The organism is Serratia plymuthica NBRC 102599 (genome assembly GCF_001590925.1).
In the GTDB taxonomy this organism is placed as follows: domain Bacteria; phylum Pseudomonadota; class Gammaproteobacteria; order Enterobacterales; family Enterobacteriaceae; genus Serratia; species Serratia plymuthica.
Genome location: NZ_BCTU01000021.1, coordinates 115,344 through 170,311, shown reverse-complemented (window position 1 = coordinate 170,311; position 54,968 = coordinate 115,344). Strand labels below are relative to the sequence as shown.

Annotated in this window: 58 protein-coding genes and 1 other RNA gene; 32 read left to right on the top strand and 27 right to left on the bottom strand. The window is 56.4% G+C overall.

The window, feature by feature from the left end:
* Positions 1-176: 176 nt before the first annotated feature.
* Genes SPL01S_RS15305 through SPL01S_RS15295 form a run of 3 tightly spaced genes read left to right on the top strand, consistent with a single transcriptional unit; the run spans position 177 to position 3,152 of the window.
* The gene (locus SPL01S_RS15305) at positions 177-1,493 is read left to right on the top strand and encodes an FAD/NAD(P)-binding protein (protein ID WP_232245966.1); all 1,317 of its coding nucleotides are present in this window, start codon (positions 177-179) and stop codon (positions 1,491-1,493) included.
* Complete coding sequence (locus tag SPL01S_RS15300; RefSeq protein ID WP_063200985.1) at positions 1,490-2,371, top strand: formyltransferase family protein; 882 nt, start codon at positions 1,490-1,492, stop codon at positions 2,369-2,371. The genes SPL01S_RS15305 and SPL01S_RS15300 overlap by 4 nt, the downstream gene beginning before the upstream one ends.
* A complete protein-coding gene (locus SPL01S_RS15295) occupies positions 2,364-3,152 on the top strand; it encodes a sulfite exporter TauE/SafE family protein (RefSeq protein ID WP_020439860.1) in 789 nt (262 codons plus the stop codon). The genes SPL01S_RS15300 and SPL01S_RS15295 overlap by 8 nt, the downstream gene beginning before the upstream one ends.
* Before the next feature lie 41 nt (positions 3,153-3,193).
* On the opposite strand, the gene rnk is transcribed toward SPL01S_RS15295, so the two are convergent.
* Entirely contained in the window at positions 3,194-3,604 is a 411-nt protein-coding gene (gene rnk / locus SPL01S_RS15290) for a nucleoside diphosphate kinase regulator (RefSeq protein ID WP_004948590.1), read from the bottom strand.
* 514 nt (positions 3,605-4,118) lie between these two features.
* Here rnk and SPL01S_RS15285 point away from each other — a divergent pair.
* The 10 genes from SPL01S_RS15285 to SPL01S_RS15240 all read left to right on the top strand — a co-directional run bounded on the left by SPL01S_RS15285 (position 4,119) and on the right by SPL01S_RS15240 (position 12,986).
* Positions 4,119-4,466, top strand: coding sequence for a glycine dehydrogenase (locus SPL01S_RS15285; protein ID WP_062868826.1), 348 nt, complete (start codon positions 4,119-4,121; stop codon positions 4,464-4,466).
* Positions 4,467-4,501: 35 nt separating this feature from the next.
* Entirely contained in the window at positions 4,502-4,867 is a 366-nt protein-coding gene (locus SPL01S_RS15280; protein WP_004948582.1) for an SFCGS family glycine-rich protein, read from the top strand.
* A complete protein-coding gene (locus SPL01S_RS15275) occupies positions 4,867-5,163 on the top strand; it encodes a DUF4312 family protein (protein ID WP_004948579.1) in 297 nt (98 codons plus the stop codon). The genes SPL01S_RS15280 and SPL01S_RS15275 overlap by 1 nt, the downstream gene beginning before the upstream one ends.
* Positions 5,164-5,193: 30 nt before the next feature.
* On the top strand, positions 5,194-5,970 hold the full coding sequence (locus SPL01S_RS15270) for a DUF4311 domain-containing protein (protein ID WP_062868825.1): 777 nt from the start codon (positions 5,194-5,196) through the stop codon (positions 5,968-5,970).
* 11 nt (positions 5,971-5,981) lie between these two features.
* Entirely contained in the window at positions 5,982-6,632 is a 651-nt protein-coding gene (locus SPL01S_RS15265; protein ID WP_006317116.1) for a DUF4310 family protein, read from the top strand.
* Positions 6,633-6,700: 68 nt separating this feature from the next.
* Positions 6,701-7,840, top strand: coding sequence for an amidohydrolase/deacetylase family metallohydrolase (locus tag SPL01S_RS15260; RefSeq protein ID WP_063200983.1), 1,140 nt, complete (start codon positions 6,701-6,703; stop codon positions 7,838-7,840).
* Positions 7,824-8,942, top strand: coding sequence for a DgaE family pyridoxal phosphate-dependent ammonia lyase (locus tag SPL01S_RS15255; RefSeq protein ID WP_063200980.1), 1,119 nt, complete (start codon positions 7,824-7,826; stop codon positions 8,940-8,942). The genes SPL01S_RS15260 and SPL01S_RS15255 overlap by 17 nt, the downstream gene beginning before the upstream one ends.
* Complete coding sequence (gene dagF / locus SPL01S_RS15250; protein WP_062868822.1) at positions 8,939-9,679, top strand: 2-dehydro-3-deoxy-phosphogluconate aldolase; 741 nt, start codon at positions 8,939-8,941, stop codon at positions 9,677-9,679. Before SPL01S_RS15255 ends, dagF begins: the two co-directional genes overlap by 4 nt.
* 123 nt (positions 9,680-9,802) lie before the next feature.
* Positions 9,803-11,017 (top strand): lactonase family protein, encoded by a 1,215-nt coding sequence (locus SPL01S_RS15245; protein ID WP_062868821.1) that lies wholly within the window; start codon positions 9,803-9,805, stop codon positions 11,015-11,017.
* A gap of 52 nt (positions 11,018-11,069) precedes the next feature.
* On the top strand, positions 11,070-12,986 hold the full coding sequence (locus tag SPL01S_RS15240; RefSeq protein WP_063200977.1) for a BglG family transcription antiterminator: 1,917 nt from the start codon (positions 11,070-11,072) through the stop codon (positions 12,984-12,986).
* Between the two features lie 73 nt (positions 12,987-13,059).
* Here SPL01S_RS15240 and npr read toward each other — a convergent pair whose 3' ends face one another.
* The 11 genes from npr to SPL01S_RS15185 form a co-directional block, all read right to left on the bottom strand.
* The gene (npr, locus tag SPL01S_RS15235) at positions 13,060-13,332 is read right to left on the bottom strand and encodes a PTS phosphocarrier protein NPr (protein ID WP_004948556.1); all 273 of its coding nucleotides are present in this window, start codon (positions 13,330-13,332) and stop codon (positions 13,060-13,062) included.
* Entirely contained in the window at positions 13,329-14,183 is an 855-nt protein-coding gene (gene rapZ, locus SPL01S_RS15230; protein WP_004948553.1) for an RNase adapter RapZ, read from the bottom strand. Before rapZ ends, npr begins: the two co-directional genes overlap by 4 nt.
* Before the next feature lie 131 nt (positions 14,184-14,314).
* Entirely contained in the window at positions 14,315-14,773 is a 459-nt protein-coding gene (gene ptsN / locus SPL01S_RS15225) for a PTS IIA-like nitrogen regulatory protein PtsN (RefSeq protein WP_174523960.1), read from the bottom strand.
* A 282-nt stretch (positions 14,774-15,055) separates the two neighbouring features.
* A complete protein-coding gene (gene hpf, locus SPL01S_RS15220; RefSeq protein ID WP_004948547.1) occupies positions 15,056-15,343 on the bottom strand; it encodes a ribosome hibernation promoting factor in 288 nt (95 codons plus the stop codon).
* 23 nt (positions 15,344-15,366) lie between these two features.
* Positions 15,367-16,800, bottom strand: a complete 1,434-nt coding sequence (gene rpoN, locus SPL01S_RS15215; RefSeq protein ID WP_063200972.1) for an RNA polymerase factor sigma-54 — start codon at positions 16,798-16,800, stop codon at positions 15,367-15,369.
* Between the two features lie 50 nt (positions 16,801-16,850).
* Complete coding sequence (gene lptB / locus SPL01S_RS15210) at positions 16,851-17,576, bottom strand: LPS export ABC transporter ATP-binding protein (protein ID WP_006317106.1); 726 nt, start codon at positions 17,574-17,576, stop codon at positions 16,851-16,853.
* Positions 17,577-17,582: 6 nt separating this feature from the next.
* Positions 17,583-18,122 (bottom strand): lipopolysaccharide ABC transporter substrate-binding protein LptA, encoded by a 540-nt coding sequence (lptA, locus tag SPL01S_RS15205; protein ID WP_006328270.1) that lies wholly within the window; start codon positions 18,120-18,122, stop codon positions 17,583-17,585.
* Positions 18,091-18,669 (bottom strand): LPS export ABC transporter periplasmic protein LptC, encoded by a 579-nt coding sequence (gene lptC, locus SPL01S_RS15200; RefSeq protein ID WP_063200969.1) that lies wholly within the window; start codon positions 18,667-18,669, stop codon positions 18,091-18,093. Before lptC ends, lptA begins: the two co-directional genes overlap by 32 nt.
* Positions 18,666-19,220 carry a 3-deoxy-manno-octulosonate-8-phosphatase KdsC gene (gene kdsC / locus SPL01S_RS15195; protein WP_004948532.1) on the bottom strand — a complete coding sequence of 185 codons (555 nt, stop codon included), beginning with the start codon at positions 19,218-19,220 and terminating at the stop codon, positions 18,666-18,668. The genes lptC and kdsC overlap by 4 nt, the downstream gene beginning before the upstream one ends.
* Before the next feature lie 18 nt (positions 19,221-19,238).
* A complete protein-coding gene (gene kdsD, locus SPL01S_RS15190; RefSeq protein ID WP_004948529.1) occupies positions 19,239-20,225 on the bottom strand; it encodes an arabinose-5-phosphate isomerase KdsD in 987 nt (328 codons plus the stop codon).
* A 16-nt stretch (positions 20,226-20,241) separates the two neighbouring features.
* A complete protein-coding gene (locus tag SPL01S_RS15185) occupies positions 20,242-21,219 on the bottom strand; it encodes a calcium/sodium antiporter (RefSeq protein WP_004948527.1) in 978 nt (325 codons plus the stop codon).
* 313 nt (positions 21,220-21,532) lie between these two features.
* On the opposite strand from SPL01S_RS15185, the gene mlaF reads away from it, so the two are divergent.
* From mlaF to murA, 7 genes are all read left to right on the top strand, one after another.
* On the top strand, positions 21,533-22,348 hold the full coding sequence (gene mlaF, locus SPL01S_RS15180; protein WP_004948525.1) for a phospholipid ABC transporter ATP-binding protein MlaF: 816 nt from the start codon (positions 21,533-21,535) through the stop codon (positions 22,346-22,348).
* 4 nt (positions 22,349-22,352) lie between these two features.
* Entirely contained in the window at positions 22,353-23,135 is a 783-nt protein-coding gene (gene mlaE / locus SPL01S_RS15175; RefSeq protein ID WP_004948524.1) for a lipid asymmetry maintenance ABC transporter permease subunit MlaE, read from the top strand.
* A gap of 4 nt (positions 23,136-23,139) precedes the next feature.
* Positions 23,140-23,691 (top strand): outer membrane lipid asymmetry maintenance protein MlaD, encoded by a 552-nt coding sequence (gene mlaD, locus SPL01S_RS15170; protein WP_006328260.1) that lies wholly within the window; start codon positions 23,140-23,142, stop codon positions 23,689-23,691.
* A gap of 14 nt (positions 23,692-23,705) precedes the next feature.
* Positions 23,706-24,335, top strand: coding sequence for a phospholipid-binding protein MlaC (mlaC, locus tag SPL01S_RS15165; protein ID WP_013814676.1), 630 nt, complete (start codon positions 23,706-23,708; stop codon positions 24,333-24,335).
* Entirely contained in the window at positions 24,335-24,637 is a 303-nt protein-coding gene (gene mlaB / locus SPL01S_RS15160) for a lipid asymmetry maintenance protein MlaB (RefSeq protein ID WP_063200965.1), read from the top strand. The genes mlaC and mlaB overlap by 1 nt, the downstream gene beginning before the upstream one ends.
* 140 nt (positions 24,638-24,777) lie before the next feature.
* Positions 24,778-25,032, top strand: a complete 255-nt coding sequence (ibaG, locus tag SPL01S_RS15155) for a BolA family iron metabolism protein IbaG (protein WP_004948511.1) — start codon at positions 24,778-24,780, stop codon at positions 25,030-25,032.
* A 54-nt stretch (positions 25,033-25,086) separates the two neighbouring features.
* Positions 25,087-26,346: a UDP-N-acetylglucosamine 1-carboxyvinyltransferase gene (gene murA, locus SPL01S_RS15150; protein ID WP_004948506.1), complete on the top strand. Its 1,260-nt coding sequence runs from the start codon at positions 25,087-25,089 to the stop codon at positions 26,344-26,346.
* A gap of 74 nt (positions 26,347-26,420) precedes the next feature.
* Here the strand turns inward: murA and degS are convergent, their stop codons facing one another.
* The 3 genes from degS to zapG all read right to left on the bottom strand — a co-directional run bounded on the left by degS (position 26,421) and on the right by zapG (position 29,534).
* Positions 26,421-27,479: an outer membrane-stress sensor serine endopeptidase DegS gene (degS, locus tag SPL01S_RS15145; RefSeq protein ID WP_004948503.1), complete on the bottom strand. Its 1,059-nt coding sequence runs from the start codon at positions 27,477-27,479 to the stop codon at positions 26,421-26,423.
* A gap of 89 nt (positions 27,480-27,568) precedes the next feature.
* Positions 27,569-28,939, bottom strand: coding sequence for a serine endoprotease DegQ (gene degQ / locus SPL01S_RS15140; RefSeq protein WP_062868818.1), 1,371 nt, complete (start codon positions 28,937-28,939; stop codon positions 27,569-27,571).
* Between the two features lie 193 nt (positions 28,940-29,132).
* Positions 29,133-29,534 carry a Z-ring associated protein ZapG gene (gene zapG / locus SPL01S_RS15135; protein WP_004948498.1) on the bottom strand — a complete coding sequence of 134 codons (402 nt, stop codon included), beginning with the start codon at positions 29,532-29,534 and terminating at the stop codon, positions 29,133-29,135.
* A gap of 231 nt (positions 29,535-29,765) precedes the next feature.
* Here zapG and zapE point away from each other — a divergent pair, with 231 nt between their 5' ends.
* The 5 genes from zapE to sspB all read left to right on the top strand — a co-directional run bounded on the left by zapE (position 29,766) and on the right by sspB (position 33,485).
* Positions 29,766-30,893 (top strand): cell division protein ZapE, encoded by a 1,128-nt coding sequence (gene zapE, locus SPL01S_RS15130; RefSeq protein WP_063200959.1) that lies wholly within the window; start codon positions 29,766-29,768, stop codon positions 30,891-30,893.
* A 275-nt stretch (positions 30,894-31,168) separates the two neighbouring features.
* Complete coding sequence (gene rplM / locus SPL01S_RS15125; protein WP_006317092.1) at positions 31,169-31,597, top strand: 50S ribosomal protein L13; 429 nt, start codon at positions 31,169-31,171, stop codon at positions 31,595-31,597.
* Positions 31,598-31,612: 15 nt separating this feature from the next.
* Positions 31,613-32,005 (top strand): 30S ribosomal protein S9, encoded by a 393-nt coding sequence (gene rpsI, locus SPL01S_RS15120; RefSeq protein WP_004948488.1) that lies wholly within the window; start codon positions 31,613-31,615, stop codon positions 32,003-32,005.
* Between the two features lie 335 nt (positions 32,006-32,340).
* On the top strand, positions 32,341-32,982 hold the full coding sequence (sspA, locus tag SPL01S_RS15115) for a stringent starvation protein SspA (RefSeq protein WP_004948486.1): 642 nt from the start codon (positions 32,341-32,343) through the stop codon (positions 32,980-32,982).
* Positions 32,983-32,987: 5 nt separating this feature from the next.
* Positions 32,988-33,485: a ClpXP protease specificity-enhancing factor gene (gene sspB, locus SPL01S_RS15110; protein ID WP_004948483.1), complete on the top strand. Its 498-nt coding sequence runs from the start codon at positions 32,988-32,990 to the stop codon at positions 33,483-33,485.
* 181 nt (positions 33,486-33,666) lie between these two features.
* On the opposite strand, the gene SPL01S_RS15105 is transcribed toward sspB, so the two are convergent.
* The gene (locus SPL01S_RS15105; protein ID WP_004948480.1) at positions 33,667-35,085 is read right to left on the bottom strand and encodes a glutamate synthase small subunit; all 1,419 of its coding nucleotides are present in this window, start codon (positions 35,083-35,085) and stop codon (positions 33,667-33,669) included.
* Between the two features lie 10 nt (positions 35,086-35,095).
* Positions 35,096-39,556, bottom strand: a complete 4,461-nt coding sequence (gene gltB / locus SPL01S_RS15100; protein WP_063200956.1) for a glutamate synthase large subunit — start codon at positions 39,554-39,556, stop codon at positions 35,096-35,098.
* Between the two features lie 694 nt (positions 39,557-40,250).
* Here gltB and mnmL point away from each other — a divergent pair.
* The 4 genes from mnmL to mtgA all read left to right on the top strand — a co-directional run bounded on the left by mnmL (position 40,251) and on the right by mtgA (position 45,241).
* Entirely contained in the window at positions 40,251-41,177 is a 927-nt protein-coding gene (mnmL, locus tag SPL01S_RS15095) for a tRNA modification radical SAM protein MnmL/YtqA (RefSeq protein ID WP_006328250.1), read from the top strand.
* Between the two features lie 104 nt (positions 41,178-41,281).
* On the top strand, positions 41,282-43,621 hold the full coding sequence (gene arcB / locus SPL01S_RS15090) for an aerobic respiration two-component sensor histidine kinase ArcB (RefSeq protein ID WP_063200953.1): 2,340 nt from the start codon (positions 41,282-41,284) through the stop codon (positions 43,619-43,621).
* A 238-nt stretch (positions 43,622-43,859) separates the two neighbouring features.
* Positions 43,860-44,513, top strand: coding sequence for an isoprenoid biosynthesis glyoxalase ElbB (gene elbB, locus SPL01S_RS15085; protein ID WP_063200950.1), 654 nt, complete (start codon positions 43,860-43,862; stop codon positions 44,511-44,513).
* Positions 44,510-45,241, top strand: coding sequence for a monofunctional biosynthetic peptidoglycan transglycosylase (mtgA, locus tag SPL01S_RS15080; protein WP_063200947.1), 732 nt, complete (start codon positions 44,510-44,512; stop codon positions 45,239-45,241). The genes elbB and mtgA overlap by 4 nt, the downstream gene beginning before the upstream one ends.
* A gap of 42 nt (positions 45,242-45,283) precedes the next feature.
* On the opposite strand, the gene dolP is transcribed toward mtgA, so the two are convergent.
* Genes dolP through SPL01S_RS15060 form a run of 4 tightly spaced genes read right to left on the bottom strand, consistent with a single transcriptional unit; the run spans position 45,284 to position 48,888 of the window.
* Positions 45,284-45,859: a division/outer membrane stress-associated lipid-binding lipoprotein gene (dolP, locus tag SPL01S_RS15075; protein ID WP_004948464.1), complete on the bottom strand. Its 576-nt coding sequence runs from the start codon at positions 45,857-45,859 to the stop codon at positions 45,284-45,286.
* Between the two features lie 9 nt (positions 45,860-45,868).
* The gene (diaA, locus tag SPL01S_RS15070) at positions 45,869-46,459 is read right to left on the bottom strand and encodes a DnaA initiator-associating protein DiaA (protein WP_004948462.1); all 591 of its coding nucleotides are present in this window, start codon (positions 46,457-46,459) and stop codon (positions 45,869-45,871) included.
* A gap of 51 nt (positions 46,460-46,510) precedes the next feature.
* A complete protein-coding gene (locus SPL01S_RS15065) occupies positions 46,511-46,864 on the bottom strand; it encodes a YraN family protein (RefSeq protein WP_004948459.1) in 354 nt (117 codons plus the stop codon).
* Positions 46,861-48,888: a penicillin-binding protein activator gene (locus SPL01S_RS15060; protein WP_063200944.1), complete on the bottom strand. Its 2,028-nt coding sequence runs from the start codon at positions 48,886-48,888 to the stop codon at positions 46,861-46,863. Before SPL01S_RS15060 ends, SPL01S_RS15065 begins: the two co-directional genes overlap by 4 nt.
* A gap of 62 nt (positions 48,889-48,950) precedes the next feature.
* Between SPL01S_RS15060 and rsmI the strand changes: the two genes are divergently transcribed.
* Together rsmI and rnpB are read left to right on the top strand one after the other, a co-directional pair.
* A complete protein-coding gene (rsmI, locus tag SPL01S_RS15055) occupies positions 48,951-49,814 on the top strand; it encodes a 16S rRNA (cytidine(1402)-2'-O)-methyltransferase (RefSeq protein ID WP_013814662.1) in 864 nt (287 codons plus the stop codon).
* Positions 49,815-49,855: 41 nt separating this feature from the next.
* An RNA gene (gene rnpB, locus SPL01S_RS15050) (RNase P RNA component class A) lies at positions 49,856-50,234 on the top strand.
* Positions 50,235-50,318: 84 nt separating this feature from the next.
* Here the strand turns inward: rnpB and SPL01S_RS15045 are convergent.
* Positions 50,319-51,020 carry a pirin family protein gene (locus tag SPL01S_RS15045; protein ID WP_062868811.1) on the bottom strand — a complete coding sequence of 234 codons (702 nt, stop codon included), beginning with the start codon at positions 51,018-51,020 and terminating at the stop codon, positions 50,319-50,321.
* A 107-nt stretch (positions 51,021-51,127) separates the two neighbouring features.
* Between SPL01S_RS15045 and SPL01S_RS15040 the strand changes: the two genes are divergently transcribed.
* The gene (locus SPL01S_RS15040; RefSeq protein WP_004948447.1) at positions 51,128-52,033 is read left to right on the top strand and encodes a LysR family transcriptional regulator; all 906 of its coding nucleotides are present in this window, start codon (positions 51,128-51,130) and stop codon (positions 52,031-52,033) included.
* 108 nt (positions 52,034-52,141) lie between these two features.
* On the opposite strand, the gene SPL01S_RS15035 is transcribed toward SPL01S_RS15040, so the two are convergent.
* From SPL01S_RS15035 to SPL01S_RS15015, 5 genes are all read right to left on the bottom strand, one after another.
* Positions 52,142-53,128 carry a glutathione S-transferase family protein gene (locus tag SPL01S_RS15035; protein ID WP_063200941.1) on the bottom strand — a complete coding sequence of 329 codons (987 nt, stop codon included), beginning with the start codon at positions 53,126-53,128 and terminating at the stop codon, positions 52,142-52,144.
* A 74-nt stretch (positions 53,129-53,202) separates the two neighbouring features.
* Positions 53,203-53,598, bottom strand: a complete 396-nt coding sequence (locus SPL01S_RS15030; RefSeq protein ID WP_006328232.1) for a DoxX family protein — start codon at positions 53,596-53,598, stop codon at positions 53,203-53,205.
* Between the two features lie 297 nt (positions 53,599-53,895).
* Positions 53,896-54,183, bottom strand: a complete 288-nt coding sequence (locus SPL01S_RS15025; RefSeq protein ID WP_062868809.1) for a YqjK-like family protein — start codon at positions 54,181-54,183, stop codon at positions 53,896-53,898.
* Positions 54,180-54,581: a phage holin family protein gene (locus SPL01S_RS15020; protein ID WP_062868808.1), complete on the bottom strand. Its 402-nt coding sequence runs from the start codon at positions 54,579-54,581 to the stop codon at positions 54,180-54,182. Before SPL01S_RS15020 ends, SPL01S_RS15025 begins: the two co-directional genes overlap by 4 nt.
* Positions 54,582-54,583: 2 nt before the next feature.
* On the bottom strand, positions 54,584-54,889 hold the full coding sequence (locus tag SPL01S_RS15015) for an ElaB/YgaM/YqjD family protein (RefSeq protein ID WP_062868807.1): 306 nt from the start codon (positions 54,887-54,889) through the stop codon (positions 54,584-54,586).
* Positions 54,890-54,968 lie beyond the last annotated feature (79 nt).

Genomic DNA, 54,968 nt, shown 5'->3' with positions numbered 1-54,968 from the left:
GTTCTTCTTTTAATGCTGTAACTATAAGGTGATATTTCATGTATAAGATCGGTGTGATTGGCGGTGGAGCGGCAGGTATTTCTTTCGCTTACAACTTTATCAAGAATAAGTCTGTTAATAATTGCAATAAGCATCTTTCCCTGAAGGTATTTGACAAGTAGGGGTTCAATGGCGGTATGGCTTACAGCAGCGATTTTGACAGCCATATTTTAAATATGACGCCAGAGAATATGTCGGCGGATATTTTTGACAGCGCACATTTTTCCGATTGGATCACGACGCATTTTCGGCGATACAGTAAAGATCGCTACCCACCCCGCTGGCTTTATAAAGAATATCTCGATTTTATTCGCGACAGGGCGGTGTTTATGGCGGCTGCCAGCAACGTCACGCTGAATTTCGTGACCGCCGAAGTTGAGGAGATAGGTTCGCATCCTGGAGGATATTTGCTGACAACGGCCTGCGGGGCCGCGGAGCAGATGAATGCGGTAGTGCTGTGCTCGGGGCATAATGAGCCGGCAAGCCTCTACCCGATTGACGGGGTGATTGCCTATCAGGCCAATCGGGATCTGCCCGCCATCAATCCAGCATCGGCAGTCGGCGTGATTGGCTGTAGCCTGACGGCGATCGACGCCATTATTGAGCTGATTGAGCGGGTGGGGGCGAGCAATATTACCGCCCTGTCGCGTTCCGGGCTTTTCCCCAGCGTGCAGCCTGCGTTGATGCGCGCGCCACCGCCAGAATTCAGGCAGCGGCTGAACCGTTTTGTCGCCGACAACAGCTATATTGATGCGCACCAGTGGGTTCAGGTGATTAACGCGGCGCTCGAAGAATATTACCCAGGGCAGGAACGGCTAACGGTGCTGTCTGCCATGGGCGCTGCCAGGGATTGCTATCACGATCTGGCCGAAAGCCTGGATCGGGCTCGCTTTGCCCGTGAGCATATCTGTAGCTATCTGGCAGCGATTCATCCGGCCGTATGTGAAGCCTGGGTAAAAATGGATGAACATAACCGACAGATCTTCATGCGCTTCTATAACTCTTCCTGGATGCGCAATCGGCACGCCATGCCACTAAAAAATGCCTATAAAATTATTACGGCGCTAGAGAGCCAACGTTTGCGCGCCTTTGGTGGGGTGGTAAATATAGAAAAAGAGGGTCGGGGATTTAAAACCCTCTGCCATAATACGGAGGTGCACAGCCAATATTTGCTTAATTGCACTACGCCCTCATACCAGCTGAAGTTAAGTCGATTAAATAAAAAGATGCTTCAGGGCGGCCTGGTGCAGGAAAATATCTTCGGTGGCGTAAAATGCAATCCATTTACGTTAAAAGTGTCGGATGAAAAAGGCAATGAGCAGGATCTCTATTCCCTTGGCGCCCCTGCCAAAGGTGACCTTTTTTATACTTCCGCGATGGAATCCATCACCCGGGATATCAGCAAAATAGTTTTCAATAACAGCATATTTAATGGAAATAAGGCGGAAGCATGAAAAACATAGCGCTATTTGTTGGCAACGATATTTTTTCCTGGCTGGCCTGTCAGGATGTTATTAGCGCCTTAAACAAGGAATGCACCTTTACGGTTTATTTTCCACTGGCGAAAGCCGCCGGCCGGCTGCAGGAGCCTGAAATTCGCCAGCTTGCCTTGTATGAACGTGAAGTGCTGAATGACTTCGTTTTCCCCTTTGTCAGCAGAAATGCCGATGCCTGCGAGGGCGCTTACCAGCCGCCGCAGGTTTTCCTGGCCGGCGCAGGCGTCACGGCGCACCGTATTGCAGACATCAATGACGCCACTTTTATCAGCAGTCTGGGTAATATGGACGCGGTGGTTTCTTTGCGCTGCTATCAGAAATTTTCCGCGGATTACGTCCGGGCCTTCAGCCAGCGCGGCAAGCTGCTGTGGAATCTGCATCCGGGCGACTTGCCGCATTACCGTGGCGTGATGACGCTGTTCCGCGCCATGATGAACGGCGAGAAAAACGGCGCGTTAACGTTGCACGAGATGGATGAACACTGGGATGCCGGGCCGGTGCTTGCCCGCTTGCCGGTCGAATTGCGTTATGAGCTGTCGTTTTTGGAAAACATGATGCTGGCGGGCATGCGGTCCGGTGCATTTTTAGCGGGGCAGCTAATGCGCGCGGGCGAACGCAAGTCCCTTATTGTCGAGCGGCAGGGCAATTATCGCTATTGGGGATTTCCGGATGCGCTGACTCTGGCGCAGGCGGCGGAAGCCGGGATTGAGCTTATCGATCATGATGCCATTCGCCGGCATTATCTGGCGCTGTTTGTCGGCGACGAGTTCCATCCACTTGCCGGCCAGTTCTCTGCCGGTTTCGACGATTTCATCCGGGCGCATGGCCATGATTGAAACGTTGATTATTCTCGGTGCCGGTTTCATTACCGGCATCACCACCATCTTGTTCGGCTTTGGCGGCGGCTTTGTGGTGGTGCCCTTTGTCTATCATCTGGTGTCTTCCTCCGGCGAACAGCCGGGCCAGGCGATGCATATCGCCGTAGCGACCTCAACGGCGGTGATGATCCTCAATTCGGGTTACGCCACCCTAACCAACTGGCGCAGTGGCAACCTGCTGCGTGAAACCATCATCCCGCTGATCTTTTTCATCAGCATTGGCGCCGCACTGGGCGCTTTTGCCTCTACACTGCTGGCGGACAATGTGGTCAGGCTGCTGTTCGTGATTTATATGCTGGTGACGATTGCGGATTGTCTGTTCAGGCAGGGTTTTTTGGTCAAACCGGCGCGCGCGGCGCTGTCAAAGATGACGTTGTGGGTCGGTGGCCCGCTGATTGGGGTGATCGCCACTATGCTCGGCGTGGGGGGCAGCGTGATGACGGTGCCTTTGTTGCGTCGGCATGGCTATGAAATGAAGCACTGCGTCAGCGCGGCCAATCCCTTGTCGATTCCGGTCGCTGTCATCGGCGCATTGATGTATATCGGTTTGGGCTGGCAGGAAATGAGCGGGCCGCACTATCTTGGCTACGTCAACCTGACCATTCTTGGGCTGCTGGTGGCGGCCGGCATTGCGGGGATCGTCTTTGCTAAAAGGGCGTTGCCGAAGGTCAATGACAAGCTGCACGCCAGAGTTTACGTGCTGCTGCTGGTGGTGGTACTGATCGCCATCAGCCTGTAAGGCTCAGAAAGGGCGGCATGTTCACCGCCCTGAATTACCGCTTAGCGGTGGTATTCACCCGCCGCTTCCGGCTGGTACAGCAGTTCCAGCACTTCGATCCGCGCTTCTTCGCCGTTCGGCAACTGCCAGGTAATCTGGTTACCTACATGCATGCCCAGCAGCGCTGCGCCCAGCGGCGCCATCACCGACAACTGCTCGTGGCTGTCCTTCAGCGAGGCCGGGTACACCAGCGTGCGCACGTGCTCTTCTGCGGTATGCAGATCACGGAAACGCACGCGGCTGTTCATGGTCACCACGTTGGCCGGGATCTGGGCCGGCGGCAGGATTTCGGCGCGATCCAGCTCGTCGTTCAGCGCGATGGCGACGTCGGTGTTGGCAAAGGCCGGTTGTTCCAATAGCGCATCCAGGCGTTCCGCATCCAGCTCATTAATAGTAATGGTTGGTTTGGTCATTCCACTCTCCAGTCAAATCAAAGGGCGCCCGTTTTCGCGCCCATAAATTCGGAAAAACAGCACAAAAGCAACGCCCCCGCGCCAGAGGAGCGGGGGCGTTGCTGATGTCGAATTGTCTTACCGATAGTAGGCGGTTAAGCGGTGAAAAGAAAGAGATCCCGATCACGAAGCTTTTCACTGCGGCGGGGAGAACCGGAAACCTTTTGTGGCATTAACTTTCTGTAATGTCATTAAATTATCTTAAAAGCGCTTATTTTGCGAAATGGATCCCTGACAATCATTGAATTTCCACTTTAAACTGGAAAAAAAGCGGCTACACAGAAATTCTCCCCGGGGTTAGGGTAAGACATCAAAGAAAGCGGGAAATACCCACCGCCTTTCAAGCTGCAGCGTTGTTGGCTGCTTTACAAGACCCACGAGCTGAGCGCCTGACTGTAACTTGAAATTCATAGGGTATATTCAGGTGAGGCATTCTGCGACTTACGAATAATGTTGGAACCAGGGGTATTGAAAAGTGAATGAAGGATCTGTTGCGATAGAAAAAAATGAGCGGTCTGACCTCGGCGAGGCCGGGGCGATCACCGATAAGGTGCTGGCCGATATTACCGCCATGCTGAATGCAGAAAACATTTATACCAATGCAGTACAGCAACAGATGCTGGAATCGCATATTCGTGCCATGGTACTGCGTTCAATGACCGGTGAACCCTTGCCGGAAGTCGATAAATCGCTTTTTGATGAGATTTCAGAGGAATCGATGCAAATGGCTGAGCGAGTTGTCGATAATTTCCCGGCTCTGCCGATCGAAGAAGCTTATTTACTTTCTGTGCATTTTGAAGTGGCAAAAGACAATAACCAATAGCGATTAACGCATTCATATCATCAGGAGAAAATACCATGGGTCAGATTACCGTAGTGATTGGCGATCGTTTGGGCAAAGGCCAGAAAGTCGGCCAGGGCATTGAAACGGCTGGCGGAAAAGCCATCGTTATCCCTGGCGTAGCGGCGGATATGAAGCTGGGCGACGTAATGAAAGCGGAAGGTGCGCAGTTGGGAATTTCCTTCTGCGGCAGCGGCGGCGCCGGGGCAATTACCGCGCAGACCAAATACGGCTACAAAGCAAAATACGGCATGCGCTCCATTGATGAAGGCGTGACGGCAATAAACGAAGGTTATATCGTGCTGGGTTTTGGCTTTATGGATAAAGAAGAATTGGGCCAAAGACTGGTAGAAGCCTACATCAAAAAACACGGCAACCCGTAATGAAAGAACACTATACCACATCGGTAAAGGTGGAGGGCAAGGGTGACAGCAAAGCGAAAGCTTTTGCTTCCGCCTTGGCTAATGTGCAGGGCACGGTATTAAAATCCACCAGCAATATTCTGCTGCGTATTGAACCGCAGGATGTCAGCGTATTAAAAGCGGAAGAGAAAATAACAAAAGAGAAATTTCTCTTTTTCTTTTTACCGCGAGAAAGAAAAACCTACACCGTGACTCTGGAAATAACCGTGAACGTGACAATGATTAATACAGAAAAGGTTGTCTTCGTCACGAAATAAAAACGTTAGCATAAATCTAAGGGTATACTGATGTTTTTAATCATCTTATTTAAGTCGCTTATTATTGGCGGACTGGTGGGGGTTGGCGTAGGGGCCGGCGCCGCACGCATGTTCCATGCTCCGACGACGCAGGGCATGGGCGCCTTCCGCACCTTGGGCGAGCTGAATTCCTGCGAAGGCGATCCGGCTTCCCACTTCTCATTCGGCCTGGGTTTCTTCTTCAACGCCTGGGCGTCTTCCGTGGCGGCGGGCGCCTTCACGCAGGACGTTGACCACCGCATCATCCCTCACTGGGGCGCGGCAGCCTTGATGGTCAAGAACCGCAACCTGGCGCAAACGCTGCATGATCCGAAAAAAATGGCTATCGCCTGCGGCGTTATCGGCATGCTGGTGGTGGCGTTCCTCAACACCACCGCTTCCGCAGTGCCCGCTGCGCTGCAGGTTACGGCAATCAAAGTGCTGGTGCCGGCGGCTAACCTGCTGGTGAACACCGTGATGCCGGTGATCTTCTGGCTGGCGGCGATCGACGCCGGGCGTCGCTCCGGTTTCTGGGGCACCATTTTCGGCGGCCTGGCGCAGTTGATCATGGGCAACGCCGTGCCGGGTCTGGTGCTGGGCATTCTGATCGGTAAGGGTGTGGAAGAGAGCGGCTGGAACAAAATCACCAAGATCATGATGGCGGTGATCGTGCTGCTGTTCGTGCTGAGCGGTTTCTTCCGCGGCTTCGACATGAAAGTCCTCGAGTCCTTCAGCCTCGGCGTGCCGGGTTGGCTGGACAGTATTCACAACACCCTGAGCGGTAAATAAGGAGCGGGACGATGGAAGAACAAACCCAAAAAGGCTTCTGGTACGCCGACTGGTCATTCCCGATTTTTGTTGGCCTGCTCTCGTCCGGCGTGTTTGCCGGGACGCACATGTACTACCTGTATGGCATCGGCGCATTTAACGAAGTGGCCTTCGTTTCCATGCTGCGCGCCGGGATGGACACCGGCGTTTATGGCGCGGTGGCGGCATTCGGCGCCAGCTTCCTGTTTGCGCGCATCATTGAAGGTTCGCTGGTGGGCATTCTGGACATCGGCGGCGCGATCCAGACCGGTGTGGGGTTGGGCGTTCCGGCGTTGTTGCTGGGCGCGGGGATCATCTTCCCGGTCGCCAACTTTGCTGCCTCGCTGGTGACCGGCCTGGTGATTGGCCTGGCGATTGGCTACCTGATCATTCTGGCGCGCAAATTCACCATCAACCAGAGCAACTCCACCTACGGCGCAGACGTGATGATGGGGGCAGGTAACTCCTCCGGCCGCTTCCTGGGGCCATTGATCATCCTGTCGGCGATGACCGCATCCATTCCGATTGGCGTAGGTTCGCTGCTTGGCGCGCTGCTGTTCTATATCTGGGGCAAGCCAATCACTGGCGGAGCGATCCTTGGCGCAATGCTGTTAGGGGCCATTTTCCCTGTCGCCATTGCTTAATCACTGTTCCAGAGCCGTGTGATAGTGGGGCGGTGCGCCGCCCCCTGCTGGAAAAGGAGTAGCGCAGTATGTATGACTTAGTAATCCGACGCGCCAGGCTGGCGGACGACCGGCTGGTCGATCTGGCGGTTCAGGACGGTAAGATTGTCGACGTTGGGCAGTTGGCCGATGACGTCAGCGCCGGCAGGCAGCTGGATCTGGCGGGTAACTGTCGCCTCAGCGCCGGCTGGATCGACTCCCATGTGCACTGCTACCCCTCTTCGCCGATTTACTATGACGAACCGGATTTAGTGGGCGTAGCCAGTGGCGTGACTTCGGTGGTTGATGCCGGCAGCACCGGCACCGACGATGTTGACGAGTTCTATGCTCTGACGCGCCGCGCAAAAACCAACGTGTTCGCCTTCCTGAATATCTCGCGCATCGGTCTGTTACGCCAAAATGAGCTGGCCGATCTGGCGGATATCGACCCACCGACGGTGAAAAAATCCATCGATGCGTACCCCGGTTTTATCATCGGCATCAAGGCGCGCATGAGCAGCAGCGTGGTGGGGCAAAACGGCATTGTGCCGTTGGTGCGCGCCAAGCAAATCCAGCAGGAAAACAACCGGTTGCCGCTGATGGTCCATATCGGCAATAACCCGCCGAATCTGGATGACATCGCCGATCTGCTGACCCGCGGCGACATCATTACCCACTGCTATAACGGCAAGCCGAACCGTATTCTGACCCCGGCGGGTACGTTGCGCGAGTCGATCCAGCGGGCGCTGAAACGCGGCGTGCTGCTCGACGTGGGCCACGGCACCGCCAGTTTCAACTTTGACGTGGCACGCCAGGCGATTGGGCTTGGCATTCTCCCGCACACCATCAGTTCCGATATCTATTGCCGCAACCGCATGGCCGGGCCGGTACACAGCCTGGCGACGGTGATGTCCAAATTCTTCAGCATCGGCCTGTCGCTGCCGCAGGTGATTGCCTGCGTGACGGAAAATGCCGCTTCGGCGCTGAACCTGACCCATAAAGGCCGGCTGGAGCCGGGTTATGACGCCGATTTTACCCTGTTCGATCTCCGCCAGGGGCCGCAGGTATTTGCCGACTCGGAAGGGCAATCGGTCGGCGGCGAACAGTTGTTGGTTCCGTTGGCTGCCGTGGTAGCCGGGGAAATTCTATTAACCGACGAAGGGAAAGCCCATCATGTCTTCGATTTATGAAAAATATAATTTAAAACAAGTGATTAACACTTCCGGCCGTATGACCATTCTTGGCGTATCTACCCCGCGTCAGGAGGTGATTGACGCCGTCGACTACGGCCTGAATCACTATTTTGAAATCAAGGATCTGGTTAACAAGACCGGTGCTTACATCGCCGATCTGTTGAATGTGGAAGATGCGGTGATCGTGTCTTGCGCCTCGGCGGGTATCGCCCAGTCGGTGGCGGCGGTGATCGTCAAAGACAATGCCAACCTGCTGGTGAACCTGCACTCGGCGGCAATCACCGTGCCGCGCGAGATAGTGTTGCCGCGCGGTCACAACGTGAACTTCGGCGCCCCGGTCGACACCATGGTTGCCCTCGGCGGCGGCAAGGTGGTTGAGGCGGGTTATGCCAACGAATGCTCAGCAGAGCAGCTCGAGGCCTGCATCACGCCGCAAACGGCGGCGATCCTGTACATCAAATCGCACCACTGCGTGCAGAAAAGCATTCTTTCCGTCGAGCAGGCGGTGGTGGTGGCGCGCAAGCATGATCTGCCGTTGATCGTCGATGCCGCCGCAGAAGAAGATCTGATGTGCTACTACCAGATGGGGGCCGATCTGGTGATCTACAGCGGCGCCAAGGCCATCGAAGGCCCAACCAGCGGCCTGGTGGTGGGTAAGCGGCAATACGTGGAGTGGGTGAAGCTGCAATCCGGCGGCATTGGCCGGGCGATGAAGGTCGGCAAAGAGGGCATCCTCGGCCTGACGCAGGCGATTGAAAGCTACCTGAAGCTGGAAAAAACCACCGGTGAGCAGATGGTGGCGCGAATGACGCCGTTTATCACCAGCCTGAACTCGCTGACCGGCATCAGTGCCAAAACCGTCTGGGACAGCGCCGGCCGCGATATCGCCCGTGCTGAAATCACCTTTGACGAAGCGGTGTTGGGGCGCTCTACCACCGACATCGTCCAGGCGCTGAAAACCGGCGAGATCGCCATCTACTTCCGTGGCTATAAGGCCAATGAAGGCAAAATCGAAGTGGATGTGCGTAGCGTCGACGAGCAACAACTGATGACCGTCTTTACCTGTATCAAAAATCTGTTTACGGAGAAACAAGCATGAAGCTGCAGCCAAACTATTATCGCGACCGTCTGTGCCTCAACGTACTGGCCGGCTCAAAAGACAATGCGCAGGCTATTTATGCGGCGGCGGAAGGGCATGTGCTGGTCGGGGTTCTCTCCAGGAACTATCCGGATGTCGACAGCGCGGTGGCGGATATGCAGCACTATGCGCAGCTGATCGAGAATGCGCTGTCGGTGGGCCTGGGGGCGGGCGATCCCAAACAATCCGCGATGGTCAGCCTGATTGCCCAGCGCGTTCAGCCGCAGCACGTCAATCAGGTGTTTACCGGCGTGGGCGCCAGCCGTGCGCTGCTGGGCCAGAGCGACAGCGTGGTGAACGGGCTGGTTTCTCCGACCGGTCGCGTCGGCTTTGTGAAGATCTCAACCGGCCCGCTGAGCGCTGCCGCGCCAGACGGTATCGTGCCGGTCGAGACGGCCATCGCCATGTTGAAAGATATGGGCGGCAGCTCCATCAAGTATTTCCCTATGGGCGGGTTGGCGTGTAAAGAAGAATACCGGTACGTGGCTCAAGCCTGCGCCGAGCATGACTTTATGCTGGAGCCGACTGGCGGCATCGATCTGGAAAACTTCGAACCGATCGTCGAGATCGCCTTGGCCGCCGGCGTGAAGCGGATTATTCCGCATATCTACAGTTCCATTATTGATTCTGCCACCGGTGATACCCGCCCGCAGGATGTGAAAACCCTGTTGGCGATGAGCAAAAAGCTGGTGGGTTAAGCGCAGCCAACAACGCTGCAGCCTCAAGCAAGAAAGGTATATCGGATGATCTAAGGCAGGGAGGCTACCCTTCTCTCTCTACAGGCGCGGTATGCCGCGCCGTTAGCTACAATAAGGACAATCATGCGAAACTGGCAGGCTTCCCCCTTACGTACTGCGTTAACCCTGGCGCTGCTGGCTATCGCCAGCCCGGCGCTGCATGCTGAGGATGCAATGAACTCCACGTCATCTCATTTTGCTTATATCGGTACTTACAACCCTAACGGCGAAGGCGTTTACCGGGTGCAGGTTGATCCGGCCAGCGGCGCGCTGAGCGCGAAAACGCTGGTCAGCAACCAGCCTAATCCGGCGCAGCTTACCCTGGATGCCCAAGGCCGGACGCTGTATGTCGCCAGCGAAGTGGCCGATTTTAACGGCAGCAAGCACGGTGGCATCATCGCTTATCGCATCAACCCGGTTGATGGCGGGCTGACGCAGCTGAATCAGGTTGATTCGCAGGGCGCGGGGCCGGTTTACCTTTCCCTGACGCCGGACGGCCGCCATCTGCTGGTGGCGAACTACGTCAGCGGCACCGTGGCGGCGTTCCCGGTTGAGAGTGACGGCAAATTGGGCAATGCCAGTTCAGTGCAACAGGATCAGGGGCCGGCAGGCGCGAGCAAACCTGCGGCGGCGGTGGAGGGCAGTTTCGCCGCCAGCGACCATAATGGCCCGCACGCGCATATGATCGCCTGTGATCCGAGCGGCAAGTTTGTATTTTCCACCGATCTGGGGCTGGATCGCCTCTACCAGTGGCGCTTTGACGGCGCAAGCGGCCAACTGACGCCAAACGATCCGCCGTGGATCGCCGCCTCTTCCGCCGGTGCCGGCCCGCGTCACTTTGTGTTCCATCCGGACGGCAAGACGGTGCTGTTGGTGAACGAAGAGGCTTCGACGCTGACCAGCTACCGTTTTGACAGCCAAAAAGGTACTCTGAAACAATTACATACTGTCTCTTCACTGCCTGCCGATTATAAGGGCACCAGCTTTGCCTCGGGGTTGGTCCTGAGTGAGGACGGCAAGAATCTGTATGTCGCCAACCGGCTGCATAACAGCATCGCGCAGTTCAGCGTTGGCACCGATGGCGAACTGAAACCGGTGGCGGAAATCTGGACGCGCGGTGACTATCCGCGATCGTTGACGCTGAGCCCGGACGGGCATTATCTCTATGCGATGAATCAGCGCAGCGATAACGTCACCCGTTTCAGCCTGGACAAGGCCAGCGGCAAACTCAGCTTTGTTGAGGGCTATACGCCGGTAGGCAGCCCCTCGCAAATGGTGTTCCTGCCGGTGGCGAAGTAACTCGTTGCCCGCCTGATTTCCCCAGGTGGGCACCTTAATTGACGGAAAGAGCATGGTACGATTTCCCTACCCGCGTTTGGCCTATCTGTTCGACGCTTTGCAGTCCGAGACCTTGCCGCAGGATGAGTTGGCGAAGCGCTTTGCGGTATCCACCCGTACCGTGCGTGCCGATATCACCGCGTTGAACGATATCCTGGAAAAATACGGCGCTCGCTTTGTGCATAGCCGTGGGGCGGGCTATCGCCTGCAGGTGGATGATGCCGCGCTGTTCAGCGCCTTGCAGCATAGAGAGCGCAAAAAGCATGCCACGCCACGCAGTGCGCAAGAGCGGGTGCACTATCTGCTGATTCGTTTTTTGACCTCAGCCTTTTCCCTGAAGCTGGAAGATTTGGCCGATGAATGGTTTGTCAGCCGTGGAACGCTGCAAAACGACATGGCTGAGGTGAGAGAGCGCCTGGCGAACTATCAATTAACCATTGAAACCAAACCACGCTATGGCATGAAGCTGTTCGGCTCGGAGATGGCGATCCGCGCTTGCCTGACCGATCTGTTATTCCAACTGCATCTGGCCGATGCCGAAAACCCGTTGCTCAACAATGAAATCCTGCTGCAACCGCAGGTGGCGACCTTTGCCGGGCTGCTGCATCCGCTGCTGTCGCAATACGCCATCCGCCTGACGGATGAAGGTGAGCAGTATTTGATTTTTTACTGCGCGGTGGCGCTGCGGCGCATCAGCGATGGCTACCCGCTGTCGGACTTTGACGTTGAAGACGGCGATGACGCGGTGCGCAAGGTGTCCACCTGGCTGGCGGGGGAACTGCGCAAGGCCAGCGGCAAAGAGGTGTCGATGGCGGAAGAGGCCTACCTCAGGGTGAATATTGCCGCGCGCCGGGTGCAGGACGTGCAGCCGACCGAGATTAACGCCGACGACGAAGAAGCGCTGGTGGACTACATTTTGTCGTACATCAACGCGCACTATAACTACAACCTGCAGGGCGACCGCCAACTGCGGGCGGACTTGCTCACCCATATCAAGACCATGATTACCCGGGTGAAATACCAGATTAATATTCCCAACCCGCTATTGGCCAACATCAAACAACACTATCCGATGGCCTATGACGTGACGCTGGCGGCGGTATCGAGCTGGGGAAAATACACGCCTTACACCCTGAGCGAAAACGAAATCGGCTATCTGGTGCTGCATATCGGCGTTGGGTTGGAACGGCACTACAACATCGGCTACGAGCGCCATCCGCAGGTGATGCTGGTGTGCGATACCGGTAACTCAACGGTGCGCATGATCCAGGCGCAGATTGCACGCAAGTACCCGCAGCTGGTGATGACGCGCATCGTTTCGCTGCGCGATTACGAGGTACTCACTCATATCGACGAAGATTTTGTCATTTCCAACGCGCGGGTCAGCGAAAAGAACAAACCGGTGGTGGTGATGTCGCCGTTTCCTACCGACTACCAGTTGGAACAGCTGGGTAAACTGGTGCTGGTGGATCGTACCAAACCCTACATGCTGGAGAAGTTCTTCGACGCCGCGCATTTCAGGGTGGTCAATGAGCCGCTGACGCAGGCGGAGCTGTTCCGAAACGTGTGCGTTCAACTGGAGCAGGAAGGGTATGTCGGCGACGATTTTTACCCGTCGGTAGTGGAGCGCGAAGCGATAGTGTCGACCATGCTGGGCGAAGGTATTGCACTGCCGCACTCGTTGGGATTGCTGGCGAAAAAAACCGTGGTGATGACGCTGCTGGCGCCGCAGGGCGTGGTGTGGGGCGACGGTGAGATTGCCCATGTGATTTTCCTGCTGGCGATCAGCAAAAGCGACTACGAAGAGGCGATGGCGATTTACGATCTGTTCGTCACTTTTGTACGCGAACGTTCGATGAGCCGCCTGTTGGGCAGCGATAATTTCGACAGCTTCAAGGCGGTGGCGCTGGACTGTTTGAGCCGGATTTAAGCGATGAGCCAAAAAATATTAAACGCGCCATAAAGGGCGCGTTCCTGGGGTTTACTTCTTTGTTGCGGGGAAGTTAGTCTTCATCAAACCCGGAATTAATCAGTTCAATCACCGCATTCAGCGCTTTCACCTCATCCGGGCCGGTGGCTTCCACTTCGATGTGCCGCCCCTGTGCGGAATCCAGCATCAGCAGCGCAATCACGCTGCTGGCTTCGGCCTCGGTGCCGCTGTCGTTACGCAGCATCACTTCGGCGTCAAAACTCTGCACCAGTTCGAACAGCTTCATTGCCGGGCGAGCGTGCATACCGAGTTTGTTTTTGATTTCAACCGTTTGCTTGACCGTCATTGTTTACGTTTTTCCAGCGTCCGGTGGCGCGATTGCACATTCTTGCCGCGTGAGCGGAAGTAGTCGGCCAGCTGTTCGGCTACGTAGACGGAACGGTGTTTACCGCCGGTACAGCCAATCGCCACCGTCAGGTAGCTGCGGTTGTTGGTTTCCAGCATCGGCAGCCACTGTTCCAGATAGCTTCGCGTCTGGTAGATAAAGTTATGCACTTCAGTGTGACGATCGAGGAACGAGGCGACCGGTTTATCCAGGCCGGTCATCGGGCGCAGTTTCGGATCCCAGTGCGGGTTCGGCAGGAAGCGTACGTCGAAGACGTAATCGGCGTCGATCGGGATGCCGTGCTTAAAGCCGAAGGATTCGAATACCATGGTCAGTTCGCGCTCGCGTTTACCCAACAGACGAGTACGCAGCATTTCGGCCAGCTCATGCACCGACATTTCCGACGTGTCGATGAGCAGATCGGCCCTTGAGCGCAACGGCTCAAGCAGATCGCTTTCTTCATCGATCGCGCTTTCCAGCGACAGGTTCTTGGTGGAGAGCGGATGCAGGCGGCGGGTATCACTGTAGCGGCGAATCAGGGTATTACGGTCGGCGTCGAGGAACAGCAATTGCGGAGAAAAGCAGTCCGGCAATTGGGTCATCGCATATTCAAACACTTCCGGCGATTCCGGCATGTTACGCACGTCGATGCTTACCGCTGCGGATATGTTGCGTTCCGCCAGCGTATTGGCAAGCTGCGGCAGCAGTACCACGGGCAGGTTATCAACGCAGTAAAAACCCATGTCTTCCAGCGCCCGCAAGGCGACGGATTTCCCTGAACCGGAACGGCCGCTGACAATCATCAGCACCATGTGGCAACTCCCCCTGGCATCTCAGTGGCGTTTATCGCCACCGTTAGAAACTTTATTATTCCGGCCTGAGCCGAAACCCATCATAGCTAAACAGTATCGTTATCCTGGCTGGAAGTCACGCCAGCCGGGCGTTACTCGGTAATGATCTGGTAAAGCTCTTCGTCGCTTTGCGCCGAGCGCAGGCGGCATACGGTTTTGTCGGCCAGGCGCTTGGCGACCAGCGACAGGGTATGCAAATGGGTTTTACATTGGTCAGCCGGCACCAGCAAGGCGAACAGCAAGTCGACCGGCTGGTTATCAATGGCGTCAAAGGCAATGGGTTGGTCGAGACGGATAAACACGCCAACGGCCCGCAGTGTGTCCTCTTCCAGTTTGCCATGGGGAATGGCGATACCGTTGCCGATACCGGTACTGCCCATGCGCTCCCGGGTGAGAACCGCGTCAAACACCACCTGCGATGGCAGGTTGAGCTGTTTTGCAGCCAGTTCGCTGATAATCTCCAAAGCCCGTTTCTTGCTGGTGCAGTGTACCGAGCTTTTGGTGCACTCGATGTTTAACACCGAGCTTAATTGCATTGTTTCGTTGTTCATCTCATCTTCACTTAAAACCACACCATCAAGCTGCCTTGTGAGGTGATTTTTCGCCTTGTTTAACCCTGATGGCTTATCGGCGCGGTACCCATACCCGTCATACTTGAAGCTGTCTCTGTGTTGGCTGCGCTGACTTACCCGAATCACTTACCTGTGTAAGCTCGCGGGATAAGTGCTCATGCCACCTCGATGCAACGCCAATTATTCAGGGTAATACAGGTAACGCGCCGACGACCTGGGCTATGTTTGAGCCGTGCCCGCTGACGGAAACGGCCCAGAATGTCAGTGTTGTTTCAGTTTGTCTTTATGTTTGTTCAATTGACGCGCCAGTTTGTCGATCAGGGTGTCAATTGCGGCATACATGTTCTCGTCTTCCGAGGTGGCGTGCAACTCGCCTCCATTCACGTGCACCGTCGCTTCCGCAATCTGCTGCACTTTTTCCACGCTAAGCACGACATACACCTGATTTATGCGGTCAAAATACTGTTCGAGCTTGGCGAACTTGGTATTCACGAACTCGCGTAAAGGTTCGGTGATTTCGATGTGGTGTCCGGTAATGTTGAGCTGCATAGTGTCTTCCTTCTCTATTGAGGTCAAACCAACTGTTTACGCTGGTTGGACGGCGGGATGGACAAAGACTCTCGGTACTTGGCGACAGTACGCCGCGCCACGATGATCCCCTGATCGGAGAGCAGGGTGACCAGCTTGCTGTCGCTGAGCGGTTTAGCGGGGTTTTCCGCCGCAATCAATTTCTTCACTAACGCTCGGATCGCCGTAGAGGACGCTTCGCCCCCGCTGTCGGTATTCACGTGGCTGGAGAAGAAATATTTCAACTCGAAAATGCCGCGCGGACTGTGCAGAAACTTCTGCGTGGTGACGCGTGAGATTGTCGATTCATGCATCTCCACGGCCTGGGCGATATCCGCCAGCACCATGGGCTTCATAAATTCAGCACCCTGTTCAAAGAATGCCTGTTGCTGCTCAACGATGCAGCGCGTGACTTTCAGCAAGGTGTCGTTACGGCTTTCCAGGCTCTTGATCAGCCATTTCGCTTCCTGCAGATTGCTGCGGATATACTGGCCGTCACTGTCGTTACGAGCGCTGCTGCCCATTGCGGCGTACTGCTGGTTGATCTTCAGCCGCGGAATGCTGTCGGCGTTGAGCTCTACCGTCCAACTGTTCTGCACTTTGCGTACCAGCACGTCCGGGATCACGTATTCCGACTCGCCAGTATTGATCGACTGGCCCGGGCGCGGATCAAGAGACTGTATCAGCAGCATCGCTTCTTTCAGTGTATCTTCTTTTAGCCGGGTTGTTCGCATCAGGCTGCGAAAGTCGTGATTGGCCAACAGAGCCAGATGTTCACTGATGATCAGGCGTGCTTCAGCCAGGTAGGGCGTATCTTTTGCGTACTGGGAAAGCTGGATCAGCAGACAGTCGCGCAGATCGCGTGCGGCGACGCCAACCGGATCAAAACGCTGTACGCGCTTCAAAACCGCTTCGACTTCGTCCATTGTCACACTCTCGTCACCCATGCTCTCCAAAATATCTTCCAGCGGCACGGTGAGATAGCCGGTGTCGTCGACGGCGTCGACTATCGAGGTGGCAATGGCGACATCGGTATCAGAGAATGGCGTGAGATCCACCTGCCACATCAGGTAATCCTGCAGCGTCTGGGTGGTTTCGCCCTGATAGACCGGCAACTCATCATCGCTGTAATCGGTGCCGGTGCCGGACGGTGTACCTGCGGTGTAGATTTCGTCCCAGGTGGCGTCCAGCGGCAGCTCTTCGGGCATGTCCTTTTGTTCCAGCGCCTCGCGGGTATCCAGCCCTTCGGTCTCGGTAGTCTCTTTGGCGTCGATTTCTTCGTGCAGATCGGTCTGCTCAAGCAGGGGATTGCTCTCTAACGCCAGCTGTATCTCCTGCTGGAGCTCAAGCGTGGACAACTGCAGCAGGCGGATAGCCTGCTGGAGCTGGGGGGTCATGGCCAGTTGTTGGCTGAGCCTGAGTTGCAAACCTTGCTTCATAATCTTCAGTCTACTTCCGTTAACAGTCGTCCATCAGGACGCGCCGGCACTCAGAGGCGGAATTCTTCGCCCAGATAAACGCGTTTCACCTGCTCGTCAGCCAAAATGGCATCCGGCGTGCCGTGAGCAATCAGTTTGCCCTGGCTGACGATATAGGCACGTTCACACACGTCCAGCGTTTCGCGCACGTTGTGGTCGGTGATCAGCACGCCCAGGCCGCTGTCACGCAAGTGCTCGATAATTTTTTTAATGTCGATAACGGAAATGGGATCAACCCCGGCGAACGGCTCATCCAGCAGGATGAATTTCGGGTTAGCCGCCAACGCGCGGGCGATCTCCACACGGCGGCGTTCGCCACCGGACAACGCCTGGCCCAGGTTATCGCGCAGATGGGAGATATGAAACTCTTCCATCAGCTCAACCGCGCGGTCCGCACGCTGCTCGCTGCTGAGATCCTCGCGGATCTCCAGGACGGCCATCAGGTTGTCATACACGCTCAGGCGACGGAAGATCGACGCTTCCTGCGGCAAATAGCCAATGCCGCGACGCGCACGGGCGTGCAGCGGCAGCAGGCTGATGTCTTCTTCGTCAATCACGATACGGCCGGCGTCACGTTGAACGATGCCGACCACCATGTAGAAGGTGGTGGTCTTGCCGGCGCCGTTTGGCCCCAGCAGGCCGACGATCTCGCCGGATTTCACTTTCAGGCTGACGTCTTCAACAACTTTACGGCCTTTGTAGGCTTTCGCCAGGTTTTCTGCGATGAGTGTAGCCATAAGTGATTAGTTACTCTTCTTTTGCCCGTTTTTGTCTTGCAACTGCGACGGTACCAGAACCGTAGTCACGCGTTTGCCTTTATCGCTGAACGCCTGCATTTGCTGCTGTTGCACCAGGTAGGTGATGCGATCGCCCTTCACGTTGCTGTCGAGCTGTTCCAGATAGGCGTTCCCGGTCAGGGTCACCAACTGTGAAGCCACATCGTAACGGACCTTCTGCGCATGGCCTTTTACCGGCTTGCCGCTGTCTTGCATCTGGTAGAAGGTGACCGGATTGCCAAAGGCTTCGATATAAGTTTTGCTCTGATCGCCGCCTGGACGGGTAACGACCACTTTATCCGCTTTGATGTCGATGGTGCCTTGCTTGATCACCACGTTATCGGTAAAGGTGCTGACGTTGCTCTGCATATCCAGAGACTGTTTCAGCGAGTCGATGCTCACCGGTTGGTTGGAGTCAGATTTCAGCGCCCATGCGGGTGCGCTGGCGGCCAAAATGAGGCTTCCGATCAACAGATTACGGCGTTGTTTTTTGGTTTTGAATTTCATAGTTGGTCTTAACCTTATCAATCAGCTCAGCGGTTTTGGCCCGCAGGTTCCCACGCATTTTCATGCCGTTCGAGGTAAAGTTTGTCCCGTAGAGGGTCACTTCATCATCCGAAGCGACATCCTGGGTCACCAGATTCACCTGAGCATTGTCCGTTTTAATTTTTTCCAGCTGTGAGGTGGTGGTCAGGCTGTTCACCTCAACGTGGCCGTAAAGATACAGCATTCTGTCTTTAGTCAGTTTGGCGCGATCGGCGCGAACTGACCAGGTGGCCACCGCGTTTTCATCAAACAGCGTCATCACCGGCTGGGTAAACCAGCTTAATTCATCGGCGGTATAATACTTCACGTCTTCCGCCACCAGCTTGTAACTCAGCTTACCGGCCGGATTGTACACTATGGTGACCGTGTGCTGGCTCTGATAAGTCGGGTCCTGATCATTAACGGGGCCAGGAAGCGCATCATCACTGAAATCAGTCATGTTCCAGCCAATCAACGCCAGGGCGATCACCGCCAAAAGGAGGGTGATCCAAAGTTTGGTTTTGCTCATATCGACAGCCCTTTGGCGTCCTCCAGCTTATTCTGCGCCAACAGTATAATGTCGCACAGTTCGCGCACCGCGCCACGGCCGCCGGCAATACGGGTAACATAGTGGGCTCTTGGCGTCAGCAACGGATGTGCATCCGCTACGGCGACCGCCAGGCCAACCTGAGCCATCACCGGCCAGTCGATCAGGTCGTCACCGATATAGGCCACCTGATCCGCGTTTAACGACAGTGTATCCAACAGTTCGCGGAAGGCCAAAAGCTTATCGGACTGCCCTTGATACAGATGGGTGATGCCGAGGGTTTTCGCCCGATCTTCCAGCAGCTTGGCTGAACGGCCGGTGATAATTGCCACGTCGATATCCGACGTCTTCAGGCAGCGAATGCCGTAACCGTCGCGCACGTTGAACGCTTTCAATTCTTCGCCGTTGTTGCCCATAAAAATCAGGCCGTCCGACAGCACGCCGTCGACATCGCAAATCAGCAGGCGGATTTTTCCGGCACGCGCCATGACGTCTTGTTCTACAGGCCCGTAGCAGGTTTCAACCAGACTCATTGAGTTCTATTCCTTTAATTAAACGACGCCGGCGCGCAGCATGTCATGCATATGTACCACACCCAGCAATTGGTCGCCATCGGCAACCAGCAGCGCGGTGATATGGCGCTGCTGCATCAGGTTCAATGCATCGACCGCCAGCAGGTTCGGGCGAACCCGTACGCCGCCGAGCGTCATGACATCGACGATCCGGGCTTCATTGAGGTTGATGCCCATATCAAATATCCGCCGCAGGTCACCATCGGTAAAGATACCGGCGATTTTCATCAGATCGTCGCAGATGACCGTCATGCCCAGGTTTTTGCGCGTGATTTCCAGCAACGCGTCGCGCAGCGATGCATCGGCGCTGACGTGCGGGATTTCGTCGCCGCTGTGCATGATGTCGCAAACGCGCAGCAGCAACCTGCGGCCCAGGGCGCCACCGGGGTGCGACAGCGCAAAATCTTCCGGTGTGAAACCGCGGGCTTTCAGCAATGCCACCGCCAGCGCATCACCCATCACCAGGGTCGCGGTGGTGCTGGTGGTTGGCGCCAGGCCAAGCGGGCAGGCCTCCTGCGGCACCTTGATGCACAGGTGAATATCCGCCGCTTTGCCCATCGAGCTTTCCGGATTGTTGGTCATGCAGATCAGCGGGATTTGCTGGCGCTTCAAGACTGGGATAAGAGCCTGGATCTCGTTGGACTCGCCGGAGTTGGAAATGGCGAGCACGATATCTTGTGCCGTCACCATGCCGAGGTCGCCGTGGCTGGCCTCCGCCGGATGAACGAAGAATGAGGGCGTGCCGGTGCTGGCGAAGGTCGCGGCGATCTTGCAGCCAATATGCCCGGATTTGCCCATGCCCATCACGACCACTTTACCGCAGCAGCCGGCGATCAATTCGCAGGCGCGGGTAAAGTCTGCATTGATGTACCGATCGAGCTGGGCCAGCCCGTCACGCTCAATCTGCAGCACTTCTTTGCCTGCCTGTTGAAAATCAAAGCCCGGTTGCAACTGAATGTTCGACATGTTCATTCCCGTCGGTTTAGCCGAAAGTACTGAAAGGATTAAAAAACAGCACCGCAAGATACGCAATAAAGCCACATAATAACAGAGCGCCCGCCAGATGACCGATACGATGTTTTCGCCCGATGCACAGGGCGCTGAGCACAATGCTGACCGCCAGCATGACCCAATAATCGCGGTGGAAGGCGGCAGAATCGACGCTGCCCGGCGACAACAGGGCGGGAACGCCCAGCACGATCACCGTGTTGAAAATGTTGGAGCCGATGATATTACCAATCGCCATATCATCCTCACCCTTTAGTGCCCCGGCGATGGATGTGGCCAACTCCGGCAGGCTGGTGCCGATGGCGATGAGGGTCAAGCCGACCACCAGTTCGCTCATGCCAAAATAATGCGCAATTACCGTGGCGTTATCGACCACCATTTTGGACGACAGCGGCAGAATAATGAACGCCAGCACCAGCCACAGCACCGCCACGGTGTTGCTGCTGTCTTGCGGCAGCTCGGCGAGTTGTTCCACGGTCAGGCTGTCGCTGCCTTCGCGCTGCGCCAGCCGGGCAATTTTCAGCATCAACAAAATGAAGGCGGCGGCGGCGGCCAACAGCACCACGCCATCCAGCCGGCTCAGGGTGCCGTCCATCAGCACGAAACCGCACAATACTGTGACCGCTAACATCAGCGGCAGTTCGCGGCGCAGTACCTCGGAGCGCGCCGCCAGCGGGTGAATCAGTGCCGCCACGCCAAGGATCAACAATATATTGGCAATGTTGGAACCTAATACGTTCCCCACGGCCATATCTATCTGCCCATTCAGCGCGGCGGTGGTCGACACGAACAGCTCCGGCAGCGATGTACCGATACCGACGACGGTCATGCCGATGATTAACGGCGGCACGCCAAGCGAACGGGAAATCACCGCAGCACCGTAAACTAAGCGGTCTGCGCCATACACCAGTAAAAATAAACCAACGATGAGTAAAGCTATCGCGAGAAACATGCAGGGTCCTTTGTTGGGTATCAACCCGGTTCGTTGGTTAAAAGCCGAAATTCGGCTATCTTGCTTTGCCCTCCGTTGCGCAGGCTAAAGCCGCAGCAACGGGTTTTCCCGGCTAATATATGAACAGATTCGTTTTTTTCGTTATATGAGCAATTTTGACCGGGTGGCGCGTAAAAGTAAAATCAGGTGCAGCCTTAGCGCACCATTGGTAGCGAAATACCGGTAAGTTTTTGTAAAGATGAGACGCGTTGCGTCCGTTGCTTTAACATCGTGGGTAGATTTGGCAAAAATGAGCCGTAAAGGATCCATTAACATGCACCAAAATGCAGAGAATCTGGTCGAAGTGCGCGACATGAGTTTCTCGCGCGGCGATCGACTGATATTCGAAGACATCAACCTGACGGTTCCCCGTGGCAAGGTCACGGCGATCATGGGGCCGTCCGGTATTGGTAAAACCACGCTGCTGCGCCTGATTGGCGGCCAACTCGCACCGGACCGCGGCGAGATCTGGTTCGACGGCGATAACATTCCCGCGTTATCCCGCCATCAGTTGTATGAAGCACGCAAGAAAATGAGCATGCTGTTCCAGTCCGGCGCGCTGTTCACCGATCTTACGGTGTTTGAAAACGTGGCCTACCCGCTGCGTGAGCACAGCCGTTTGCCGGAACCGATATTGCGCAGCACGGTGATGATGAAGCTGGAAGCGGTCGGCTTGCGCGGCGCGGCTGAACTGATGCCCAATGAACTGTCCGGCGGCATGGCGCGGCGTGCCGCGTTGGCGCGGGCGATAGCGCTCGACCCGGAACTGATCATGTTCGATGAGCCTTTCGTCGGTCAGGATCCGATCACCATGGGCGTATTGGTGAAGTTGATCGATGAGCTGAATCATGCGCTGGGCATCACCTGCATCGTGGTTTCGCACGATGTGCCGGAAGTGCTGAGCATCGCCGACTACGCGTATATCGTGGCCGATCACCGGGTGATTGCCGAAGGGACGACGCCACAATTACAGAACAATCCTGATGCGCGCGTGCGCCAGTTCCTGGATGGTATTGCCGATGGGCCGGTACCCTTCCGTTATCCGGCCGGGGATTACCAGGCCGAGCTGTTAGGCTTAGGGAGTAAATAAGCTCATGTTATTACAGGCGTTAGCGTCGTTAGGGCGCCGTGGCATCAATACCAGCGCCAGCTTTGGGCGCGCGGGGTTGATGTTGTTCAACGCGCTGGTCGGGCGTCCGGAGCCGCGTAAACAGTGGCCGTTGTTGCTAAAGCAAATGCACAGCGTGGGTGTGCAATCGTTGCTGATCATCATGGTTTCCGGGCTGTTTATCGGCATGGTGCTGGGGCTGCAAGGCTATCTGGTACTGACGACTTACAGCGCCGAGGCCAGCCTGGGCATGATGGTGGCGTTGTCGCTGCTGCGTGAACTGGGGCCGGTGGTTACCGCTTTGCTGTTTGCCGGCCGCGCCGGTTCCGCGTTGACGGCGGAAATCGGCTTGATGAAGGCGACCGAACAAATTTCCAGCCTGGAAATGATGGCCGTCGATCCGCTGCGACGGATTGTCGCGCCACGCTTTTGGGCCGGCTTGATCAGCATGCCTCTGCTGACGATTATCTTCGTCGCGGTGGGCATCTGGGGTGGTTCGATAGTCGGCGTAGATTGGAAGGGCATCGACAGCGGCTTCTTCTGGTCGGCGATGCAGGGCGCAGTGGAGTGGAGAAAAGACTTGCTCAACTGCCTGCTCAAGAGCGTGGTATTCGCCATCACCGTGACCTGGATTGCCATTTTCAACGGGTATGATGCGGTACCGACCTCTGAAGGGATTAGCCGGGCAACGACGCGTACCGTGGTACATTCGTCGCTGGCGGTGTTGGGATTGGATTTCGTGCTGACAGCACTGATGTTTGGGAATTGATTCGATGCAAACGAAGAAGAGTGAAATTTGGGTTGGGGCGTTTATGCTGATTGCGCTGTGCGCCATCGTCTTTCTCTGCCTGCAGGTAGCAAACATTAAGTCGATCGGTAATGAGCCGACGTACCGCATCTATGCGACCTTCGATAATATCGGCGGCCTGAAAGCGCGCTCGCCGGTGAAAATCGGTGGCGTGGTGATTGGCCGTGTGGCCGATATCTCGCTCGATCCTAAGACCTATACGCCGCGAGTAGCCCTGGATATTCAGGACAAATTTAACCAGATCCCGGACACCAGCTCGCTGGCGATCCGCACCTCCGGCTTGCTGGGGGAGCAGTATCTGGCGCTGAACGTCGGTTTTGAAGATCCTGATATGGGCACCACCATTCTGAAGGACGGCGGTACCATTCAGGACACCAAATCAGCCATGGTTCTGGAAGATCTGATCGGCCAGTTCCTGTATAAAAGCGGCGGCCAGGACAATGCAGCCAAACCGGGAGACGCGGCCGCTGAGCCGGCTGCCGGTACTGCGCCGCAATCTGTCGCCCCAAGTCATTAAGAGAGGAAACCTGCATGTTTAAACGTTTACTTATGGTGGCCCTGCTGGTGGTTGCGCCGCTGGCGAATGCGGTCGATCAAACCAACCCGTACAGCCTGATGCAAGATGCGGCTGAGAAGACCTTCACCCGGCTGAAAACCGAGCAGCCAAAAATCAAGCAGGACCCTAACTACCTGCGTTCGGTGGTGCATCAGGAGCTGATGCCGTTTGTACAGGTCAAGTATGCCGGTGCGCTGGTGCTGGGCCGTTATTACAAAGAAGCGACGCCGGCGCAGCGTGAGGCCTATTTCACCGCATTCCAGGCCTATCTGGAGCAGGCTTATGGCCAGGCGCTGGCGATGTATCACGGTCAGACCTACCAGATCGCCCCTGAGCAGCCGCTGGGTAACGCCGACATCGTCGCCATCCGCGTGACCATCATCGATAAAGATGGCCGTCCACCGGTACGTCTGGATTTCCAATGGCGTAAAAACAGCAAAACCGGCTACTGGCAGGCGTATGACATGATCGCCGAAGGCGTCAGCATGATCACCACCAAGCAGAACGAGTGGGCGTCTACCCTGCGTACTCAGGGTATTGACGGTCTGACCAAACAGCTGCAAGCGGCTGCGCAGCGGCCTATCACGCTGGATCAGAAAAACTGATGTCGGCCGCACTCAGCTTTGAATCGCAGCAGCAGACCCTGATCCTGCGCGGCGAGCTGGACCGGGAAACGCTGCTGCCGCTGTGGGAACAGCGGGAAACGTTGCTGGCGGATAAAACCGCTCTCGACGTCTCGCAACTGCAGCGCGTGGACTCTTCCGGGTTGGCGCTGTTGGTGCATTTGCGTGAGCAGCAGCGTCAGCTCGGCGTTGAATTAAAAATTTCCGGCGCCACCGATCGCTTGAAAACGCTGATCGCGTTGTACAACCTGCAAGCAATAATGCCTGTCGATACCGCTGGTTAGCGATATTTTCAGCTGGCTGAATACGGTCATTCCCCAGAAAGCCCCTGTTGCACAGGGGCTTTTTCTTTAGTTTAAGAAAACGTCGTATTCCACTAAGATGTCAGGCTGATTATGATCCTTTTGCTGCAGAACTGGATACTATGGAAAATAACGAGATTAAAGACGTGCTGATGCAAGCATTGGCGCTGGATGAAGCACATGTCACGGGCGATGGCAGCCACTTTCAGGTGATCGTGGTCGGCGAGCTGTTTGCCGCCATGAGCCGCGTCAAGAAACAACAGACGGTCTACGCACCGCTGATGGAATACATTGCGGACAACCGAATTCATGCCTTATCGATCAAGGCGTACACCCCTGAAGAGTGGCAGCGAGACCGCAAACTCAACGGATTTTAAGGCTGTTTGCCCTCCGGGCGGGCAGCTTCAGATTAGATAACAGAGAGTAGTCAGATGGATAAATTTCGTGTGCAGGGCCGGACCCGCCTCAGCGGTGAAGTTTCTATTTCCGGGGCGAAAAACGCTGCCCTGCCGATCCTGTTCGCCGCATTATTAGCGGAAGAGCCGGTCGAGCTGCAGAATGTCCCTAAGCTGAAGGACATCGATACCACCATTAAGCTACTCAGCCAGTTAGGCACCAAGATCGAACGCAACGGTTCGGTGTATGTAGACGCCAGCGGCGTGAACGAGTTTTGCGCACCTTATGACCTGGTGAAAACCATGCGCGCTTCTATCTGGGCATTGGGGCCATTGGTCGCGCGCTTCGGCCGCGGTCAGGTTTCTCTGCCGGGCGGTTGTGCGATCGGCGCACGTCCGGTCGATCTGCATATCAGCGGCCTGGAGCAGCTTGGTGCGGAGATCAAACTGGAAGAAGGTTACGTTAAAGCTTCCGTTGAAGGCCGCCTGAAAGGCGCGCACATCGTGATGGACAAGGTGAGCGTTGGCGCCACCGTAACCATCATGAGCGCAGCGACCCTGGCGACCGGTACCACCGTGATTGAAAATGCCGCACGCGAGCCGGAAATTGTCGATACCGCCAACTTCCTCAACACGCTGGGGGCGAAAATCAGCGGCGCCGGCAGTGATCGTATCACCATCGAAGGCGTTGAGCGCCTGGGTGGCGGTGTGTATCGCGTTCTGCCTGACCGTATCGAGACCGGCACCTTCCTGATTGCCGCAGCGGTTTCCGGCGGCAAAGTGATGTGCCGCGACACCCGTCCGAATACGCTGGACGCCGTGTTGGCCAAGCTGCGTGAAGCCGGCGCGGATATCGAAGTGGGTGAAGACTGGATCAGCCTGGACATGCACGGCAAGCGCCCTAAAGCGGTTACCGTACGTACCGCGCCGCACCCTGGTTTCCCGACCGATATGCAGGCCCAATTCAGCTTGCTGAACCTGGTAGCGGAAGGCACCGGCGTGATCACCGAAACCATTTTTGAAAACCGCTTCATGCATGTGCCTGAACTGATCCGTATGGGTGCACACGCCGAGATTGAGAGCAATACCTTGATTTGTCACGGTGTTGAGCAACTGTCCGGCGCCCAGGTGATGGCAACCGATCTGCGCGCTTCCGCCAGCCTGGTACTGGCCGGCTGTATCGCCGACGGTGTGACCGTCGTCGATCGTATCTACCACATCGACCGTGGTTATGAGCGTATTGAAGATAAGCTGCGTGCGCTGGGTGCGAATATTGAGCGTGTGAAAGGCGAGTAATTTGTCAGATGCCGGGGCGACGCCCCGGCGGAAACGCTGCGTTGAGGGTCCGGCTCACTTTGGCCGGGCCCTTTTTAATTGCTGTCTTCCGGGAACTCTCCCACCGTCATCTTCAGCGTAATGCGTTTGCCGTCGCGCAGCACGATGACCGGAATTTCCGTGCCCGGGCGGATCTCAGCCACCTGGTCCATGGTTTCCAGTACCGATATTGCCGGTTTGCTGTCTACGTTGGTGATGACGTCGTTGATATGGAAGCCGGCGTTACCCGCCGGTCCGTTCGGCGTAATTTCGGTTACGATAATGCCTTGCAGGCGGTCGATACCGGAATTGGACGAACGCAAAGGAATAATCTCTTTGCCCTGAATGCCGAAGTAACCGCGGATAACGCGGCCATCACGGATCAATTTGTCCATGATCTTGGTGGCCAACTCGATGGGAATGGCGAACCCCAAGCCTTCCGGTGTTTCGCCGTCGGTGATTTTATCGTAGGTCAGGGTGTTGATGCCGATTAACTCACCCAGTGAGTTAACCAGAGCGCCGCCGGAGTTGCCGCGGTTAATCGAGGCATCGGTTTGCAGGAAGGTCTGACGACCGGTGGTGCTCATACTGATGCGACCCGTAGCGCTTAGGATCCCCTGAGTGACGGTCTGGCCGAGATTATAGGGATTGCCGATCGCCAGCACCACATCGCCCACGTGCGCGGCGCGGGCGTTATTGATAGGGATTACCGGCAGATTGCCCGGATCTATCTTCAGCACCGCCAGATCGGTCAGGCTATCGGAGCCGACCAACAGCGCTTCGTAGCGGCGGCCGTCCTGCAGCACGACGGTAATTTGCTGGGCATCCTTGATAACGTGGCGATTGGTCAGAATATAACCGCGCTCGTTCATGATCACGCCGGAACCCAGCGACAGCACGTTGGCGGCGCCGCTCATATTACGGTTGTAGATATTCACCACGGCGGGCGCCGCGCGCCGCACGGCCTTGTTGTAGCTGACCGGCGTTTCGTCACGGGTATTGTCATGTTTTTCTGCGAACAGAGTATTGGAAGAGCGCAGCACAGGCAGCGCAGCCAGCAGCAGGCCGGCAACGATTAAACCAATAACGACAGAACGCAAGAGCTTAGCAAACATGGAGTTTTAGTACGTGAGATGAAGGATGCAGGGAGGATAACATGAGAATACCGGGCGCAGTATGTCACTGAGCCCGGTTTTTAAACAAATTAACGCAGCAGCAGATAAAGGGTTTCAGTGCCGCGCACGATGTTCAGCGCCATGACTGGAGGTTTGGCTGCCAATACTTTGCGCAATGTCGTGATGTCCTCAACGCGCTGGCGGTTGACGCCAATGATCACATCGTCTTTCTGCAGCCCAATCTGCGCTGCCGTAGAGCCTTTATCCACCTTATCGATCTTCACGCCTTTGTCACCGCTGGCAATGGTGCCGTTGCTGAGGGAAACACCCAGCAGGGCCGGTGAAAGCGTTTCGGCATTGGTGGAGGTACCCTCGCTGTTATCCAGCGTAACGGCAACTTCCTGCGGTTTGCCATCGCGCAGCAGCCCGACCTTAATGGTTTTGCCCGGTGCGGTAGTGCCCACTTTGGCACGCAGTTCGGCGAAGCTGCTGACCGGTTTGCCGTCGACGGAGACCAAAATGTCGCCGGCCTTGATGCCCGCCTTGGCGGCGGCGGATTTCGGCAGCACTTCACTGACGAAAGCGCCGCGCTGGGCTTCGGTATTAAACGCTTTGGCCATATCGGCGGTCATTTCGCTGCCTTTGATGCCTAGCAGGCCGCGTTTCACCTCGCCGAATTCGATCAACTGCTGGCTGAGGTTCTGCGCCATGTTGCTCGGAATGGCAAAGCCGATGCCGACGTTGCCGCCGCCCGGTGCCAGAATAGCCGTGTTGATGCCTATTAGCTCGCCGTTGAGATTAACCAGCGCGCCGCCGGAGTTGCCGCGGTTGATGGAGGCGTCCGTCTGGATAAAGTTTTCCAGCCCTTCCAGGTTCAGGCCGCTACGACCCAGGGCTGAGATAATGCCGGAGGTGGCGGTCTGGCCGAGGCCAAACGGGTTGCCGACGGCAACGGCGAAATCGCCGACCCGCAACGCATCGGAATCCGCCATTTTTATCGCGGTCAGGTTTTTCACGTCACTGAGCTGCAGCAGGGCAATATCGGATTGCTCGTCGCGGCCAACCAGCTTGGCGTCCACTTCGCGGCCGTCATTCAGCTGTACGCTGATTTTGTCGGCGTTGTTGATGACGTGGTTGTTGGTCAGCACATAGCCTTTGGCGGCGTCGATGATTACGCCGGACCCCAGCCCTTCAAACGGGCGCGAGCTTTGTTGCTGCCCAGGGCCGCCGGGGCCGAAGAAGCGTTTGAATTCCTCCGGAACTTGCTGGCGCTGCACCTGGGTCCCTTCAACATGCACGCTCACCACTGCGGGCAAAACTTTTTCCAGCATCGGTGCCAGGCTCGGCAGCGATTGCCCCTGAACAGCGACGGGCAATGCGGCGCTGGCTGCCGGTACGGAGGTGATCGTGAGGCCAATACTCATTGCCAATGCACTAAGAATTAACGACTTTTTCTTCATTGATAATAACTCTCTCAATACCTGCCGATGAAATAGTGATGATAAAGCAGCAGCAATACCATAGTGAAGGGTAAGACCGTGAATTTGCGTGAAAAGTTCACTCAAGCACCAGCGTTAAGGATAGTTCAGGCGCGGGGGAGATAAAGCGGGCAAGATCAAAACCCGTGGGGCAGGCCCACGGGCAGGGTGAGGATCAGTCGCGGCGCGGACGCTCGCCACGCAGCAGGCCAGAGGCGCCTTCAGAATAGTCGCGAGGCATTTCTACCGGCGCCTGATCGTTATCGGCTTCGGCTTCGGTCAGGCGATAGCGGAACGGATTTTCCTGCATCGGCAGATCCGGCAGCAGGTTGTTGGAGCTTTTCGCCATGTGTTGATACAGCTGGCGATAGTCTCGCGCCATGTTATCCAACAGCTCGGCGCTGCGGGCAAAGTGGCCGACCAGTTCCTGACGATACTCTTCCAGCTCGGTTTTGCTCTTGTCCAACTCGTTCTGCAAAACTTGTTGTTGACGTAATTTACGGTTACCAAAACGCATCGCTACCGCACCAATGGCGATGCCGACGACTAAACCAATCAGCGTATACTCCCAGGTCATGATGACTCCTTTTTGACTTCGTTGTTCCGCAGGGATTTTTCACTTAATAATATCCACTATAACCGTTAACCTTGTCCGAGTGGAATCCTGATAAGCCATAACCTGGCGTTTGCAGGGTTTTTCAGTACGCCGCGAGGCGGACATTTGTGGCGATAACGGTGCGAAGCAGCATCAACATGCCGCGAAAATTTGCTAAATAATTTCTACGGGTTCTAAGGGAACATCGAACAGATGCAGGCATTATCACCGTTATCACGCTACCAGCAGGCGCTGGATGCGGGGGAATATCAGGCCGACGAGGTTCAACGCCAGGCGGTTACCCGGCTGGAGGGCATTTATCAGGCATTGCAGCAGGCACCTGCAGCAAGCGTGTCGGCCAACGGCCTGCGCGGCAGGTTAAGCCGCTGGCTGGGCAAGGGCGCTGAAACGACCAGCCTTCGTCCGGTGCAGGGGCTGTACATGTGGGGCGGTGTCGGACGAGGTAAAACCTGGCTGATGGACATGTTCTTCCACAGCCTGCCGGGGGAGCGCAAGCTGCGGCTGCATTTCCACCGTTTTATGCTGCGCGTGCACGAAGAACTGACCGAGCTGCAAGGGCAGGAAAACCCGTTGGAGGTGATTGCCGACGGGTTCAAGGCGCAGACCGACATAGTGTGTTTTGACGAATTCTTCGTCTCCGATATCACCGACGCGATGCTGCTGGCCACGCTGTTGCAGGCGCTGTTTGCTCGCGGCATCACGCTGGTGGCGACGTCCAATATTCCGCCGGACGATCTGTACCGCAACGGCTTGCAACGTGCGCGCTTCCTGCCGGCGATTGCCCTGATTAACGACTACTGCGATGTGATGAATGTCGATGCCGGCATTGATTACCGTTTGCGCACTCTGACTCAGGCGCATTTGTACCTGACGCCGCTCGACAGTCAGACCCGAGAGACCCTGGACCGGATGTTCATCAAGCTGGCGGGGAAGGCAGGAGAGGAGGCGCCGGTGCTGCAGGTCAATCACCGGCCGCTGCAAGCGATCCGCGCGGTGGATGGGGTATTGGCGGTGGATTTCCATACCCTGTGCGAAGAGCCGCGCAGCCAACTGGACTATATTGCGCTGTCGCGGTTGTATCACAGCGTAATACTGTACAATGTCCAGGTGATGGGGCCATTGAAGGAGAACACCGCCCGTCGTTTCCTGGCGCTGGTGGACGAATTCTACGAACGCCACGTCAAGTTGGTGATTGCCGCCGAAACGTCGATGTTCGACATCTACCAGGGGGAGCGGTTGAAGTTTGAGTATCAACGCTGCCTGTCGCGCCTGCAGGAGATGCAAAGCGAAGAGTATCTGAAGCTGCCTCATCTGCCTTGATCGTCCGGGGGGCCTGGCCGCCAGGATCCCCGTTTTCCTCTCGCTGGCGATAAATTGCTTTTCCATTCAAAAAGCGTTCGATCTTTGTGAGCGACTTCTCTATAATCTTGCGACCCCACGTTACAACAAAGTTTTTTTCCCAAAAACTTTATAGTGCCGGCAATGGCTATTCGAAGGGGTAGGTTTGCTGGACTTGTATGGTCGTGTGAGCCTCAACTGTTTTCGAGCGTTTGGGTGTTCACCAACGTGTAACTAATTATTGGGTAAGCTTTCTAATGAAAACTTTTACAGCTAAACCAGAAACCGTAAAACGCGACTGGTTCGTTGTTGATGCGGATGGTAAAACTTTAGGCCGTCTCGCTACTGAACTCGCTCGTCGTTTGCGCGGCAAGCATAAAGCGGAATACACCCCGCACGTTGATACCGGTGACTACATCATCGTTCTGAACGCAGAAAAAGTTGCTGTAACCGGCAAAAAGCGTACAGACAAGGTGTATTACCGCCACACCGGCCACATCGGTGGTATCAAGCAAGCGACCTTTGAAGAGATGATTGCCCGCAATCCTGAGCGCGTGATTGAAATCGCGGTTAAAGGCATGCTGCCAAAGGGTCCGTTGGGTCGTGCAATGTTCCGTAAACTGAAAGTTTACGCGGGCAACGAGCACACTCACGCGGCACAGCAACCGCAAGTTCTTGACATCTAATCGGGATTATAGGCAATGGCTGAAAATCAATACTACGGCACTGGTCGCCGCAAAAGCTCCGCCGCTCGCGTCTTCATCAAGCCGGGCAACGGTAACATCGTAATTAACCAGCGCAGCCTGGAACAGTACTTCGGTCGCGAAACTGCCCGCATGGTAGTTCGTCAGCCGCTGGAACTGGTCGACATGGTTGGCAAATTTGACCTGTACATCACTGTTAAAGGTGGTGGTATTTCTGGTCAAGCTGGTGCTATCCGTCACGGTATCACCCGTGCACTGATGGAATATGACGAGACTCTGCGTGGTGAGCTGCGTAAAGCTGGCTTCGTCACTCGTGATGCTCGTAAAGTTGAACGTAAGAAAGTCGGCCTGCGTAAAGCACGTCGTCGTCCTCAGTTCTCCAAGCGTTAATTTTTACTGCTTCGGCAGTGGAGTTTACGCCAAAAACCCGGTGCTTCACCGGGTTTTTTTATGCCTGAAAATCACCTTCTCACGACTAAAATCTGTGGTATATCAGACAATTCGACACGAAATCACCGCAGAGTCCCCACAAAACAAGCAAAATCTGGTAAACTATCATCCACTTTTGCGCCTGTTCGCCATGCAGCTGTCGTCAGTCTACCTCCGCGTCCTGTTTTAGACCCAAGGTTTATCTGTGTGCTGTTGGCTAGCGGTCAAGATCATTCAGGATAGCAGCCTGTTAGTTGGCTATTCGCAGTATTTTCTAGATAAACTTGGAGGTTTTCATGGCTGTCGCTGCCAACAAACGTTCGGTAATGACGCTGTTTTCTGGCCCGACCGACATTTTTAGCCATCAAGTACGTATCGTACTGGCGGAGAAAGGTGTCAGCGTCGAGATTGAGCAGGTTGAGTTGGATAACCTGCCGCAGGATTTGATTGACCTCAACCCGTACCAAACGGTGCCTACGCTGGTTGATCGCGAGCTGACCCTGTATGAATCCCGTATCATCATGGAATACCTGGATGAGCGCTTCCCGCACCCGCCACTGATGCCGGTTTACCCGGTAGCCCGTGGTGAAAGCCGCCTGATGATGCTGCGTATCGAGAAAAACTGGTACTCGCTGATGTACAAAATCGAGAAGAGCAACGGCCAGGAAGCAGAATCAGCCCGTCGTCAGCTGCGCGAAGAACTGTTGGCGATTGCTCCGATCTTTGGTCAGACGCCTTATTTCATGAGCGAAGAGTTCAGCCTGGTGGATTGCTACCTGGCACCGCTGTTGTGGCGTTTGCCGCAGTTGGGCATTGAACTGAGCGGTACAGGCTCCAAAGAGCTGAAAGGCTACATGACCCGCGTGTTCGAGCGTGATGCCTTCCTGGCCTCCCTGACCGAAGCCGAGCGCGAAATGCGCCTGCAGACTCGGGGCTAAGCGTCATGGATATGTCTCAAATGACCCCGCGCCGTCCGTATCTGCTGCGGGCGTTCTATGACTGGTTGCTTGATAATCAGCTGACGCCGCATCTGGTGGTGGACGTGACGCGCCCTGACGTGCAGGTGCCGATGGAGTTTGCCCGCGATGGCCAGATCGTACTGAACATTGCGCCACGTGCGGTAGGCAGCCTGGAATTAGGCAACGACGAAGTGCATTTCAACGCGCGTTTCGGTGGTGTGCCACGTCAGGTTTCGGTGCCAATGGCAGCGGTACTGGCGATTTATGCGCGTGAAAATGGCGCAGGCACCATGTTTGAACCGGAAGCCGCCTATGAAGCGGAAGGCACTTTTGAAGGCATGGACAATGAGACGATTCCATCGGAAAGCCTGATGTCGGTGATTGATGGCGATCGCCCGGACATGAGTGATGACCACGAGCCGGACGATGAACCGCCACAGCCGCCGCGCGGTGGCCGCCCATCGCTGCGCGTGGTGAAATAATCCTGCAGCTACGAACAGCAAAAGGTCGCTCAGGCGACCTTTTTTATTGCCTTGATCCTGCCGAATAATCAAGTCATGCAATCGTTGTATCGGGGCAGAAGCTGGTAGCTGTCGCGTGTGCGGAAAAACAAAGGGCCCGGTATTGTGAACCGGGCCCCTGAAGCGTGAAGCAGAAGGGATATTACACTTCCAGGTAGCTCATGATGCCATCGGCAGCTTTACGGCCTTCGGCAATCGCCGTAACTACCAGGTCTGAACCGCGCACCGCATCGCCACCGGCGAAGATTTTCGGGTTGCTGGTCTGGAAGGCGTTATCGGTGCCTTCCGGCGCCACAATGCGGCCCTGCTTGTCGAGTTCAACGTCATGTGCCGCCAGCCAATCCATCTTGTGCGGACGGAAACCAAACGCCATCACTACGGCATCGGCATCGATCACGTGCTCGGAACCCGGCACTTGCTCAGCAACCTGACGGCCATTGGCATCCGGCTCACCCAACTGAGTGCGAACCATTTTCACACCGGCGACGCGGCCGGCGCTGTTCAGTTCGATGCTCAGCGGCTGCAGATTGAATTTGAATTCAACCCCTTCCTCACGCGCATTTTTCACTTCGCGTTTGGAACCCGGCATGTTGGCCTCATCACGACGGTAGGCGCAGATAACCTGAGTTGCGCCCTGACGGATGGAAGTACGCACGCAGTCCATTGCGGTATCACCACCGCCCAGAACCACCACGCGCTTACCTTCCATGCTGACATACGGCTCGTGTGGCTCGGCTTCATAGCCCATCAGCTGCTTGGTGTTGGCGATCAGGAACGGCAGTGCGTCATAGACGCCCGGCGCTTCCTCGTTCTCCAGCCCGCCGCGCATCGACTGATAGGTGCCGACGCCAAGGAACACCGCGTCGAACTCGTTCAGCAGCGCATCCATGGTGATGTCTTTGCCCACTTCGGTATTCAGCTGGAACTCAATGCCCATCTCGCTGAAGATGCCACGGCGTTTCACCATCACTTCTTTTTCCAGCTTGAAGGCCGGAATGCCGAAGGTCAGCAGCCCGCCGATCTCCGGATGACGATCGTAAACCACCGCTTTCACGCCGTTGCGGGTCAGCACATCGGCACAGGCCAGGCCGGCTGGACCGGCGCCAATCACCGCCACACGCTTGCCGGTAGGCTGCACGTGGGACATGTCCGGCTTCCAGCCCATTTCGATCGCTTTATCGCTGATATAGCGTTCGATGTTACCGATGGTCACCGCACCAAACTCGTCGTTCAGAGTACAGGAACCTTCGCACAGGCGATCCTGCGGGCAGACGCGTCCGCACACTTCCGGCAGGCTGTTGGTCTGGTGCGCCAGATCCGCCGCCTCCATGATGCGGCCTTCGTTCGCCAGCTTCAGCCAGTTCGGGATGTAGTTGTGAACCGGGCATTTCCATTCGCAATAAGGGTTGCCGCAGGAAAGACAACGGTCCGCCTGCGCTTTCGCCTGAGTTTCCGAAAACGGCTCGTAAATCTCTACAAACTCAATTTTACGGATCTTCAGCGGTTTTTTGGGCGGATCAACGCGCTGCAGGTCGATAAATTGATAAACATTCTGACTCATTAATGACCTCTTACTGCGCCTGAACCCGCAGCTCGGCTGCGGAACGACTACGGTGACCCAACAATGCTTTGACATCACTGGACTTCGGCTTGACCAGAGCGAACTTCGGCGCCCATTCCGGCCAGTTAGCCAGAATCTCTTCCCCGCGCGCAGAACCGGTCGCTTGCACGTGTTCGGTAATCAAACCGCGCAGGTGCTCCTCATGAATGGCCAGTTGCTCGACATCCAAGACTTCCACCAGCTCCGGGTTAACGCGTTTGCGGAACACGCCATCTTCATCCAGCACGTAAGCGAAGCCGCCGGTCATACCTGCGCCAAAGTTGATGCCGGTTTTACCCAGCACGCAGACGATGCCGCCGGTCATGTATTCACAGCCGTTATCACCAATGCCTTCAACTACGGTGATAGCGCCGGAGTTACGCACCGCGAAGCGCTCGCCCGCACGGCCTGCAGCGAACAGCTTGCCGCCGGTGGCGCCGTAAAGACAGGTGTTGCCGATAATGCTCGCTTCATGGCTGCGGAAGGCAGAACCAATCGGTGGGCGTACGGCGATACGGCCGCCGGCCATGCCTTTGCCGACATAGTCGTTGGCGTCGCCGGTCAGGGTCAGCTCAACGCCGCCCGCATTCCATACGCCGAAGCTCTGGCCAGCGGTGCCGGAGAAATAGGCCTTGATCGGGTCTGCTGCCATGCCCTGATCGCCATGTACGGTAGCAATAGCGCCGGACAGGGTGGCACCCACTGAACGGTCGGTGTTACGGATATCGAAGTAGAAGGTCTTGCTCTGCTTCGCTTCGATATGCGGTTCCGCCTGCGCCAGCAGATCTTTGTTCATCGACCCTTTGTCGAACGGCGGGTTGCTGCTTTCGGTGCAGTACAGCGCCTTGCCTGGATGCGGCGTTGCGGTTTTCAGCAGCGGCGACAGATCCAGTTTGTTCTGCTTGGCGGAGATGCCGTCCAACTCGGTCAGGAACTCAGTGCGGCCAATCAGATCAACCAATTGGCTGACACCCAGCTGCGCCATGATCTCGCGGGTTTCACGCGCGATGAACTGGAAGTAGTTGGTGACGCGTTCCGGCAGGCCGTGATAGTGATCGCGGCGCAGTTTTTCATCCTGAGTCGCCACGCCGGTTGCGCAGTTGTTCAGGTGACAGATACGCAGGTATTTACAACCCAGCGCTACCATCGGGCCGGTGCCGAAGCCGAAGCTTTCTGCGCCGAGGATCGCCGCTTTGACGATATCCACGCCGGTTTTCAGGCCGCCATCCACCTGCAGGCGGATTTTGTGGCGCAGGCCGTTAGCCACCAGCGCCTGCTGAGTTTCCACCAGGCCCAGTTCCCACGGGCAGCCGGCGTATTTCACCGACGACAGTGGGCTGGCACCGGTACCGCCGTCGTAGCCGGCGATAGTGATCAGATCGGCATAGGCTTTCGCCACGCCGGTAGCGATGGTGCCGACGCCCGGTTCGGAAACCAGTTTCACCGAAATCATCGCCTTCGGGTTGACCTGTTTCAGGTCGAAAATCAGCTGCGCCAGATCTTCGATCGAGTAGATGTCATGGTGCGGCGGTGGAGAAATCAGGGTTACGCCCGGCACCGAATAACGCAGTTTGGCGATATAAGGCGTCACTTTGTCGCCAGGCAACTGGCCGCCTTCGCCCGGTTTTGCCCCTTGCGCCACTTTGATTTGGATCACGTCGGCATTCACCAGGTAGGCCGGCGTCACGCCGAAACGGCCGGATGCCACCTGCTTGATGCGTGAAACCTTGTTGGTGCCGTAACGTGCAGGGTCTTCGCCGCCTTCCCCGGAGTTGGAGAAACCGCCGAGGCTGTTCATGGCGATGGCCAGCGACTCGTGGGCCTCCGGGCTCAATGCGCCGATAGACATTGCCGCAGTATCGAAACGTTTGAACAGCGATTCTGCCGGTTCAACCTGGTCGACCGGGATCGGCGTGCCCTGCGGCGTAATGGCCAGCAGGTCACGCAGCATGGCGACCGGGCGTTCATTCACCAGTTTGGCGTAAGCCTGATAGTCGCTGTATTTGCCGCTGTGTACCGCAGTTTGCAAGGTGCTCACCACGTCAGGGTTGTACGCGTGGTACTCGCCGCCGTGAACGAACTTCAGCAGGCCGCCTTGTTCCAGCGGTTTGCGTTTCAGCCAGGCGCGCTTGGACAGGTTCTGCAAATCCTGTTGGAAGTCGCTGAAGCTGGCGCCGCCGATGCGGCTGACTGCGCCCTGGAAACAGAGATCGGACAGGTCACGATGCAGGCCGACCGCTTCAAACAGTTTGGCGCAGCGGTAAGAGGCGATAGTCGAGATGCCCATTTTGGACATGATCTTGTACAGGCCTTTATTGATGCCGTTACGGTAGTTCAGCATCACGTCGCGGTATTTCTTGTCGATCGCCTGAGTATCCACCAGTTTGGCCAGCGTTTCGTAGGCCAGGTACGGGTAGATTGCGGTCGCGCCGAAGCCCAACAGCACGGCGAAGTGGTGCGGATCGCGGGCGCTGGCGGTTTCAACGATAATGTTGGCGTCGCAGCGCAGGCTTTTCTCTACCAAACGGGTCTGAATTGCACCTACTGCCATCGGCGCAGGCACCGGCAGACGGTTGGCGGCGATGGCGCGATCTGACAGCACCAGCAGCACGGCGCCGTCGCGAACTTTACGTTCCGCTTCGTCGCACAGAGCGCGGATGGTTTGCTCCAGATCCTGCACCGCAGGATCGAAGGTCAGATCGAGCGTGTCAGCGCGATAATATTCGCCTTCCAGCGTGGTGAGCTGTTTGAAGTCGGAGTACAGCAGGATCGGCGATTTGAAGCTCAGGCGGTGTGCCTGGCCTTCGGCCTCGCAGAACACGTTCATTTCGCGGCCGATGCTGGTCGCCAGCGACATCACATGCGCTTCGCGCAGCGGGTCGATAGGCGGGTTGGTCACCTGCGCGAACTGCTGGCGGAAATAGTCATAAACGATGCGTGGGCGGCTGGAGAGCACGGCGAACGGGGTGTCGTCACCCATCGAGCCGGTAGCTTCCTGGCCGATCTCGCCCAGCACGCGGATCACCTGATCCAGCTCTTCGCTGCTGTAGCTGAACTGTTTCTGGTAAGTCTCGAGCTGCGAGTCGTCGAGCTCACGGCTGCCGACCTGATCTTCAGGCAGATCCTCGAACGGCACCAGACGCTTGACGTTCTTTTCCATCCACTCTTTATACGGGTGGCGGCTTTTCAGGTCGTCGTCGGTTTCGGCGGAGTGCAGGATCTTGCCGCTGCGGGTGTCGATCACCATCAGCTCGCCAGGGCCAACACGGCCTTTTTCCACCACTTCATCCGGCTGGTAATCCCAGATGCCGACTTCGGAGGCGCAGGTGATCAGTTTGTCTTTGGTTATGACATAACGCGCCGGGCGCAGACCGTTACGGTCCAGGTTACAGGCGGCGTAGCGGCCATCGGACATCACGATGCCTGCTGGGCCGTCCCACGGCTCCATGTGCATCGAGTTGAAGTCGAAGAAGGCACGCAGATCGGTGTCCATGTCCGGGTTGTTCTGCCAGGCCGGCGGCACCAGCAAACGCATGGCGCGGATCAGGTCCATGCCACCTGCCAGCAGCAGCTCCAACATGTTGTCCAGCGAGCTGGAGTCGGAGCCGGTTTCGTTGACGAAGGGGGCGGCGGTTTGCAAATCCGGGATCAGCGGCGTCTGGAATTTATAAGTACGGGCGCGCGCCCATTGGCGGTTGCCGGTGATGGTGTTGATCTCACCGTTGTGCGCCAGATAACGGAACGGCTGCGCCAGCGGCCAGCGCGGCACGGTGTTGGTGGAGAAACGCTGGTGGAACAGGCAGATGGCCGATTCCAGGCGCAGGTCCGCCAGATCGAGATAGAAACGCGGCAGATCCGCAGGCATGCACAAGCCTTTATAGATCGTGACCAGGTTCGAGAAGCTGCAGACATAGAAGCTGTCGTCCTGAACGCGCTTTTCGATACGGCGACGCGCCACAAACAGGCGGCGTTCCATATCGCGCGGGCGCCAGCCCGCCGGGGCGTTAACGAAGATCTGTTCAATGCGCGGCAGGGAAGAGAGGGCGATCTCACCCAAAACGTCCGGGTTGGTCGGCACTTCACGCCAGCCGACGACCGACAGCGTTTCATTTTGCAGCTCTTCTTCCACAATGCGGCGGCTGGCACGGGCTTCCTCTTCGTTCTGGCTGAGGAACATCATGCCAACGGCGTAGTTCTTGGCTAAACGCCAGCCGCGCTCTTCTCCAACCATGCGGAAAAAGCGATCGGGCTTTTGCAATAACAGGCCGCAACCGTCGCCAGTCTTGCCGTCAGCAAGGATTGCGCCACGGTGCTGCATTCGGGCCAGCGCGTGAATAGCAGTTCGCACCACCTTGTGGCTAGGTTCGCCTTCTATGTGGGCGATTAGGCCGAAACCACAGTTGTCCCTCTCAAGGGATTTATCGTACAACATATCAGTGAACCTCCCCAGGCTCTGCGTGACTCTTACAACCAACTGCGAGGGGGCTTCCCAACGTCAGGCGGAAGTCCAATCAGCAAGGTTAATATCGCCGATCTGCTTTTCCGCCCTCCATCAATGGCCTCTCGTGACGGTTCTCACAAGTGGTGAATGACTTGTTTTAAGAGGGAGTCTTAAATAACTGCATAAATATGACGAGACGTTTGCCCGTCCAGAAAGCTTCCAGCGGACTTCCAACTTAGCGAGAAAGAATACGCAGGTCAAATATAGGCTTAAGAGCGTTTTTTATTGAATTATTGTGGGTTATCTTTTTGAAAAATAACTATTTTTACATGAATTTACGGTGGTGGCGAGGAGCGTCAGGGCTCGAGGAAATGTGAGCTGTCTCACTATAGTGCAACCTCTGAATCTCTGCACCATGCTAGTGCGGACGTGAATGTCAGAATTTTATTCTATTAAGTTATGCTTTCTTGTTATTTGTAACTATTTTTAATCGCTTTGTCATACAGGCGTTAACGGTTAGGGGAGAATAAGAAAAATTCATCTTGGCTCGGGTGATTTTATTTGCATTTATAATGAATAGTTATGCCTGGTGAAGCCTTGAAGGGAAAGCGTTGATCTCTGTCATCGCGGGAAAAGCCGTTTCTTATTAGCATCACGGGCTTTGAGTACAGAGAAAGCCAAGATTATGCAGTTGCCGCAATTAGTCAATATGTTTGGCGCCGATCTCCAGCGTCGGCACGGCGAAAAGATCCATAAACTCACGCTGCACGGCGGTTTTAGCTGCCCAAATCGTGACGGTACCCTGGGCCGCGGCGGTTGTACCTTCTGCAACGTAGCCTCTTTTGCCGACGAGCAGATGCAGCGCCAGAGCATTGCCGAACAGCTGAGGGTGCAGGCCGGCAGGGTCAACCGCGCAAAACGTTACCTGGCCTACTTTCAGGCCTATACCAGTACTTATGCAGAAGTGAGCCTGCTGGCGGACATGTATCGGCAGGCGCTGGCGCAGGCCGATATGGTCGGGATCTGCGTTGGCACTCGGCCGGACTGCGTGCCGCCCGCCGCGCTTGATTTGCTGGCGGGCTACCTTGAACAAGGTTATGAGGTTTGGCTCGAGCTGGGCCTGCAGACGGCACACGATAAAACGCTGAAGCGCATTAATCGCGGCCACAATTTCTCCTGTTACCAGCATACCGCCCGATTGGCGCGCGAACGTGGGCTGAAGGTATGCAGCCACCTGATCGTCGGGCTGCCGGGGGAAAGCTCGGCCGATCATCTGGCTACGCTGCGGCAGGTGGTGGACAGCGGCGTGGACGGCATCAAGCTGCACCCGCTGCATATCGTTACCGGCAGCACCTTGGCGCGGGCCTGGCAGGCCGGGCGCATGCCTGAATTGGCGCTGGAGGAGTACGCCGCCAGTGCCGGGGAGATGATCCGCCATACGCCGAAAGAGATTGTCTATCACCGCATCTCCGCCAGCGCCCGTCGGCCGACGCTGTTGGCACCATTATGGTGCGAAAACCGCTGGAACGGCATGCAGGCGGTCGGCGGTTACCTGCAGCGTTATGGCGGACAGGGCAGCGGATTGGATGAAAAGCGGCAATATCGCCCTTGATCGCTGTTTTGATTTGCAAACTTTCCCACACTTCGGTGTTTGCTTCCTTATCTCACCGAGGTTTTACGGTATGATTTAACCGATTCTGTCTGATGGGAGCCGCTATGAAGCAAATCCGGGTATTAGCCCAGTACTACGTTGATTTAATGGTGAAACTGGGGCTGGTGCGCTTTTCGCTGCTGCTGGCTTCGGCGCTGGTGGTACTGGCGATGGTGGTACAGATGGCGGTGACCATGCTGCTGCGCGGCGAGGTGGAAAGCATCGACGTGGTGCGTTCGATCTTCTTCGGCCTGCTGATCACGCCCTGGGCGGTGTACTTTCTGTCGGTGGTGGTCGAGCAACTGGAAGAATCCCGCCAGCGCCTGGCGCGTCTGGTCGATAAACTGGAAGAAATGCGCCACCGCGATCTGGAGCTGAACCAGCAGATTAAAGACAACATCAGCCAGTTGAATCAGGAAATCGCCGACCGTATCAAGGCGGAGCAAGATCGCCAGCAGGTGATGGACAAGCTGACGGAAGAGATGGAGCAGCGCGAATTGGCGCAGATTGAGCCGGGCCAGCAATCGGCTCTGTTGCGTTCGTTCCTCGATGCCTCCCCCGATCTGGTGTATTACCGCAACGAAGACAAAGAATTCTCCGGCTGTAATCGGGCGATGGAACTGCTGACCGGCAAAAGCGAAAAGCAGCTGATCGGCCTGACGCCGTTTGACGTCTACAGCCAGGAAATCGCCGAAAAGGTGATAGAAACCGACGAGAAGGTCTTTCGCCATAACGTCTCCCTGACCTACGAACAGTGGTTGGTTTACCCGGACGGGCGCAAGGCCTGTTTTGAGCTGCGCAAGGTGCCGTTTTACGATCGCGTGGGCAAACGTCACGGGCTGATGGGCTTTGGCCGCGATATAACCGAGCGTAAGCGCTACCAGGACGCGCTGGAGAACGCCAGCAGGGACAAGACCACCTTCATCTCAACGATCAGCCACGAGCTTCGTACGCCGCTTAACGGCATCGTCGGGCTGAGCCGCATTCTGCTCGATACCGATTTGAACGATGAGCAGTTGAAATACCTGAAGACCATCCATGTCAGTGCCATCACGCTGGGCAATATCTTCAATGACATCATTGAGATGGACAAGCTCGAGCGGCGGAAAGTGCAACTCGACAACCAACCGGTGGATTTTACCGGCTTCCTGGCGGATCTGGAAAACCTCTCCGGCCTGCTGGCGCAGCCAAAAGGCCTGCATTTCGTGATGGAGCCGCAATCGCCGCTGCCGCAGCAAATCATCACCGACGGCACCCGCCTGCGGCAGATCCTGTGGAACCTGATCGGCAATGCGGTGAAGTTTACCCCGCACGGGCAGATTGTGGTGCGTGTGCGGCGTGAAGAGCAGGATCGACTGGTGTTTGAGGTGGAAGATTCCGGCATGGGTATTCCACAGGACGAACAGGACAAGATCTTCGCCATGTATTATCAGGTGAAAGATCAGCACGGTGGCCGCCCGGCGACCGGCACCGGCATCGGGTTGGCTGTTTCCAAGCGCCTGGCGCAGAGCATGGGCGGCGATATCACCGTCAGCAGCGTACAGGGGCACGGTTCTTGCTTCACCTTGACCATCAATGCGCCGGCGGTGCAAGAGGCGGAAAGTGAGACGCGTGCCGAGGAGGATCTGCCGTTGCCGGCGCTGCATATCCTGCTGGTGGAGGATATCGAACTGAACGTGATTGTGGCGCGCTCGGTACTGGAGAAGCTCGGCAACAGCGTGGAAGTGGCGATGAACGGCACCGACGCGCTGGCGATGTTCGATCCGGACGAGTTTGATCTGGTGCTGCTGGATATCCAACTGCCGGACATGACCGGGCTGGATATCGCCCGGGTGCTGCGCGAGCGTTATGCCGGGCAAACGCTGCCGCCGCTGGTTGCTTTGACCGCCAACGTGCTGAAAGACAAAAAAGAGTATCTCGACGCGGGTATGGACGATGTGCTGAGCAAGCCGCTTTCTGTACCGGCGTTGACCAAGGTCATTAAACATTACTGGGATCATCAACCCTCTCACACCACAAAGAAAACGGAGCAAAAGGCGATGCAGATTAATGAGTCGTTACTGGATACCACAATGCTGGAACAGTACATGGACCTGGTGGGGCCGCAACTGATTCATCAGAGCCTGGAGATGTTTGAGCAGATGATGCCGGGCTATCTGGCGGTGCTGGAGTCCAATATGACGGCGCGTGACCAGAAAGGCATCACCGAAGAAGGGCATAAAATCAAGGGTGCTTGCGGGTCGGTTGGCCTGCGTCATTTGCAGCAGCTTGCACAGCAAATTCAAACCCCGACGCTGCCGGCGTGGTGGGATAACGTGCAGGACTGGGTTGATGAGCTCAAACAGGAATGGCGCAACGATGTACAAGTACTGCGTGAGTGGGTTGCGAACGCTGAAAAAAAATGACCCCGACCTAGGCCGGGGTGCGCGAATATTGCGCCAACACCAGGGAAATTGTGAACCTGCGTATTGGTATTCAGTGTTCTGGTCGAGCAGGTTGTAGAGAATTCCTAAACATCATACAGCCAACAACATAGCAAATGTAAGCGCTCTTGTTAGAAGATTCATTAAAATGTGTGATGTAGATTAGTGTTTGTTAACTCCGAGCACTAACCAGTTGACAGTCTCATAAGGAGTAAGGGTGATGAAAAACGTTGGCGTTGTGCTGAGCGGCTGCGGAGTTTATGACGGTGCGGAGATCCATGAAGCCGTCCTGACGCTGCTTGCGTTGGACCGGGCGGGGGCACAGGCGGTGTGCTTTGCACCGGATAAATCTCAACTTCATGTTATTAATCACTTAACTGGCGATGAGATGCCGGAGGAACGCAATGTTTTGGTCGAGTCTGCGCGTATCGCTAGAGGGAAAATTCGGCCGCTTTCACAGGCTGATGCCGGCCAGTTGGATGCGCTGATTGTACCCGGTGGATTTGGTGCGGCGAAGAACCTCAGCAGCTTCGCCAGTGAAGGGGCAGAATGCTGGATTGATAAAGATTTAGCTAAGTTAACGCAACAAATGTATAAGGCAAATAAACCAATTGGTTTTATGTGTATTGCCCCCGCGCTGCTGCCGAAGCTGCTGGATCAACAAGTGCGGCTGACCATTGGCAACGATCCGGACCTGGGTGAAGTGATTGATGCCATGGGCGGCGAGCCGGTTATTTGCCCGGTTGATGACATCGTGGTGGATATTGAAAACAAAGTGGTGACCACGCCAGCCTATATGTTGGCGAAATCTATCAGCGAGGCGGCCGACGGGATTGATAAGCTGGTTTCACGGGTGCTGGATTTGGTTGAATGAGAAAGTCCGTGGGCAAATCGATTTTTTCCCGGCCCTGGTTTTGGCTGAAACGCGGAATAATTGCCCTGGTCGGCCTGTGGGGGCTTGGGATAGCCGTTTTTGCTTTCTTGCCGGTGCCTTTTTCTGCGGTGATGGTGGAGCGGCAGTTCGGTGCCTGGCTGAGCGGCGATTTTGGCTATGTGGCGCACTCCGACTGGGTATCGATGGACGATATTTCTCCGCAGATGGCGCTGGCGGTCATGGCGGCGGAGGACCAGAAGTTCCCTGAACACTGGGGGTTCGACGTGGCGGCGATCGAAAAGGCGCTCAGCCACAACGAACGTCGCCCCACACGCATCCGCGGCGCCTCCACGCTGTCGCAGCAAACGGCGAAGAACCTGTTTCTGTGGGATGGCCGCAGTTGGCTGCGCAAGGGGCTGGAGGCCGGGCTGACCTCGGGGATCGAACTGGTGTGGACCAAGCGGCGGATCCTGACGGTTTACCTGAATATCGTTGAATTTGGCGATGGGGTATTCGGCGTGGAAGAGGCGTCGCAACGCTTTTTCAATAAGCCGGCTAAACGCCTGACCGCTTCTGAAGCGGCGCTGCTGGCGGCGGTGTTGCCAAACCCGCATCGTTTTAAAGCCAGTGCGCCTTCCGGCTATGTGATTCAACGGCAGCAGTGGATTATGCGCCAGATGCGGCAGCTGGGTGGGGAAGGCTTTCTGAAAGAAAATAATCTGGATTAGCGCGCCGGGATAAAGGCATCAGGCCTACCCCGGCGCAGCGGGTTATTTCACGAAGGTAAAGGCGGTGGTGACGTGTTTCACGCCGCTCACCTGGCTGGCGATCTGCGCGGCCGACTGCGCTTCTTGTTGCGTGACCAGGCCCAGCAGGAATACCTCACCGTTTTCGGTAGTGACCTTCACATTGGATGATTTCACCGTGTCGCTGGTGAGCAGCTGCGAGCGCACCTTGGTGGTGATCCAGGTATCGGAGGACGCAGTGCCGAGGCTGATTGGCGTCCCTTGGCGGATCTCGTTATACACTTCGGCCGTGCCTTCGACGCCCATCGCTATTTGCTTGGCGCGGGCGGCGAGGTCGGTGCTCGGCGACTGGCCGGTCAGCAATACTTTACCCTGATAGGCGGTAGCAACCACCCGGGCGTCTTTCTTCAACTGTTGATCTTTACTCAGGGCGTTTTCAACCCGGGCTTCCAGCGTGCCGTCGTCTACCTGAGTGCCTACGCTGCGTGGGTCGGTGGCGCTCTTGGTGGCGACAGCCGCGCTGCCGACGACAACGCCGGCGATACAGCCTTGTAACAGCAGGGCGCTGGACAGCACTGCAAATGTGGCTTTCAGCTTCATCTCAGTTCCTTATTCGTCCTGGTGGGGAAACAACGTACTATCTATCAGGTCGCATAGGCAATTTACTGTGAGCATATGCATTTCCTGAATACGAGCACTGCGATGCGATGGGATACGGATCTCGACATCCTGTTGACCGAGCAAACCGGCCAACTCCCCGCCGTCGTAACCGGTGAGTGCGACAATCGTCATGTCACGCGTCACTGCGGCTTCGACCGCTTTCACAATATCACGGCTGTTGCCGCGGGTGGAAATTGCCAGCAAGACGTCGCCGGCATGGCCGAGAGCACGCACCTGCTTGGCATAAACCTCATCGTGCAGGCGATCGTTGGTGATCGCCGTCAGCACCACGTTATCGGCATTCAGCGCAATGGCCGGCAGGCTTGGGCGCTCGGTTTCAAAGCGGTTGATCATGCTGGCGGCGAAATGCTGCGCGTTGGCCGCCGAGGTACCGTTGCCGCAGCACAGAATTTTATTACCGTTAAGTAAGGATTGAACCAGCGTCATCGCCGCACGCGAGATGGCGTCGGGCAAGGCTTCCGCCGCCGCAATCTGGGTTTGGATGCTTTCGGTAAAACAGGCTTTAATTCTATCCAGCACGTTGTATTAATCCACTAAGTCAAAGGGCCGGTCTGCACCGGTAAACCATGATTAATCCGCATTGAAGGCGTTGGGTATCCATTCTAACTGGCTACCGGTGATGGCCAAAACATCAAAACGGCAAGACGATGTGTCAAAACTGGCTCCGCGCCCCGCCAACCAAACGGCGGCGGCATGCAGCAACCGCTGCTGTTTACGGTAAGTCACGCTGGCGGCCGCACCGCCAAAGGCGTCGCTGCGGCGGTAGCGGACTTCAACAAACACCCAGGTTTGACCATCGCGCATGATGAGATCGAGCTCACCGCCGCGCAGCGTAACGTTGGCGGCGAAGAAGGTGAGCCCGGCGCGTTCCAGATAGCGGCGGGCCTGTAACTCATAGCCCGCCCCCTTGGCGCGTTGACTCAAGAGACGGGAACCACCATTCCCTGACGGTATTGCAGCCAAGGCAGTTTCCTGTTGATCACGCAGCTTGGTGAAGCGGTCAGCATGCCGGTGGTGCCGGAGACCTGGAAGCCGGGCAACTGGCGCATTTCAGCAAAGTGATTGGCCAATGTCCAGGCATCCATCCCCATGGCGTACAGACGCACCAGCGAATAGTCGTTGCGGAACCGGCTGCTCGCCTGCTGCAACAGCTGCGGGTTGGCGCCGGCCAGCAACGGGATATCGCTGAACTGCAGGCCTTCCATTTCCAGACGGAAGTCAGGGCCTGCACCGGCCTGGTAGCTACGCGAGCTGGCGTACATTGCCGGTTTGCTGCGCGAGGTGGTGGCCATGTCGATCATCGGTTTGATCAACGTCAGCTGGGACTGGGTCGCCACGATGTAGACTGCATCCACGTTGCCGCCGGATTCGGCAGGCACATCGCTTGGCGGCGCCGGAATGGTCAGCCCGGCAATGGTCACGGCCTGCGGAGCCGGTGCAGCGGAAATCGGCGTGCCGCTCATGCGGATGCCGCCGCTGTTCACCGCCTGACGCAGTTCGCCGGCAGAGCCGATACCTTGTTGCAGCACGGTCTGGCCGCCCAGTTTTTGCCATTCCTGGTTAAAGGCTTTGGCAACGCGATCGCCGAACGAACCACGCGGGATCAGCAGCAGCGGCTGGCGCTTTTGTTGTTCCCAAATGTGGCGGGCAGCGTCGCGCGCTTCGTCTTCCGGCGACAGGGCAAAGTAACAGATGTTCGGATTGTCTTTCGGCGTTTCCGGCTGATTGAGCGCCAGCACGTTCAGCGTGGTATTGCTGCCGGACAGTTGATCGACGTTCTCTTTCAGCAGCGGACCCACCACCAGCGTTGCGCCGTCTTGCTGTGCCTGTGTCAGTAGCGCGGCCAGCGGTTGGCTGGTGGTATCATACACTTTAATTTGCGCATTGGTGGCCTGCGGCGGCGTAATCTGCGCATTGGACGGCGTAGAAGGTTGAGCCGCGGTCACGGGCGCGGCATCCGCAGACGGCGCCGAGGTGCTTACCGCACCGTTGGCATTGGCGTCCGCAGGGGCTGCTGCCTGAACGGGATTGTTGGCAGGTTGCTGCTGTTGCTGTACCTGCACCGGTGCGGCTACGCCGTTTTTCGCCGCTTCAAAACCTTGTTGGATCGCATCGGCGAACACTTTTGCCTGGCCGTTCAGCGGCAGCAGCAGGGCGATTTTGGAGGTGGAAGCCTGGGTAAAATTCAGCACCTGGTTCAGCTGCGTCGGCAACGTTTTCGCCGCCGGGTTCTGCGGGTAACGGTTTTGCCAGTCCTTGATGCCGGCCTTCAGTAGGTCGGGATCCTGCTTGTTGTCCTGATAGACACGCAGCAGATCCAGCCAGCCTTGCAGCACGTTTTCATTGGCGTTGATCACCAGACTGTTCATGTCCTGCGGCGTCAACTGCAGCAGCGCCTGCCAGGTTTGATCCAGATTGGTTTGATGAGCCTTGCCGGTCAGCAGCGGTTCTTGCGCAACGTAGGCGCGGATCAGTGGCAGAGAGGGTTTACCCTGATTGGCGGCGATCTGCGCCTGGTAGAAGCGCACCAATTGGTTAGCTGACAGTGAACCGCTATCCAGATGGCCCAGCGTGCTGCGGGCGCTCACATAGCTTTTGTTCGCCACCTGCAGTTCTGCGGTCAGCAACTGACGTTCAACCTGCTGAACGCTGCTGAGGTTTTTCGGCAGTTGCTTCAGTTGTTCACCGGCCTGCGGCAGTTTTCCTTCACGTAACAGCGCGCGAATAGCAAGTAATTGCCAGTCAGCCTTGTTATCATCGCTGCTTTGTTGCAGCTGCTTCAGATAGTAATCGGAGCTGGCGCTCGCTTCGTCCTGTATATTGGCGGGCGGCGTCTGCGGGGCCTGACTAGGACAGCCTGCAAGGAACAGGGCTGCCGCGATCACTGCGGTAAGTCGGACAGGCTTTGAACGCCCTGCTTTGGTACGAACGAATGTTGAGGAAAGCATACTGTATCCAGTGATGTTTTTTTCAAGATGCTCAATATTAAATCGGCAACCCGGATGAAACAATGAATCAACACCAACAATCAGTCATTTCTGCATCAACGCTGTATGTGGTGCCCACTCCCATCGGTAATTTGGGGGATATTACCCACCGTGCGTTAGAGGTACTGAAAAGCGTTGATCTGATTGCGGCCGAGGACACGCGCCACACCGGGTTGCTGTTGCAACACTTTGCGATTAGCGCGCGGCTGTTTGCGCTGCATGACCATAACGAACAGCAAAAGGCTGACCAACTGCTGGCGAAACTGCAGGAAGGCCAGAGCATTGCGCTGGTTTCCGACGCCGGCACCCCGTTGATCAACGATCCCGGTTATCACCTGGTGCGCCGCTGCCGCGAAGCCGGCATTCGCGTGGTACCGCTGCCGGGAGCCTGTGCGGCAACCACCGCACTGTGTGCCGCCGGCGTTGCTTCAGACCGCTTCTGTTACGAAGGGTTCCTGCCGGCGAAAACCAAGGGGCGTAAGGATACGCTGATGGCGCTGGCAGAGGAACCGCGCACGTTGATTTTCTACGAATCCACCCACCGCTTGCTGGAAAGTTTGCAGGACATGGTCACCGTGTGGGGGCCGCAGCGCTATGTAGTGCTGGCGCGTGAGCTGACCAAAACCTGGGAGTCCATCACGGGTGCGCCGGTGGGTGAGCTGCTGGCCTGGGTGCAGGAAGACGAAGTGCGTCGCCGTGGCGAAATGGTGCTGATCGTCGAAGGCCATAAGCCGCAGGATGACGCATTGCCGCTGGAGGCGCTGCGCACGCTGGCGTTGCTGCAAAAAGAATTGCCGCTGAAAAAGGCGGCGGCGTTGGCGGCGGAAATCCACGGCGTGAAGAAAAATGCGTTGTATAAACACGCGTTAGAGCAACAAGAACAGTAAAGCGGTTGACCTGCCGTGAGCGCGACGCTACTATCCGCGCCGGAGTTGACCAGACAGTCGCCGCTTCACTGCCGTCCCTTTCGGGGGAGACAGGTGGAGGGGAGGAAAGTCCGGGCTCCATAGGGCAGGGTGCCAGGTAACGCCTGGGAGGCGCAAGCCTACGACTAGTGCAACAGAGAGCAAACCGCCGATGGCCCGCGCAAGCGGGATCAGGTAAGGGTGAAAGGGTGCGGTAAGAGCGCACCGCGCGGCTGGCAACAGTTCGTGGCACGGTAAACTCCACCCGGAGCAAGGCCAAATAGGGGTTCACATGGTACGGCCCGTACTGAACCCGGGTAGGCTGCTTGAGCCAGTGAGCGATTGCTGGCCTAGAGGAATGACTGTCCACGACAGAACCCGGCTTACCGGTCAACTCCCTCTATAAAGAAAACCCCGCGTGACGCAAGTTACGCGGGGTTTTTTCCATTGGTATTCAGCGAGTTCGACATGTTGCACTCGCTTGATTCACACCGGTAAATCAATCAGCAGCGCGCGCAGCGGCGTTTCGGCGCGGATCGTCAGGCGGTTCTCTTCATGGATAAAAGCCCCGTCGCCGCAGGTCAAGCGTTGGCCTTCGTTACGATCGCCATTGGCTTCAATGGTGCCGTGGATCGATTGCAGGTAAGCCCGTTGCCCGTTCAGCGCAAACGTCTGCTGTTCGCCCGGCTGTAAATCCAGATGATGGATCCACACCTGCTGGCGCAGTTGCAGGCTGCCCTGGGCGCCGTCCGGTGACGCCAGCAGCGTCGAGCCGTTATCCGGCAGCGTCAGACGCTGTACTCGATCGTTGTTGCGCTCCGGGCAGGCATCCAGCCACAGCTGCAGACGGGTCAGCGGCGTATCGCTGCTGACGTTCTGTTCGCTGTAACTCAGCCCTGGCTGCGTGGCCAACAACAAGGCTTCACCGGCCTTGGCGCGCACGGTATTGCCGTCGTTGTCGCGGTATTCGGCTTCCCCCTGCAAGATCAGATTCAGGATATCCACGCTGGGATAGGTGCGTGGCTGGAATGACGCTCCCGGCGCCAGCACCTCCTGGTTCAGCACCCGCAACGAGGCGTAGCCCATCAGCTTGGGATCGAAGTAATGTCCAAAAGAAAAGGTGTAGCGAGCCTGCAGCCAACCAAAGTCAGCTTGCCCGCATTGTTGTGCTGTTCTGCATGTAATCATGGCAATCGGCTCTCTAAATTCATTATCCAAATGGTAAGCATCTGGACGCCGGATTGTTAGCCAGTTAATCTGGTCGGCATATTCAAATTTCCTGACAGAGAGATTCGATGGCCAGAGATCGGGCGTTAACGCTTGAAGCGTTAAGGGTTATGGATGCGATCGACCGACGTGGCAGCTTTGCTGCGGCAGCCGATGAACTGGGGCGTGTGCCCTCGGCGCTCAGCTACACCATGCAAAAATTGGAAGAAGAATTGGACGTGGTGCTGTTCGATCGCTCCGGCCACCGCACCAAGTTCACCAACGTTGGGCGCATGTTGTTGGAACGCGGGCGGGTGCTGCTGGAGGCGGCAGACAAGCTGACTACGGATGCCGAAGCGCTGGCGCGCGGTTGGGAAACTCACCTGACCATCGTCAGCGAAGCGCTGTCGCCGGCGAGCAAACTGTTTCCGCTGGTCGACAAGCTGGCGCTGAAGGCCAATACCCAGGTATCGATTTTTACCGAAGTGCTGGCCGGTGCCTGGGAGCGGCTGGAGCAAGGGCGAGCCGATATCGTCATCGCTCCGGACATGCATTTCCGTGCTTCCTCGGAGATCAACACCCGCAAGCTGTACAAGGTGATGAGCGTTTACGTCGCAGCGCCGGATCACCCCATTCATCTGGAGCCGGAACCCTTGTCCGAACTGACTCGCGTGAAGTACCGCGGCATTGCGGTGGCGGATACAGCCCGTGAACGGCCGGTATTGACCGTGCAGTTGTTGGATAAACAGCAACGCCTGACGGTCAGCACCATTGGCGACAAGCGCCTGGCGCTGCTGGCCGGCCTGGGTGTGGCGACCATGCCTTACCCGATGGTGGAAAAAGACATTGAAGAAGGGCGGCTGAGGGTGGTAGGGCCGGAATACAGCCGTGAGGCCGATATCATCATGGCCTGGCGGCGCGACAGCATGGGGGAGGCGAAAGCCTGGTTCCTGCGCGAAATCCCACGGCTCTTCGCCCAGCAGGAACGGCAGTAACCGGACTGTGTGCCGCTATTGATCGCCTGATCGCCAACGGCCCGCAGGTGCAAGCACGGCGGGCGGTTTTATTGTTCCCCCTGACCGCTAAAGAAAGGGGGAAATGGGCTAACCGAAACGTTTGTCGCGGCCGTGCGGCTCGTCCAGATCCTGCGCCGGCCCGATGGAAATAATGCCGTGCGGATTGAGAGTGGTGTGGCTACGGTAATAGTGGTTGCGGATGTGCGGTAGGCTAACCGTTTCGGCCATGCCTGGCATCTGGTAGATGTCGCGCAGGAAGCCGTACAGGTTGAGATAATCGCTGATGCGGCGTTTATCGCATTTAAAATGGGTGACATACACCGGATCGAAGCGCACCAGCGTGGTCCACAGACGCAGGTCGGCCTCGGTCAGGCGATCGCCGGTCAGGTAACGGTGTTGGCTCAGGATCTGCTCCAGCCGCGCCAGTGCGTCAAACAGCGCATTCACCGCTTCGTCATAGGCTTCCTGACTGGTGGCGAAACCGGCCTTGTAGACACCATTATTCACCTGGTCATAAATCCAACCGTTCAGCTCATCGATTTTGCCGTGCAGGTCGTTGGGATAATAATCCCCCGCGCGAGCGCCGACGCCATCAAATGCACTGTTGAACATGCGAATGATATCGGCAGATTCATTGCTGACGATGGTCTGTTGCTGTTTGTCCCACAGTACCGGCACCGTCACGCGGCCGGTGTAATGTTCATCGGCGCGCAGGTAAAGCTGATAGAGAAAGTCCGAATGATAAAGGCTGTCGCCGGTCGTTTCAGGGAAGTCCTGGCCGAAGGTCCAGCCGTTTTCCAACATCAGCGGATGCACCACGGAAACCGGGATAATCTGCTCCAGCCCCTTCAGTTTACGCATCAGCAACGTGCGGTGCGCCCAAGGGCAGGCGAGTGAAACGTACAGGTGATAACGGTCTTTCTCCGCTTTAAACCCCCCGGTGCCGTGTTCGCCCGGTTGGCCGTCTGCAGTCACCCAGTTGCGGAACTGAGAGGTTGAGCGTTTGAAACGGCCTCCGGTAGATGATGTGTCATACCAGATGTCTTGCCAAACGCCATCGACGAGTTGTCCCATGATGATCTCCTTCGTGTCCGAGTGAAAAAGCAGAAGGGTCCGGCATGCCGGACCCCTGATTCGGTATTAGAAGCTTACCACTTTTTGTTCAAAATACGGTCGATGCTGAAACCGCCTGGGCCGGCAACGGCCAGTACGATATAGCCACCGGCGATGGTCAGGTTCTTCATGAACATCAGCTGGTTTACGCCTTCTGCAAAGTTAGTATGGAACAGTACCGCGGTCAGAAGGGTGAAACCGGCAGTGAACAGCGCCACGGTGCGGGTCAGGAAACCGAACAGAATCGCCAGGCCGCCACCGAACTCCAGCAAGATGGTCAGCGGCAACAAGAAGCCAGGTACGCCCATCGATTGCATATACTGCTGGGTGCCGGCATAGGCGTCGCCCATTTTGCCGTAACCTGCCACGATAAACAGGATTGGCATCAGAATACGAGCAACCAGCAAACCTGTATCTTCTAATTTTTTCATCATCAACTCCAAAGTGATTTTTAGTTCGCCAGTCTTGGCGTTTACCGCTGTTAGCGGGCGGTATGCCGGGTCTCTGACCCTGTCCTGCCCGTTACGTGTTTGATGGAGTGAATGTTAATCGGGAAGTGATTCCGTTGTTAGCAAGTAAAACTGTCGTATTTTTTCAAAAAAACTGAATCTGTAGCCTGCTAACAAATGATGGCGAATCAGAAAGTTACCCAGCCGTTATCGACAGAAAGAATAAATTTCTGTGAAAAACGGGGCATAACGACGGAAGGGTTGAAGAAATCAGTAGGGCTATTTGGTAGAAAAAGTTTTCTGGATCAATCGGATAGTGCCAAAGACACCAAAAGCGCGACGTGACCAGCGAATCAGTTTGCTTGGGTGGCGGATACCGTAAAGCGCCATCACGCTGGAGCCGACGACCAGGTATTTGCGCAGACCGAAAAGGGTTTGCCAACCGCGATCGATGCGCTCGGTTTTTTCCAGCCACAGGGTTTTGTTGTCGGCCAGATCCAGCCGTTGTTGCTGGATCTGCCGAATCAGTTTCTCTTTTCTCCATTCCAGGTAGCGACGGCGATTCATTTTTCACCCTCCAGCTCGGAACGGTCGATCTCCAACTGTTTGCGTGTAGCGCCCAACAGGGTGGAGCGGCGTGCTTTGACCAGCGTCCAGATGGCGCCGAAAATAGCCAGGAACAGCAAGATGCCCGTGGTGGCCCCTAACGCCATCAGGCGGTAGATAGGGTCAATGGCCCAGAAAATCAGGATCAACAGGCTCATCAGGCCAAATGCGGTGAATAAAAGGGTCATACCGGCCATGATCAGCAACTGAATGAGGTTGGCTTTCTCCTCTTCCAGCTCGACAACCGCCAGGCGCACCCGCGTTTCAACCATACCCACCAGAATGGTGATGATGCGCTGGCCGACATCCAGGACCCCTTTGGCGGGGCCCTGTGCACGAACTTGTGGTTGTTCTGCCATAATTAGCGGCGCGCTAACAGAACGCCCAGCACTACGCCAACCGCAGCGCCGATACCGATACCTGTCCACGGATTATCACGCACGTAATCATCCGCCTGGCCGGCGATTTGCTTGGTCTGGGAAGCAATTTTGTCCCCGGCGTCGCTCAGGCGAGCGCGAGTATCTTTCAATACGTCTTCAGCTTTGGAGCGCAGCTTTTCCAGCTCGGCTTTTGGCTTATCGGTGGAAGAGTTCAGCACTTCTTCCAGCGTATCGGCTAAGGATTTAAGTTCAGCGCGTAAGTTTTCTGCATTTGAATCATGTGCCATGTGATTATTCCTTAACGTTAACTTCGACAGACTTTCAACATAGCGGATTTTTTCGCCGGAGCAAAGGGTGAATGAGTAG

What these genes read in the sequence shown, in the direction of transcription:
- lptC (WP_063200969.1), bottom strand. Translation starts at nt 18,669, where the DNA reads ATGAGCAAAACCAAACTTTGGATCACCCTCCTTTTGGCGGTGATCGCC.
- SPL01S_RS15265 (WP_006317116.1), top strand. Translation starts at nt 5,982, where the DNA reads ATGGAAGAACAAACCCAAAAAGGCTTCTGGTACGCCGACTGGTCATTC.
- SPL01S_RS15040 (WP_004948447.1), top strand. Translation starts at nt 51,128, where the DNA reads ATGGCCAGAGATCGGGCGTTAACGCTTGAAGCGTTAAGGGTTATGGAT.
- dagF (WP_062868822.1), top strand. Translation starts at nt 8,939, where the DNA reads ATGAAGCTGCAGCCAAACTATTATCGCGACCGTCTGTGCCTCAACGTA.
- rsmI (WP_013814662.1), top strand. Translation starts at nt 48,951, where the DNA reads ATGAATCAACACCAACAATCAGTCATTTCTGCATCAACGCTGTATGTG.
- SPL01S_RS15295 (WP_020439860.1), top strand. Translation starts at nt 2,364, where the DNA reads ATGATTGAAACGTTGATTATTCTCGGTGCCGGTTTCATTACCGGCATC.
- sspB (WP_004948483.1), top strand. Translation starts at nt 32,988, where the DNA reads ATGGATATGTCTCAAATGACCCCGCGCCGTCCGTATCTGCTGCGGGCG.
- SPL01S_RS15240 (WP_063200977.1), top strand. Translation starts at nt 11,070, where the DNA reads ATGGTACGATTTCCCTACCCGCGTTTGGCCTATCTGTTCGACGCTTTG.
- SPL01S_RS15245 (WP_062868821.1), top strand. Translation starts at nt 9,803, where the DNA reads ATGCGAAACTGGCAGGCTTCCCCCTTACGTACTGCGTTAACCCTGGCG.
- SPL01S_RS15185 (WP_004948527.1), bottom strand. Translation starts at nt 21,219, where the DNA reads ATGTTTCTCGCGATAGCTTTACTCATCGTTGGTTTATTTTTACTGGTG.
- zapE (WP_063200959.1), top strand. Translation starts at nt 29,766, where the DNA reads ATGCAGGCATTATCACCGTTATCACGCTACCAGCAGGCGCTGGATGCG.
- SPL01S_RS15045 (WP_062868811.1), bottom strand. Translation starts at nt 51,020, where the DNA reads ATGATTACATGCAGAACAGCACAACAATGCGGGCAAGCTGACTTTGGT.
- zapG (WP_004948498.1), bottom strand. Translation starts at nt 29,534, where the DNA reads ATGACCTGGGAGTATACGCTGATTGGTTTAGTCGTCGGCATCGCCATT.
- rplM (WP_006317092.1), top strand. Translation starts at nt 31,169, where the DNA reads ATGAAAACTTTTACAGCTAAACCAGAAACCGTAAAACGCGACTGGTTC.
- sspA (WP_004948486.1), top strand. Translation starts at nt 32,341, where the DNA reads ATGGCTGTCGCTGCCAACAAACGTTCGGTAATGACGCTGTTTTCTGGC.
- SPL01S_RS15305 (WP_232245966.1), top strand. Translation starts at nt 177, where the DNA reads ATGGCTTACAGCAGCGATTTTGACAGCCATATTTTAAATATGACGCCA.
- rnk (WP_004948590.1), bottom strand. Translation starts at nt 3,604, where the DNA reads ATGACCAAACCAACCATTACTATTAATGAGCTGGATGCGGAACGCCTG.
- lptA (WP_006328270.1), bottom strand. Translation starts at nt 18,122, where the DNA reads ATGAAATTCAAAACCAAAAAACAACGCCGTAATCTGTTGATCGGAAGC.
- mlaB (WP_063200965.1), top strand. Translation starts at nt 24,335, where the DNA reads ATGTCGGCCGCACTCAGCTTTGAATCGCAGCAGCAGACCCTGATCCTG.
- mtgA (WP_063200947.1), top strand. Translation starts at nt 44,510, where the DNA reads ATGAGAAAGTCCGTGGGCAAATCGATTTTTTCCCGGCCCTGGTTTTGG.
- SPL01S_RS15260 (WP_063200983.1), top strand. Translation starts at nt 6,701, where the DNA reads ATGTATGACTTAGTAATCCGACGCGCCAGGCTGGCGGACGACCGGCTG.
- SPL01S_RS15280 (WP_004948582.1), top strand. Translation starts at nt 4,502, where the DNA reads ATGGGTCAGATTACCGTAGTGATTGGCGATCGTTTGGGCAAAGGCCAG.
- mnmL (WP_006328250.1), top strand. Translation starts at nt 40,251, where the DNA reads ATGCAGTTGCCGCAATTAGTCAATATGTTTGGCGCCGATCTCCAGCGT.
- hpf (WP_004948547.1), bottom strand. Translation starts at nt 15,343, where the DNA reads ATGCAGCTCAACATTACCGGACACCACATCGAAATCACCGAACCTTTA.
- kdsC (WP_004948532.1), bottom strand. Translation starts at nt 19,220, where the DNA reads ATGAGTCTGGTTGAAACCTGCTACGGGCCTGTAGAACAAGACGTCATG.
- rpsI (WP_004948488.1), top strand. Translation starts at nt 31,613, where the DNA reads ATGGCTGAAAATCAATACTACGGCACTGGTCGCCGCAAAAGCTCCGCC.
- SPL01S_RS15030 (WP_006328232.1), bottom strand. Translation starts at nt 53,598, where the DNA reads ATGAAAAAATTAGAAGATACAGGTTTGCTGGTTGCTCGTATTCTGATG.
- ptsN (WP_174523960.1), bottom strand. Translation starts at nt 14,773, where the DNA reads ATGAACAACGAAACAATGCAATTAAGCTCGGTGTTAAACATCGAGTGC.
- ibaG (WP_004948511.1), top strand. Translation starts at nt 24,778, where the DNA reads ATGGAAAATAACGAGATTAAAGACGTGCTGATGCAAGCATTGGCGCTG.
- SPL01S_RS15105 (WP_004948480.1), bottom strand. Translation starts at nt 35,085, where the DNA reads ATGAGTCAGAATGTTTATCAATTTATCGACCTGCAGCGCGTTGATCCG.
- SPL01S_RS15270 (WP_062868825.1), top strand. Translation starts at nt 5,194, where the DNA reads ATGTTTTTAATCATCTTATTTAAGTCGCTTATTATTGGCGGACTGGTG.
- degS (WP_004948503.1), bottom strand. Translation starts at nt 27,479, where the DNA reads ATGTTTGCTAAGCTCTTGCGTTCTGTCGTTATTGGTTTAATCGTTGCC.
- SPL01S_RS15020 (WP_062868808.1), bottom strand. Translation starts at nt 54,581, where the DNA reads ATGGCAGAACAACCACAAGTTCGTGCACAGGGCCCCGCCAAAGGGGTC.
- kdsD (WP_004948529.1), bottom strand. Translation starts at nt 20,225, where the DNA reads ATGTCGAACATTCAGTTGCAACCGGGCTTTGATTTTCAACAGGCAGGC.
- SPL01S_RS15300 (WP_063200985.1), top strand. Translation starts at nt 1,490, where the DNA reads ATGAAAAACATAGCGCTATTTGTTGGCAACGATATTTTTTCCTGGCTG.
- mlaE (WP_004948524.1), top strand. Translation starts at nt 22,353, where the DNA reads ATGTTATTACAGGCGTTAGCGTCGTTAGGGCGCCGTGGCATCAATACC.
- SPL01S_RS15255 (WP_063200980.1), top strand. Translation starts at nt 7,824, where the DNA reads ATGTCTTCGATTTATGAAAAATATAATTTAAAACAAGTGATTAACACT.
- arcB (WP_063200953.1), top strand. Translation starts at nt 41,282, where the DNA reads ATGAAGCAAATCCGGGTATTAGCCCAGTACTACGTTGATTTAATGGTG.
- SPL01S_RS15060 (WP_063200944.1), bottom strand. Translation starts at nt 48,888, where the DNA reads ATGCTTTCCTCAACATTCGTTCGTACCAAAGCAGGGCGTTCAAAGCCT.
- SPL01S_RS15035 (WP_063200941.1), bottom strand. Translation starts at nt 53,128, where the DNA reads ATGGGACAACTCGTCGATGGCGTTTGGCAAGACATCTGGTATGACACA.
- SPL01S_RS15275 (WP_004948579.1), top strand. Translation starts at nt 4,867, where the DNA reads ATGAAAGAACACTATACCACATCGGTAAAGGTGGAGGGCAAGGGTGAC.
- npr (WP_004948556.1), bottom strand. Translation starts at nt 13,332, where the DNA reads ATGACGGTCAAGCAAACGGTTGAAATCAAAAACAAACTCGGTATGCAC.
- SPL01S_RS15015 (WP_062868807.1), bottom strand. Translation starts at nt 54,889, where the DNA reads ATGGCACATGATTCAAATGCAGAAAACTTACGCGCTGAACTTAAATCC.
- elbB (WP_063200950.1), top strand. Translation starts at nt 43,860, where the DNA reads ATGAAAAACGTTGGCGTTGTGCTGAGCGGCTGCGGAGTTTATGACGGT.
- SPL01S_RS15025 (WP_062868809.1), bottom strand. Translation starts at nt 54,183, where the DNA reads ATGAATCGCCGTCGCTACCTGGAATGGAGAAAAGAGAAACTGATTCGG.
- murA (WP_004948506.1), top strand. Translation starts at nt 25,087, where the DNA reads ATGGATAAATTTCGTGTGCAGGGCCGGACCCGCCTCAGCGGTGAAGTT.
- gltB (WP_063200956.1), bottom strand. Translation starts at nt 39,556, where the DNA reads ATGTTGTACGATAAATCCCTTGAGAGGGACAACTGTGGTTTCGGCCTA.
- mlaF (WP_004948525.1), top strand. Translation starts at nt 21,533, where the DNA reads ATGCACCAAAATGCAGAGAATCTGGTCGAAGTGCGCGACATGAGTTTC.
- lptB (WP_006317106.1), bottom strand. Translation starts at nt 17,576, where the DNA reads ATGGCTACACTCATCGCAGAAAACCTGGCGAAAGCCTACAAAGGCCGT.
- dolP (WP_004948464.1), bottom strand. Translation starts at nt 45,859, where the DNA reads ATGAAGCTGAAAGCCACATTTGCAGTGCTGTCCAGCGCCCTGCTGTTA.
- mlaD (WP_006328260.1), top strand. Translation starts at nt 23,140, where the DNA reads ATGCAAACGAAGAAGAGTGAAATTTGGGTTGGGGCGTTTATGCTGATT.
- rpoN (WP_063200972.1), bottom strand. Translation starts at nt 16,800, where the DNA reads ATGAAGCAAGGTTTGCAACTCAGGCTCAGCCAACAACTGGCCATGACC.
- rapZ (WP_004948553.1), bottom strand. Translation starts at nt 14,183, where the DNA reads ATGGTGCTGATGATTGTCAGCGGCCGTTCCGGTTCAGGGAAATCCGTC.
- degQ (WP_062868818.1), bottom strand. Translation starts at nt 28,939, where the DNA reads ATGAAGAAAAAGTCGTTAATTCTTAGTGCATTGGCAATGAGTATTGGC.
- mlaC (WP_013814676.1), top strand. Translation starts at nt 23,706, where the DNA reads ATGTTTAAACGTTTACTTATGGTGGCCCTGCTGGTGGTTGCGCCGCTG.